The 57671-nt window shown below is 55.8% G+C and carries 54 protein-coding genes (1 of these 54 only partly in view); 23 read left to right on the top strand and 31 right to left on the bottom strand.

Annotation, left to right across the window (positions count from 1 at the left end; all coding sequences use genetic code 11):
• From VFU50_11160 to VFU50_11175, 4 genes are all read left to right on the top strand, one after another.
• Positions 1 to 430 carry the 3' portion of a hypothetical protein gene (locus VFU50_11160; GenBank protein ID HEU5233412.1) on the top strand. It extends 278 nt beyond the left edge of the window, so the window shows 430 of its 708 coding nt (coding positions 279-708); its start codon lies off the left edge, out of view; it ends in the stop codon at positions 428 to 430.
• A 229-nt stretch (positions 431 to 659) separates the two neighbouring features.
• On the top strand, positions 660 to 1325 hold the full coding sequence (locus VFU50_11165) for a dienelactone hydrolase family protein (GenBank protein HEU5233413.1): 666 nt from the start codon (positions 660 to 662) through the stop codon (positions 1323 to 1325).
• A gap of 397 nt (positions 1326 to 1722) precedes the next feature.
• Complete coding sequence (locus tag VFU50_11170; protein ID HEU5233414.1) at positions 1723 to 2457, top strand: family 16 glycoside hydrolase; 735 nt, start codon at positions 1723 to 1725, stop codon at positions 2455 to 2457.
• Positions 2458 to 2967: 510 nt separating this feature from the next.
• Positions 2968 to 3741 (top strand): exodeoxyribonuclease III, encoded by a 774-nt coding sequence (locus VFU50_11175; protein HEU5233415.1) that lies wholly within the window; start codon positions 2968 to 2970, stop codon positions 3739 to 3741.
• A gap of 31 nt (positions 3742 to 3772) precedes the next feature.
• On the opposite strand, the gene VFU50_11180 is transcribed toward VFU50_11175, so the two are convergent.
• Positions 3773 to 5077 (bottom strand): prolyl oligopeptidase family serine peptidase, encoded by a 1305-nt coding sequence (locus VFU50_11180; GenBank protein HEU5233416.1) that lies wholly within the window; start codon positions 5075 to 5077, stop codon positions 3773 to 3775.
• Between the two features lie 231 nt (positions 5078 to 5308).
• Between VFU50_11180 and VFU50_11185 the strand changes: the two genes are divergently transcribed.
• Both VFU50_11185 and VFU50_11190 read left to right on the top strand, forming a co-directional pair.
• Positions 5309 to 5959, top strand: a complete 651-nt coding sequence (locus tag VFU50_11185; protein ID HEU5233417.1) for a hypothetical protein — start codon at positions 5309 to 5311, stop codon at positions 5957 to 5959.
• 332 nt (positions 5960 to 6291) lie between these two features.
• Positions 6292 to 6657, top strand: coding sequence for a VOC family protein (locus VFU50_11190; protein HEU5233418.1), 366 nt, complete (start codon positions 6292 to 6294; stop codon positions 6655 to 6657).
• A gap of 46 nt (positions 6658 to 6703) precedes the next feature.
• On the opposite strand, the gene VFU50_11195 is transcribed toward VFU50_11190, so the two are convergent.
• Positions 6704 to 7651, bottom strand: coding sequence for a VWA domain-containing protein (locus VFU50_11195; GenBank protein ID HEU5233419.1), 948 nt, complete (start codon positions 7649 to 7651; stop codon positions 6704 to 6706).
• Between the two features lie 281 nt (positions 7652 to 7932).
• On the opposite strand from VFU50_11195, the gene VFU50_11200 reads away from it, so the two are divergent.
• Complete coding sequence (locus VFU50_11200) at positions 7933 to 10194, top strand: DPP IV N-terminal domain-containing protein (protein HEU5233420.1); 2262 nt, start codon at positions 7933 to 7935, stop codon at positions 10192 to 10194.
• A gap of 94 nt (positions 10195 to 10288) precedes the next feature.
• Here VFU50_11200 and VFU50_11205 read toward each other — a convergent pair whose 3' ends face one another.
• The 5 genes from VFU50_11205 to VFU50_11225 form a co-directional block, all read right to left on the bottom strand.
• A complete protein-coding gene (locus VFU50_11205; GenBank protein HEU5233421.1) occupies positions 10289 to 11572 on the bottom strand; it encodes an ABC transporter permease in 1284 nt (427 codons plus the stop codon).
• Positions 11565 to 12467 carry an ATP-binding cassette domain-containing protein gene (locus tag VFU50_11210; protein HEU5233422.1) on the bottom strand — a complete coding sequence of 301 codons (903 nt, stop codon included), beginning with the start codon at positions 12465 to 12467 and terminating at the stop codon, positions 11565 to 11567. The genes VFU50_11205 and VFU50_11210 overlap by 8 nt, the downstream gene beginning before the upstream one ends.
• Before the next feature lie 169 nt (positions 12468 to 12636).
• Positions 12637 to 14124 carry a diguanylate cyclase gene (locus VFU50_11215; protein HEU5233423.1) on the bottom strand — a complete coding sequence of 496 codons (1488 nt, stop codon included), beginning with the start codon at positions 14122 to 14124 and terminating at the stop codon, positions 12637 to 12639.
• A gap of 215 nt (positions 14125 to 14339) precedes the next feature.
• The gene (locus tag VFU50_11220; GenBank protein ID HEU5233424.1) at positions 14340 to 14570 is read right to left on the bottom strand and encodes a hypothetical protein; all 231 of its coding nucleotides are present in this window, start codon (positions 14568 to 14570) and stop codon (positions 14340 to 14342) included.
• A gap of 91 nt (positions 14571 to 14661) precedes the next feature.
• Positions 14662 to 15159, bottom strand: a complete 498-nt coding sequence (locus VFU50_11225; protein HEU5233425.1) for a thioredoxin family protein — start codon at positions 15157 to 15159, stop codon at positions 14662 to 14664.
• A 135-nt stretch (positions 15160 to 15294) separates the two neighbouring features.
• Here VFU50_11225 and VFU50_11230 point away from each other — a divergent pair, with 135 nt between their 5' ends.
• The gene (locus VFU50_11230) at positions 15295 to 16635 is read left to right on the top strand and encodes an Nramp family divalent metal transporter (GenBank protein HEU5233426.1); all 1341 of its coding nucleotides are present in this window, start codon (positions 15295 to 15297) and stop codon (positions 16633 to 16635) included.
• 112 nt (positions 16636 to 16747) lie between these two features.
• Entirely contained in the window at positions 16748 to 17014 is a 267-nt protein-coding gene (locus VFU50_11235) for a type II toxin-antitoxin system Phd/YefM family antitoxin (GenBank protein HEU5233427.1), read from the top strand.
• A 218-nt stretch (positions 17015 to 17232) separates the two neighbouring features.
• On the opposite strand, the gene VFU50_11240 is transcribed toward VFU50_11235, so the two are convergent.
• Positions 17233 to 17442 carry a hypothetical protein gene (locus VFU50_11240; GenBank protein ID HEU5233428.1) on the bottom strand — a complete coding sequence of 70 codons (210 nt, stop codon included), beginning with the start codon at positions 17440 to 17442 and terminating at the stop codon, positions 17233 to 17235.
• A 437-nt stretch (positions 17443 to 17879) separates the two neighbouring features.
• Between VFU50_11240 and VFU50_11245 the strand changes: the two genes are divergently transcribed.
• The 5 genes from VFU50_11245 (at position 17880) to VFU50_11265 (ending at position 22305) form a co-directional block, all read left to right on the top strand.
• A complete protein-coding gene (locus VFU50_11245) occupies positions 17880 to 18170 on the top strand; it encodes a hypothetical protein (GenBank protein HEU5233429.1) in 291 nt (96 codons plus the stop codon).
• Between the two features lie 84 nt (positions 18171 to 18254).
• Entirely contained in the window at positions 18255 to 19115 is an 861-nt protein-coding gene (locus tag VFU50_11250; protein HEU5233430.1) for a DUF692 domain-containing protein, read from the top strand.
• Positions 19112 to 19996 (top strand): DNA-binding domain-containing protein, encoded by an 885-nt coding sequence (locus VFU50_11255; GenBank protein ID HEU5233431.1) that lies wholly within the window; start codon positions 19112 to 19114, stop codon positions 19994 to 19996. Before VFU50_11250 ends, VFU50_11255 begins: the two co-directional genes overlap by 4 nt.
• Before the next feature lie 164 nt (positions 19997 to 20160).
• A complete protein-coding gene (locus VFU50_11260) occupies positions 20161 to 21648 on the top strand; it encodes a pitrilysin family protein (protein ID HEU5233432.1) in 1488 nt (495 codons plus the stop codon).
• 138 nt (positions 21649 to 21786) lie between these two features.
• Positions 21787 to 22305 (top strand): superoxide dismutase family protein, encoded by a 519-nt coding sequence (locus VFU50_11265; protein ID HEU5233433.1) that lies wholly within the window; start codon positions 21787 to 21789, stop codon positions 22303 to 22305.
• A 146-nt stretch (positions 22306 to 22451) separates the two neighbouring features.
• Here VFU50_11265 and murC read toward each other — a convergent pair whose 3' ends face one another.
• The 19 genes from murC to VFU50_11360 all read right to left on the bottom strand — a co-directional run bounded on the left by murC (position 22452) and on the right by VFU50_11360 (position 42419).
• Positions 22452 to 23861: a UDP-N-acetylmuramate--L-alanine ligase gene (murC, locus tag VFU50_11270; protein HEU5233434.1), complete on the bottom strand. Its 1410-nt coding sequence runs from the start codon at positions 23859 to 23861 to the stop codon at positions 22452 to 22454.
• A gap of 48 nt (positions 23862 to 23909) precedes the next feature.
• On the bottom strand, positions 23910 to 24980 hold the full coding sequence (gene murG / locus VFU50_11275) for an undecaprenyldiphospho-muramoylpentapeptide beta-N-acetylglucosaminyltransferase (protein ID HEU5233435.1): 1071 nt from the start codon (positions 24978 to 24980) through the stop codon (positions 23910 to 23912).
• A gap of 10 nt (positions 24981 to 24990) precedes the next feature.
• A complete protein-coding gene (locus VFU50_11280; protein ID HEU5233436.1) occupies positions 24991 to 25404 on the bottom strand; it encodes a type II toxin-antitoxin system VapC family toxin in 414 nt (137 codons plus the stop codon).
• The gene (gene vapB, locus VFU50_11285) at positions 25401 to 25649 is read right to left on the bottom strand and encodes a type II toxin-antitoxin system VapB family antitoxin (GenBank protein HEU5233437.1); all 249 of its coding nucleotides are present in this window, start codon (positions 25647 to 25649) and stop codon (positions 25401 to 25403) included. The genes VFU50_11280 and vapB overlap by 4 nt, the downstream gene beginning before the upstream one ends.
• A 50-nt stretch (positions 25650 to 25699) precedes the next feature.
• Complete coding sequence (gene ftsW / locus VFU50_11290; protein HEU5233438.1) at positions 25700 to 26791, bottom strand: putative lipid II flippase FtsW; 1092 nt, start codon at positions 26789 to 26791, stop codon at positions 25700 to 25702.
• A complete protein-coding gene (gene murD, locus VFU50_11295; GenBank protein ID HEU5233439.1) occupies positions 26791 to 28179 on the bottom strand; it encodes a UDP-N-acetylmuramoyl-L-alanine--D-glutamate ligase in 1389 nt (462 codons plus the stop codon). Before murD ends, ftsW begins: the two co-directional genes overlap by 1 nt.
• Positions 28180 to 28215: 36 nt before the next feature.
• Complete coding sequence (mraY, locus tag VFU50_11300; GenBank protein HEU5233440.1) at positions 28216 to 29349, bottom strand: phospho-N-acetylmuramoyl-pentapeptide-transferase; 1134 nt, start codon at positions 29347 to 29349, stop codon at positions 28216 to 28218.
• Positions 29350 to 29626: 277 nt separating this feature from the next.
• On the bottom strand, positions 29627 to 31018 hold the full coding sequence (gene murF, locus VFU50_11305; protein ID HEU5233441.1) for a UDP-N-acetylmuramoyl-tripeptide--D-alanyl-D-alanine ligase: 1392 nt from the start codon (positions 31016 to 31018) through the stop codon (positions 29627 to 29629).
• Positions 31015 to 32529 carry a UDP-N-acetylmuramoyl-L-alanyl-D-glutamate--2,6-diaminopimelate ligase gene (locus VFU50_11310; GenBank protein ID HEU5233442.1) on the bottom strand — a complete coding sequence of 505 codons (1515 nt, stop codon included), beginning with the start codon at positions 32527 to 32529 and terminating at the stop codon, positions 31015 to 31017. The genes murF and VFU50_11310 overlap by 4 nt, the downstream gene beginning before the upstream one ends.
• 290 nt (positions 32530 to 32819) lie before the next feature.
• Complete coding sequence (locus VFU50_11315; protein ID HEU5233443.1) at positions 32820 to 34994, bottom strand: penicillin-binding protein; 2175 nt, start codon at positions 34992 to 34994, stop codon at positions 32820 to 32822.
• A 338-nt stretch (positions 34995 to 35332) separates the two neighbouring features.
• The gene (locus VFU50_11320) at positions 35333 to 35812 is read right to left on the bottom strand and encodes a cell division protein FtsL (GenBank protein ID HEU5233444.1); all 480 of its coding nucleotides are present in this window, start codon (positions 35810 to 35812) and stop codon (positions 35333 to 35335) included.
• A complete protein-coding gene (locus VFU50_11325) occupies positions 35813 to 35968 on the bottom strand; it encodes a hypothetical protein (GenBank protein HEU5233445.1) in 156 nt (51 codons plus the stop codon).
• Between the two features lie 348 nt (positions 35969 to 36316).
• On the bottom strand, positions 36317 to 37255 hold the full coding sequence (gene rsmH, locus VFU50_11330; protein ID HEU5233446.1) for a 16S rRNA (cytosine(1402)-N(4))-methyltransferase RsmH: 939 nt from the start codon (positions 37253 to 37255) through the stop codon (positions 36317 to 36319).
• Positions 37256 to 37257: 2 nt separating this feature from the next.
• Positions 37258 to 37701, bottom strand: a complete 444-nt coding sequence (locus VFU50_11335) for a division/cell wall cluster transcriptional repressor MraZ (protein HEU5233447.1) — start codon at positions 37699 to 37701, stop codon at positions 37258 to 37260.
• A gap of 449 nt (positions 37702 to 38150) precedes the next feature.
• Positions 38151 to 38486 carry a hypothetical protein gene (locus VFU50_11340; protein ID HEU5233448.1) on the bottom strand — a complete coding sequence of 112 codons (336 nt, stop codon included), beginning with the start codon at positions 38484 to 38486 and terminating at the stop codon, positions 38151 to 38153.
• A gap of 195 nt (positions 38487 to 38681) precedes the next feature.
• Positions 38682 to 39059 carry a hypothetical protein gene (locus tag VFU50_11345; protein HEU5233449.1) on the bottom strand — a complete coding sequence of 126 codons (378 nt, stop codon included), beginning with the start codon at positions 39057 to 39059 and terminating at the stop codon, positions 38682 to 38684.
• Positions 39060 to 39082: 23 nt separating this feature from the next.
• Positions 39083 to 40522 (bottom strand): sulfatase-like hydrolase/transferase, encoded by a 1440-nt coding sequence (locus VFU50_11350; protein ID HEU5233450.1) that lies wholly within the window; start codon positions 40520 to 40522, stop codon positions 39083 to 39085.
• A gap of 157 nt (positions 40523 to 40679) precedes the next feature.
• On the bottom strand, positions 40680 to 41543 hold the full coding sequence (locus VFU50_11355; GenBank protein ID HEU5233451.1) for a TIM barrel protein: 864 nt from the start codon (positions 41541 to 41543) through the stop codon (positions 40680 to 40682).
• 24 nt (positions 41544 to 41567) lie between these two features.
• Positions 41568 to 42419 carry a sugar phosphate isomerase/epimerase gene (locus VFU50_11360; protein HEU5233452.1) on the bottom strand — a complete coding sequence of 284 codons (852 nt, stop codon included), beginning with the start codon at positions 42417 to 42419 and terminating at the stop codon, positions 41568 to 41570.
• Positions 42420 to 42675: 256 nt separating this feature from the next.
• On the opposite strand from VFU50_11360, the gene VFU50_11365 reads away from it, so the two are divergent.
• The 3 genes from VFU50_11365 to VFU50_11375 all read left to right on the top strand — a co-directional run bounded on the left by VFU50_11365 (position 42676) and on the right by VFU50_11375 (position 45415).
• Positions 42676 to 44091, top strand: a complete 1416-nt coding sequence (locus VFU50_11365) for a Gfo/Idh/MocA family oxidoreductase (protein ID HEU5233453.1) — start codon at positions 42676 to 42678, stop codon at positions 44089 to 44091.
• 80 nt (positions 44092 to 44171) lie between these two features.
• Positions 44172 to 44534 (top strand): four helix bundle protein, encoded by a 363-nt coding sequence (locus VFU50_11370; protein HEU5233454.1) that lies wholly within the window; start codon positions 44172 to 44174, stop codon positions 44532 to 44534.
• A gap of 32 nt (positions 44535 to 44566) precedes the next feature.
• Positions 44567 to 45415, top strand: coding sequence for a sugar phosphate isomerase/epimerase (locus tag VFU50_11375; protein HEU5233455.1), 849 nt, complete (start codon positions 44567 to 44569; stop codon positions 45413 to 45415).
• A 433-nt stretch (positions 45416 to 45848) separates the two neighbouring features.
• On the opposite strand, the gene VFU50_11380 is transcribed toward VFU50_11375, so the two are convergent.
• From VFU50_11380 to VFU50_11390, 3 genes are all read right to left on the bottom strand, one after another.
• The gene (locus VFU50_11380; protein ID HEU5233456.1) at positions 45849 to 47210 is read right to left on the bottom strand and encodes a penicillin-binding transpeptidase domain-containing protein; all 1362 of its coding nucleotides are present in this window, start codon (positions 47208 to 47210) and stop codon (positions 45849 to 45851) included.
• 274 nt (positions 47211 to 47484) lie between these two features.
• The gene (locus tag VFU50_11385; GenBank protein HEU5233457.1) at positions 47485 to 49200 is read right to left on the bottom strand and encodes a beta-xylosidase; all 1716 of its coding nucleotides are present in this window, start codon (positions 49198 to 49200) and stop codon (positions 47485 to 47487) included.
• Positions 49201 to 49633: 433 nt separating this feature from the next.
• Positions 49634 to 50284 (bottom strand): hypothetical protein, encoded by a 651-nt coding sequence (locus VFU50_11390; protein ID HEU5233458.1) that lies wholly within the window; start codon positions 50282 to 50284, stop codon positions 49634 to 49636.
• A 381-nt stretch (positions 50285 to 50665) separates the two neighbouring features.
• On the opposite strand from VFU50_11390, the gene VFU50_11395 reads away from it, so the two are divergent.
• The 5 genes from VFU50_11395 (at position 50666) to VFU50_11415 (ending at position 55901) form a co-directional block, all read left to right on the top strand.
• Positions 50666 to 51481 (top strand): AAA family ATPase, encoded by an 816-nt coding sequence (locus VFU50_11395; GenBank protein ID HEU5233459.1) that lies wholly within the window; start codon positions 50666 to 50668, stop codon positions 51479 to 51481.
• Positions 51482 to 51579: 98 nt separating this feature from the next.
• Positions 51580 to 53130, top strand: coding sequence for an MBL fold metallo-hydrolase (locus VFU50_11400; protein HEU5233460.1), 1551 nt, complete (start codon positions 51580 to 51582; stop codon positions 53128 to 53130).
• Positions 53131 to 53584: 454 nt separating this feature from the next.
• The gene (locus VFU50_11405) at positions 53585 to 53974 is read left to right on the top strand and encodes a VOC family protein (protein HEU5233461.1); all 390 of its coding nucleotides are present in this window, start codon (positions 53585 to 53587) and stop codon (positions 53972 to 53974) included.
• Positions 53971 to 54477: a DinB family protein gene (locus VFU50_11410; protein HEU5233462.1), complete on the top strand. Its 507-nt coding sequence runs from the start codon at positions 53971 to 53973 to the stop codon at positions 54475 to 54477. Before VFU50_11405 ends, VFU50_11410 begins: the two co-directional genes overlap by 4 nt.
• A 1004-nt stretch (positions 54478 to 55481) precedes the next feature.
• Complete coding sequence (locus VFU50_11415) at positions 55482 to 55901, top strand: M67 family metallopeptidase (protein ID HEU5233463.1); 420 nt, start codon at positions 55482 to 55484, stop codon at positions 55899 to 55901.
• A gap of 83 nt (positions 55902 to 55984) precedes the next feature.
• Here VFU50_11415 and VFU50_11420 read toward each other — a convergent pair whose 3' ends face one another.
• On the bottom strand, positions 55985 to 56497 hold the full coding sequence (locus VFU50_11420; GenBank protein HEU5233464.1) for a hypothetical protein: 513 nt from the start codon (positions 56495 to 56497) through the stop codon (positions 55985 to 55987).
• Positions 56498 to 56596: 99 nt separating this feature from the next.
• On the opposite strand from VFU50_11420, the gene VFU50_11425 reads away from it, so the two are divergent.
• Positions 56597 to 57433, top strand: a complete 837-nt coding sequence (locus tag VFU50_11425; GenBank protein HEU5233465.1) for a class I SAM-dependent methyltransferase — start codon at positions 56597 to 56599, stop codon at positions 57431 to 57433.
• The last annotated feature ends 238 nt before the right edge of the window (positions 57434 to 57671 follow it).

Below are 57671 nucleotides of genomic sequence, written 5' to 3' on the forward strand. Positions count from 1 at the left end.
ACCGGAGTCGGTGCTGGGCATCATTTTTGACCATGCTGTTCTCAAAGGTGGTCGCGAACTTCCGCTGGCGCTGACGATCCAGGCGATCGCACCTGAGATACCTGAAACCCGGGATCCCTCAGAGATGCCGCGGATGACGGCAGCGACTGCGGGAGGGCTTGGCGGCGGCGGAAATTTGGGACCGATGTCCGATCCCAACGCCGGCGTTCCAGGAAGAATCGGGAGTCCGAACTCTGTTTACGTTCCAGATGGGCAGCTCTCAACGAATGGAGGACTTACCCCAAGCTGTCACGGAGTGCTGGGAATCGAGGGCTTGGCACTCGCTCAGGAAAGCCCAGATTCATCCAGAGCATCACTGATCATTTCCGAGCGGCACAACGTGCATTTGTACGCCAGAACACAAATGATGCTGCGCGTGCTGGATAAGTAGACGGTCCACACGATTGTTAGGAAACGAATGAGTACGTTCTGGCTTATTCGGGGTTTTCCTCGTCCCCGAATTTCCCCACGTTCTTGCCGCCTCTACTCGATCGCGCGCGCATCCATTGGCATCGCGCCGAACGTCGACACAATCGTTACCGCCACTCCGGCGATGAGGAACATTTCCTGTGGGCTCCACATAATTGGAACGCAGGGCGTTGCGATTAGTATCAACAGCAATGGACATCAAGCTAAAGGCCGATGACGAACGCGAGTTGGCTGCGTACGTGTCGCGGCCACGTGAGAGTGCGAGCAGGGCGGTGGTCGTGATTCAGGAGATCTTCGGCGTGAACCATCACATTCGCTCGGTGGTGGATGGTTTTGCGCACGACGGATATATGGCGGTTGCGCCGGCGTTGTTCGATCGTGTTGAGCGTGGGGTTGAGCTGGCTTACACGCCCGACGACATGAAGCGTGGATTCTCGATCGCGAGCAAAATTGGGATGGAGGATGCGCTGCGGGACGTAGCCGCCGCCGTGGAGTATGCGGCGTCCCAGATTGGGAACGGGCGTGTGGGGGTAGTCGGATACTGCTGGGGTGGATCGCTGGCGTGGATGGCGGCAACTCGTCTCACTGTGGCCGCGGCCGTGGGCTACTACGGAGGACGCATCGCGCAATACGCAGAGGAGAAGCCGGGCTGTCCGGTGATGCTGCACTTCGGCGCAAGGGATCAGCACATTCCCGCTTCGGAGATCGACAAGATCCGGGCCGCGCACCCTGATGTTCCCATTTACATGTACGACGCCGGACACGGCTTCAATTGCGAAGAACGCAAAGATTTCAGCCCACAATCCGCAGTGCTTGCCCGCAAGCGGACTCTGGAGTTCCTGCAGGAATACCTCTGATCGCGGCCTTTCGATCCACTCAGCGCAGCGCTTCCCATGGAAAATCAGGAATCCTGACCGGCCACATCCGTTCTGCGCACGGGGCAACGCTCGAAGTGGCGTAGAAAGGTAATCCTTTTCTTAAGGCGCTCCGCTACGGTCCACCACAGCAAAGAAACGCGCTTTGTTGGCGATGCCGGTTGCTACGCGCAGGCCCTCGGCAGAGTGGCCAGACTACAATCTACTTCCGATACGCAGGATGGCCGCACAGTATTTGCGGGCATCGCAAACGACGCGCGCGCGAAGGGGTTCTACGTGCTGGCGAAAAGCGCTGAACAGAGCAATGTCGGAAGATGAGGCCAACAACCCAGGATTTAAAAGGTACCACTCTCTCCCGAATCGGGAAAACGGTGAACATATGCGTCTGCCCAAGCAAGCATTAGCCATAAAGTCTCTCATCACCATTGCAGTGCTGGCATATCTCGCGATAGGAGGTTTAGGTCAACCGCCCAGCCCCAAAGCTGCGGTTAAGCCTACGACCGTCCCGCTGGACAGATTGGATGAGCAGCAGCCTCGCAATGTGAAGACGGAATGGATAACGTACAAAGGACGTAAAGCGCTCCGCGTGATTGACGCCGCACCGCCGGATGCTGCCGACGGGATTCAACTTGTCATCTTAAATAAGACTGAGTTTCGGGACGGCACGATTGAAATCGAATTAACGGGTGAACCCAATCCGGCGGCAAAGAACACGGCAGCGCGAGGATTCGTCGGTGTGGCCTTCCGCGTCAATCTTGACCCCGCGAAGGACGCTGCAAAGTACGACTGCTTCTACCTGCGTCCGACGAATGGGCGCGCCGACGACCAGGTGCGACGCAACCATTCGACCCAATACATTTCTTACCCGGACTTCCCCTGGTTTCGATTGCGTAAAGAATTCCCGGAGAAATACGAGAGCTATGCAGACGTCGTGCCGGGAGAATGGACCAAGCTGAAGATCGAAGCGCACGGTGACAAGGCGCGCTTGTACGTGCAGGGGGCGCCGCAACCCGCCCTGATCATCAACGACCTGAAGCAGGAGCAAGGCAAGATAGCCTTATGGGTTGGAACCGACACGATCGCGCACTTCGCCAATCTACGCGTATCACAATGATTTCGAGAATCAGCCACTGTGCGTAGCGTCGGCGATTCCGGAAGGTAGCTTGGATCAAAATGGGAAGCGGAAATCGGGGACATCCTGACCGCCGCATCATCTCCCCGAGGTGCAACGGAGTTTCAGAGTGGTTGCCCTCCCGGCCTCCGGCCTTTGATGCCGTCTGATTTCCATTGAGGGCGGCGGCAAATGCGTAAGCGACCTCGCTTACATCCCAGACAGCAGAGAATCGTTCTCCAATCGACAAACCGCGCCAGTAGCGGTCGGTTTCGGCTTGCTGTTTCTTGTGATCCGTGATTCCAGAAATGTTCTTATTTGCAGGCATGATTCCAGCTTTCGAACGGAGCGTACAGAGACTAATTCGACGATGTCTGTGTGTCCGCCGAATTCACTATATGTCGCGGGGGAAACGAATCACTCCTGGAAGAATCCCGGACAACCGCATTCAACCAATGCAAGTGATAAAACAAAGAGTCGCGCGACGATTGCTTTGTCTGCGCCACATCGCACGTGAAAGTCGCCACTTTCAACATCAACGACATCAATAAACGCTTTCACAATCTTTCGACGTGGTTGTCGAAGGCGGAGCCGGACGTCGTTTGTCTGCAGGAGCTCAAAGCCGAGCACGACGCCTTTCCCGCAGAAAAATTGCAAGCTCTTGGGTATGAAGCAGTCTGGCGAGGAGAGCGCTCGTGGAATGGGGTGGCGATCCTTGCTCGTGATTGCGCTCCTGTCTTGACGCGCTCGACTTTGCCGGGTAGCCCTGACGATCACCAGGCGCGCTACATCGAGGCCGCCGTCAAAGGAGTGTTGATCACTTCCATCTATCTGCCGAACGGCAATCCTCAGCCCGGTCCGAAGTTCGATTACAAGCTGGCGTGGTTTGAACGTCTCATCACGCACGCCGCCGAACTGATGAAAGCCGGCGTGCCTGTGATACTGGCTGGCGACTATAACGTGGTGCCAACGCCACAGGATATCTATCCGACGCGCTCCCTTGATCACAATGCCTTAATCCAGCCTGAGAGCCGCCGGGCTTTTGCGCGACTGCTGTCACAAGGATGGACGGATGCTCTGCGGCGCTTACAGCCAAGAGGTCCACTGTGGACGTTTTGGGACTACAAATTTGAACGCTGGCAAAAAGACAAAGGCATGCGACTCGACCACTTCCTGCTCTCGCCAACAATTTCGAAGCGGCTCGTCACCGGCGGTGTGGACCGGTGGGTCCGCGGGGAAGTAAACGCGAGTGATCATGCGCCGGCGTGGATAAAGCTCGATGTTTGACGTCGTGCCGGTTCGCGGAATTCGGCGGTGGCTATTGTTCGGAAGCATGCGCCGCGGACGTGGCGTGCGCGACCCAGGACGGATACACAAAGTCTTCCTTCACCTTCTGCCAGTCCTCACGCGGGAGCACGTCGAGCTGATCCGCCGAAAGACCAGGCACGTTCGCCTGTAAGGCTGGCAGACCTCCCTCGTGATCGTCGCGCAACGCGGCCGCGCTCTTGCTCAGCCGGACGCCGGTCTTCTCTGCCCAATCGCGGATCAAGATGATTGGCTTCTTCTCAATTTCGGCGCGGGTCCAATTCGGGAATGATAGCTGCCGGTCGAGCCACAACGCCGTATCGCGCTCCAGCCATGTGGGACGGTGCCCGGCTCCGGGAATGAATTCGGTCTCGAAAACGTTCTTGTCGCTGCCGTTTATCGCCACCACTCGCGAGCGCAAATCCTGAAAGAAGTCCTGCGCGTGGTGCGGAATATCGACAACGGTGTCTGCCAGACCATTCACAATGAAGGTGGGACCGCGTCGCGCGTTCAGCGTGAAGAGGGCTGCGCCGCGGTCCCCGAGAAAATTCAGTGCCTTGTACGGACCGCTCTGGCACATCACCTTGTAGCTCGAATCCCAGTAGCCACCCGGGCCATCGAGATCGCCGCCACCTGTGAGCACCAGCGCGTGTATGCGCTCATCGACCGCGCCGGTGAGCGCGCTGACAAACGAGCCCATGGAAAAACCCAGAACAGCGATGCGTCGGCCGTCCACGTCGGAACGGCTGCGGAGGTACGACACGCCCTGCATCGCATCGGTGATCATCAGCCCGCCCATGCGCTGCGGCAGCGTGGGGATTTCGATGATCTTGTCGTGCTCGATCGACAGCGGTTCGTGGTCGTCGTTCCGTTCTTCCGAGCCGATCGGATCATACGTGACCACCACCGCGCCCGCCTGCGCGTAGAGGACACCGGTGTAGTACGAGTACCAGGCTGTCTTGTCACCGCCATGGCCATCGACGACGACGATGCCGGGCATTTTCTTCTTTGACGATTCCGGTCGATAGACGATTGCCGGAATTCTCATCCCGAATTCCGTTCCGTAGCTGACGCGCTCGGCAACTACGCCCGGCACTGGGGAAAAACTACCGTGTGTTTCCGGCTTGAGTTCCGGCAGCGGATCAGGAACGAAGAGCGCCTGGCGGATCTGCCTGCGCCACTGCTTCACCTGCTGTTTTGACGCCGGTGTGGCGAACGCGGGAGAGTGCGCCTTCACATCGAAAGGCTCTGACTTTGTCTGTTGCGCGAAAAAGGCAAGTACCAGCAGCGAAACGACCAACAAAATGGCAGATTTCATCGTTCTCCGAGAGTTTATTGGGCAGCATTAACAATGAAGAAGGATGAAAGTACGCTGCCTGAGAGAGAACGTCAAATTCAAGCCCTGAGTACACGACTTACTACGGAAATCATTGGCTGCCGGTCTGAAATTCTGAGGTATCTTGATTCCTGAGAATCAGGATGGCAAGGCGCGGAGTATCACGCGTCCTCCTTCGTTAGGCTTCTAGTGGCGCATTGGTTCCGATCGACGTTGCAGTCCTGCCTTCGCGGGCAGAAGAAGTTGCCGCCATTTGGGCTGGCTCTGTCGCTATCCGGAATTCTCCATCTTGGCCTCTTGCTGCTGTGGTTTGAGTTTGTACACACCACTCGGTTCGTTCTTGTCACCGACGTGATGGTTGCAGCTTCACCTGTCTCTCACGAAGCCATCGTATTCCAGCCGCAAGCTTCCTCCGGCGCGGCGCTCCTTCCAGCGCGGCGCCGCATCAGGCGCCCGCACAAAGCAGCGCCGGCCAATCCCAATATGGGATCTTCCGAATCAGCTATGGCGACGCTCCGTAAGGAGGCACAGCGCACCACTGCGAGCCTGATGAAGCAGCTTAAGTTCCGATTGAACTTTGGCATTGGAAGCAAGGATTACGAACTACCGATTCATAAAGAGGGCGAAATTCCTTTGATCAGTGCCGCCGATCTGCCGCCCCGGTTCGAGCAGTACCTGGAGATTGAAGTGTTAATTGATGTTACCGGCAGTGTCGCCGAAGCAAAGATCGTACATGGAGCTGCGGATCAGAAGATCGAGGACCGTCTGCTTGCGGCGGTTCGTCAGTTCAAATACATACCAGCCAAGTATCTGCAGAGACCGGTGCCGTGCCAGATGGACATCGTGGTCCACATTCCGAGCTGATCCAGGACTGCGGCGCCACGCAGGCGGGATAAAACGGTCGGGTGCTCGGCGCTTCAAATTCCACGCTTCCAGAATTCCATCCCAGCAGGTATCGTTGCTCCACTCGCACAAAATGCTGGGAAGAGGATGGAATGAGCTTTCCAAGGCGACAATTCCTTCAAGCCCTGTCATACGCTTTTGGGTCCAGCTTGATTTTGCCCCACAGAGAGTTAGCCATGGTGGCACAAAACGTCACACAGCCAGCGAGTCCTGCGCCGCCCTCAGAACCCCCTGCGGTAGCGGGAGGTGCATTTGCAAAGGCCGCTGTTAAACACGAATCGGGAGGAACGGGAATGGAAAAAGTCGCCGGAATTGGAGGGTTGTTCTTCCGCGCTCATGATCCCAAAGCGTTGGGCGCGTGGTACCAGCAGCACTTGGGCATCGCGCTTACGCCAACCAGCGAAGGCGGAACCGTTTGGCAGCAGGAGGCCGGACCGACCGCTTTCAGTCCTTTTCCCGAAACGAGCAAGTATTTCGGGGATGCCAACAAAGTCTGGATGGTCAACTTCCGAGTGCATGATCTCGACAAAATGGTGGCCCAGCTACGAACAGCAGGGATTGAAGTCAAAGACCCGGAATCTTATCCGAACATCGGGCGCTTCACTCGTCTGCATGACCCTGAAGGAAATCCCATCGAATTGTGGCAGCCTGCAGACTGAACTACTGATAGTCCCCAGAGTAAGGCGAAACAAGAGTTTGACGAAGCTATTTAAGCGGGCCGGGCGGATCAGCATAATAGCCGCGCCGGGAGCGTACTCTGAAGCCGCCGCGAACAGTGCGGATGCGAACCGATCGAAAGCGTCCATCGCGGATCAAATGCGCCGGACGATAGGCTACGAAATACTGAGCACGTATCGCTTCTTCCGCTCGTGAAAGCCCTTTCAGCACACCTCTTTTCGTGTCCGCAAGAAAGAGCTGGCCGCCGCTGAATTCCGCCAACTTGCGAAGCTCACGAGAGGGAGAGGAATACCCGGTGTAAACAACCAGCACGATGACTCCAGACCGCAAAGCAGTCTCAAGCGACTGGTTGAAGCTCGAGTGACTGCTGTTATCTTCACCATCGCTGATCACTACCAGCACATTGCGTCGATGCGAATCATTACTCGCATCGACCAATCGCTTGCATGCAAATATGACGGTGTCATAGAAGGCGGTTCCACCCGCCGGATCGCGACGCATCACCTCCAGTAACGTGTCGCGCGCTCGCGCCCAGTCACTCACGAGGTGCGGCCGAAAGTTGAAACCGACAATCCAGCCGGCATCACCAGCGCCGATAACGCGCTTCAGAAATTGAGTACTTACATCCAGTTCGTATTTCACTCTTCCATGCACTGAGCCGCTCAGATCGATTGCGACCGCCGTATGCAGGGGAACCTCGGATTGCTGCTCGAATGCTCTCAGCTCATCTACCTGTTCGCCATCGTCTGACAAAATGAAGTCTTTTCGTTCCAGGCCCGCCACAGGTTTTCCTTTTTGGTCCAGAACCGTAAAAACCTGCGTCACCTCGTTTGCCGTTGACTCAAAGCGCGGAGAAGATTCGAGCGTAGGGGAAGGAAGTTGCGCAGCGAAAAGCGCCGGGATTGCCGCCACGGCAGCGAAAACGAACTGCCGCAAGATCCCGCATGCAATGATCACGATTGAAGCGCTTTTCACAGGGCAGATAATCTATACCGTTTCTGCTTTCTTTACAGCTGTCAGGAGGCATTGTTCGCGCGCATGAGTTTTGCTTCGCCATTCGCCGCGAGGACTTGCTGGAGAATGCTTGTGATCGTATCGAGTGCCTTATAGTCTGTCCGGCTCCAGGCCGCTAAGTCACGTTTGGCATTCTTCGGCGCTGTACCGTACCATCCTCCTTCAATTCATTCGGAGAATTTCTCATGTGCCTGCATGTCGTTCGGCGGTTTGTATTTATTTCAATCCTGCTGTTGTCTGCCGTGTCCTTCGGGCAGCAAGCTGCGCCGGCTTCTGAAGCGCCGAAGGACACGATCACCCGCATCTTCAGTGGGGAATTTAGAGAGCGTTTGTCGCCTCCGCCGCGCTGGTTCGATGGCGGGCAATCGTATATCGAGACGGAAGCAGCGGCCGGGGAGCATGGGCATGACGTCATAAGGTACGACACGGCGACGGGCAAAAAACGCGATGCCCTGATCACCGCCGCGCAGCTCACTCCTGCGGGAGCAAAAGAGCCGTTAGAGATCGCCGCTCTTAGTTGGTCGAAGGACAACCAACGCGTCCTGATCTTCACGAATACTCGTCGTGTGTGGCGCACCAATTCTCGAGGAGACTACTGGTTCCTCGACCGCACGACGGGCAAGCTCAAAAAGCTGGGTGGAGATGCACCCGAGGCTAGCTTGATGTATGCCAAGTTTAATCCTGAGGCGACCAAGGTCGCCTACATCAAGAACAACGACATCTATGTCGAAGACCTCGCGAGCGGAAACATTCAACGCCTCACTCACGATGGCTCCGATCTTGTCATCAATGGCGGCTCCGACTGGGTGAATGAAGAAGAACTCGATCTGCACGATTGCTTTCGCTGGAGTCCGGACGGCAAGCAAATTGCGTTCTGGCAATTTGACTTGCACGGCGTCGGAGATTTCGCGCTCATGTATTACCTGGGCAAAGAGCGCGAGATCGTCACTGAGATCCCCTATCCGCAGACCGGCCCGTATCCAGTGGAGATGCAGGTCCCTTATCCGCTGGCAGGGACCACGAATTCGGCCGTGCGCGTTGGCGTCGTGAATGCTGATGGCAATGGAGAGGTGAAGTGGATGAATGTCCCAGGCGACCCACGCCAGAATTACATAGCGCGCATGCAGTGGGCCGATGCTGACACGCTCCTCATCCAGCAACTCAACCGCTTGCAGAACACCGACAATTATCTTCTCGCCGACGCCGGCTCGGGGACCGTCCACCAGATGTGGCGCGATCACGATGACGCCTTCATTACTATCGGCTTTGGCGGATTGCCGGAGGCGCAGCCGATTCATGATGGCCGCCAGTTCCTCGCCGTCAGCGAAAAAGATGGATGGATGCACGTCTGGGCGATCGATCGCAGCGGGCATGAAACGCTAGTTACGCGCGGAGCCATGGACACCGCGGGAATTGAAGGCGTCGACGAAAAGGGCGGATGGGTTTACTTCATCGCCTCTCCCGATAATGCGACTCAGCGTTATCTCTATCGCTCACCGCTCGACGGCAGGGCCGATCCGGTGCGTGTCACCCCGCGCAACTTCGTCGGCGTGAATACTTACGGCATTTCCCCAGACGGGAAGTACGCCTTCCACAGTTTCTCCAGCATGAACGATCCTGGGCTGCGCGAACTGGTGTCTCTGCCGGATCACAAGCTCGTGCGCGTCAGCAGCGATAGCGCGGAATACAAAAAGAAGATTGCGCAATTCCTCGCAACCGGAGTGGAGTTCTTCAAAGTCGATGCCGGCGATGGTGTGACGGTAGATGGCTGGATGATCAAGCCACCCAACTTTGATCCGTCGAAGAAATACCCGGTGCTCGTGAACATCTACGGTGAACCAGCCGGGCAGACCACGCTCGACCGCTGGGGTGGCAACGGCAATCTATTTCACCGCTACATCGCGTCGCTTGGATACCTCGTAGTCAGCTTCGACAATTCCGGGACTCCCTCGCCACGAGGCCGTGCGTGGCGGAAGGCCGTCTACGGTGATGTCGGGTTTCTCTCGTCCAAACAGCAGGCGCAGGCTCTTCGTTCGCTCGGCAAGATGGACAGCTTCGTCGATCTCGATCGCGCCGCCGTATGGGGTTGGAGCGGCGGCGGCACCAACACTCTCAATCTGATGTTTCGCTCGCCCGATCTTTACAAGGTTGGCATGGCGGTCGCGCCGGTGCCTGACCAGCGCCTCTATGACTCGATCTACCAGGAACGCTACATGGGTCTGCCGCAGAACAACGTCGATGGCTACAAGCGCGGCTCGGCGATTAACCTCGCGGAAGGATTAAAGGGCCATCTGCTGATTGTGCACGGATCCGGCGACGACAATGTTCATTACCAGGGAACGGAATTGCTGGTGAATAAGTTGATCGCGCTCGGGAAATCGTTCGACTTCATGACTTATCCGGGTCGCTCGCATGGCATCTTTGAAGGCCCGGGCACTACCGTTCATCTCTATCACTTGCTCGCACGGTACCTTACCGAGCATCTCCCGGCAGGTCCGCGGTGAAGTCTGGGATCGCGATCGCAAAATGGGAATGGAGACACTTCGAGCCTAGCCGCGATCACGATTGGCTTGGTCCATTGCTCGACATGGCCTTCTCTCAGGCGTACTTCAGCCACTTCATAATTTCCGGCAGTGTCGGACGCTTGCCGTACATGAGGATTCCCACTCGATAGATGCGCGAGCAGATCGCGAGCATGGCGTAGATGGTCCCGACCAGCAGCACCAAACTCAGAGCTATCTGCCAGACGGGAGGGGTTTCCACGAGAATCCGGATGTACATCAGCAGTGGCGTGCAGAACGGGATGAGCGATAGAACCGTCGCCATTGTAGAGTGCGGCTGAAGGATGACAGGAGTCATGAAGATTACCGAGACGATCATCGGCATCATGATGACAAACTGAAATTGCTGAGCTTCCTGCTCGGAGTTCACCGACGCTCCCAAAGCCGCAGCCAGAGCCGAGTACAGGATGAATCCCAAAATGAAAAACACGCCAAAGAACACCATGTTGGCGATGCTCAGATTCAGGTGAAACTGCTCGCCTCCGATGCTGATCGCCTGCGCCGCGAACGGAGTGGCTGCGAGGGTCCAGATTGCGATCTGAGTGATTCCAACTGCTGCAGCGCCCAGAATTTTGCCTGCCATTAATTCTTTCGGAGTTGCAGCGGAGAGCAGAACCTCGAAGATGCGCGAGTTCTTTTCTTCAAGTACAGAGCGCATCACGCTCATGCTGTACATAAGAATGGTCACGTACAGCAGGATCATTAACAGGATCACTGAGAAGAACGTTCCCATTCCACTGGACTCAGTCACTCGACCGTTCTCGATCTTCTTCGCTTGCACATCGACTGGCTTCAGTGCATCTTCGATTTCCTGAGCGCTTGCGCCATGTTTTCTCAAAGACTGCTGCAGCAACGCGCGACGAACCGCGCTGCTCAAGGTGCCTACGGTATCGAGGTCGCCTGAATTTCGCGAGCGATAACTGAACTTGCGGGCGGTCAGCGATTCCGGCGGCGCCCAAAGATAGCCGTCGATTTCATGTGAATTGACCTTTTGCGTGAGAGCTTCCTCTTCCTGCGCGCTCACATTTGTATCGACCTGAAAATCAAAGTTACGGGTTGCTGAGTCCGAAGCTTTGCCCTGGCGCGAGGTGTTCTCGGCATCTGGCTTACTGAATTGGTCGCCGATATCCTTCGCGAACTGCGCGTCAGAGGTAGCTATCACGATGTGCTGCATCTCGCCTGAATGCTTCGAGGCGATCATGCTGGGAAGCACGGTGAAGCCGAACATCATTGCGGGCAGAAGAATCGTCATGACGATGAACGATTTCTTGCGCACGGTTTCGAGATATTCCCGGCGAGCGAATAGCAAAGTGTTATGCATCGGTCTTCCCCACGGTGTCGATGAAGATATCTTCGAGCGACGGCTCGACCAGTTCGAATTTGTTTACGCGCGAGCGCTGCGCAACAGCCTGAAGAAGCTTTTGTGAGTCGGCGCCGGGAACCATGCGTACTTCCACGTAATTGCCGTAGTTGTTGAACGATTGCACGAGGCCGTTTTCGCGCAGAAACTCATCCGAGCCTTCGTATTCGATCTGTACATTGCTGCGTCCGTAACGTCCTTTGATCTCCTTCAACTTGCCTTGCAGCACGGCTTCGCCGCGATTCACGAGGCAGATCGAACTGCAGAGCTTCTCGACCTGGTCCATGCGATGGGTGGAAAACAGGATTGTGCGACCCTCCTTGCTGAGTTCGCGCAGAACGTCCTTGAGGAGCGTTGTATTCACGGGATCGAGACCGGAGAAGGGTTCGTCCATTATGAGGAACTCGGGATCATGCAGCAGGGTGGAGATGAACTGCATCTTCTGCTGCATGCCCTTGGAGAGCTCTTCGGTTTTCTTGTCCATCCAGCCTGCGATGTCCATGCGTTCGCACCATCGTTTGGCGCGCGCCAGGGAGTCAGAAGCGGAGAGTCCGCGCAATTGGCCGAAAAGCACCAACTGCTCGCTGACCTTCATCTTCTTATATAAGCCGCTGGTTTCCGGCAGGTAGCCGACGCGTTTGAGATGCTCGCGGCGGAAGGGCTCGCCGAACATCCGAACCTGTCCGGAATCGGGAACCGTGATGCCGATCATCATGCGAATGGTGCTGGTCTTGCCGGCTCCATTCGGGCCAAGCAGGCCAAAGATGCTGCCTTGCTCGATCTTCAGAGAGAGGTCCTTCACCGCGACAAATTTGTCGTAGCTCTTCCGGACCTGATCCAATTCGACTGTGTACATGGTGGTATTTACGTGAGTTCTTGCGTCCCAGTTCGACGATTCTCGGACGAACTGCAAAAGATTGAACACGGAGGGCACGAAGGAAACGAAGGTCAAAGACAATTGCGCTGGTCTCGATGGTTTCTGTTTTCCTTTGCGCCCTTCGTGTCCTCCGTGTTCGCTCCTGGTTTTAGGCTGTAGTCTTACGCGCCGCCGAAGCGGGTGAAACTCGGTTACGTCCGCCTTCCTTCGATGCATACAAAGCAGCATCTGCGGCAGCCACGAGTTCATCGCGCGTGCTCCCGTTTGACGGATACTCGGCCACACCGGCGCTGATCGTCACTTTCACAGGCACCCCGGGAAACCGGTATGCCGCAACTACACGTCGCAGCTTTTCTGCGACTTCCATCGCGTTGCTTCCGGAAGTCTGCGGTACCAGAATGGCAAATTCCTCCCCACCATAGCGGCACACAACGTCAACTTTGCGAAGCTGTTGGCCAAATACAGTAGAAACCTGCCGTAGCACTTCATCACCAAGCAGGTGTCCGAATTCGTCGTTAAGGCGCTTGAAATTGTCGATATCGATCATGATGATCGCCAGCCGCCCGTCGTAACGCGAAGCGCGTTCGATTTCTGATGCGATCTGCATCTCGAAGTAGCGCCGGTTGTAGATGCCGGTGAGTCCATCGCGGTAAGCAAGCTGCTGCGCCTGTTCGAAGTAGTGCGCATTCTTGATGGCGCCAGCGCAGATATCGGCTACAGACTCGAGCGGCGGCACATCTTCGGCTGTGAAGTTGCCGGGAGTAGCGCTTTCGAGCATCAGCACTCCGAGCTTTTCGCCGAAGAAGATGAGTGGAACGCACATCTCGGAGCGTGTCTCGACAAAGCTCGCAAGATATCTGCGCAGCGAGCGAACATCGTTTTCTACTACGGTTTTTCCCAGTTCCAAGGCGCGCATTCCCATTCCGGTACCGACCGGAAGCGCAGCGCCTTGCGGCAGGATCGGCGTCAGTTTTCCTTTGTGTGCGCGGACGCTGAGATGATCATCTTCGTCGAGCAGAGAGACCACAACATGATCGACGGCGAATTTTTCCAGGACGAGATCGCAAACCTTCGTGAGTAGTTCATCAAGGTTCAGCACTGCGGTCGTCTGGCGCGCAATCGCGTTGATCGCTTCCAGCTGCTTGGTTCGCCGTTGCTCGAGCGTATAGAGGCGAGCATTTTCGAGAGCGATGGAGGCTTGCGTAGAAAACAGCGTGAGGAGGTCGAGGGTTTCCGAATCGAATGCATCCAGCTTTTCGCTCTGGATGTCGAGAACCCCGGCAACCTCGTCGCGCACCATCAAGGGAATAGCCACCTCTGACCTGGTGGTCGGGAAACCGGCGATGTAGCGCGAATCCTGACTGACATCCGGCGCATATACAGGACGCTTGAGCTCCGCAGCGCTGCCAATGATGCCTTTTCCAAGCGGAATGCTGATGTGATCTTCCTTTTGGGGACGGCCGATCGAGGTGCGAACGAAGAACTCGCGCGTGCTCGGATTCAGCATCAGCACCGCGGAATTGGTTACGTGGAAGTAGTCCCTGACAATGCTGAGGATCTGCTCCAGAACCTCGTCCAAATCGAAAGTAGACAGGACGGCCTGGCTGGCGTCATAAAGTAGGGCAATCTTCTGCATAGTGGCGCTACACGCAATTTTTTAAGGCCATTCCGGCCGAATCGCTGCCAGGAGAGATACCAGACCAAACCAGAAAGGACCCAAAGGAGCAAGCCTAACGCTCTCATTAGGCCCGATTTACGGCGGATTGACAAGAGTTTTGCGCCATTTTGGGCCAATTGAGGGTTCGATTTAATACGGCTTTAAGCTATTTGCCTCAGAAACATAGGGACGAATTAGCGGCGCTGTTCGCTGGGTGGCCGTCCTGGTTGCGGACGAAACAGCAGGGCAATCAGCCCATAGAGGACAAGGCAAATCCAAAAATCGATGAACAGTCCGAGGTCGGGTAGCAGCCGATTGCTGCGGTGCTGTGCCGCTGGCGGCAGGTGGGGCATGATGAGGAAATAGATCAGGTTCCCCAGCACCACCGCGGCGAGAGAGATGAAAAAGTTTCTCGAAAGGCTCACTCTCTCTCATTAGACACCCGAATAAGGCGCGCAGGTTTCCAATTCGAGAGACGCTCATTGCTTCGCGAATCCGCCGGCGGCAGGCACTAGGCTAAGCCGAAGGCTTCCAAGTCTTTAGGAACTCAACAATTACCTGCGGATCCAGACTCCTAGCTGTGGAGAATTCATGTGTCTTCTGGCTGTACAGGAGCTTGCCCCGGCTTGAGAGGACGGCTACCACCGGGACGCCCTCAATTGGCGTGTCGTATTTCTTCGCAATGTCAAGGTTCTTATCGCGCTCGCCGATGTCGACGTGGACAACATGATAGTTCTTATCAACCAGCGGCTCGATGTCGGGCTGATGGAACCGATAATCCAGGGCAAAGCAGTCGAAGCACCAATTGGCTCCGAAGACGAGAAGCACGCGCTTGTGGTCTTTTGCGGCAGCCTGCAGCGCCTCAGCAATTTCCTTGTGAGCGTCAGCATTGGCGGGGTAGAGCTCGCGAAGCTTGGCAGAAATTCGATCTTGAGTGGGCGGCGCTTGCTGGGCCAGCAGCAGCGCAGAACCTAACAACACCAATAATGTGACGGGCAGCCGCATACTTCTCATGAAACCAATATAACCGGCCTATCGCGGTACACTCCAGCCGGTCCCTGGTGATTTCGGAGCCACTCACTATGAGCGTCTGTTAGGAGCCTCTGTTTATACTGATCCATTCTGCACAAATTGCAGACTGTTTCTGCCGTGGCCAACGACATTGGGACTACCCCTACCTCCGAACCGGGCACCTGGACCTTGCGTTTCAAGGCGCTCCCCGCGTTCCGTAGCGGAGAGCTCTGGTACTACTTCGGTCCGGCATTTGTCGCCAGTATCGCCTATATAGACCCAGGCAACTTCGCCGCCAACATCGAAGGTGGCACTCGCTTTGGATATTCACTGTTGTGGGTCTTGTTGTGGTCGAATGCCATGGCGATCCTGATTCAATACCTCGCGGCTAAGCTTGGCATTGCCACCGGACGCACATTGCCTCAGTGCTGTCGCGAAAACTTCTCTCGTCGAATGAACCTGTTCTTGTGGTTCGCGGCTGAAGGAGCAGCGCTCGCAACCGACCTCGCCGAATTTCTCGGGGCGGCGCTGGGCTTTTATCTGCTGGTTGGCCCTTCGCTCGTCGCTCGCGGCTTCGATAAATCAACAGTCCTGATGCTAGCCGCTCTCGCGACTGCGGTTTGCGTCTTTCTCATTTTGGCACTCGAGCTCTATGGATTCCGCAAGCTCGAGGTCGCCATCATGATGTTCGTCTTCGGCATCGCCGCGTGCTACGCAATTGAGCTGTTCCTGGCAAAGCCAAATTGGGCACAGGTCGGATTCCACATCCTGGTGCCTGAGATCAGCTCTCAAAACATTTATGTCGCCGTCGCGATGTTAGGCGCAACGGTGATGCCGCACGTCGTATACCTGCATTCGGCCTTGGTTCAGGATCGTGCAAGGCAGGCGACGGAAAGCTGTCCAACCGGTCAGCGAATCCATCGCCTGCGCCATCTGCAATTCGAGCTCATCGATGTTCTCGCTGCAATGAACGGTGCATGGCTAATCAACACAGCCATGATCGTCATGGCAGCCGCCGTGTTCTTCGCATCAGGAAAACACGTAACCTCGATCGAAGAGGCGCATCAAACGCTGGCTCCGTTGCTCGGCCGAGTATCCGCAGGAGCATTCGCGCTCGCGCTGCTGCTCTCAGGCCTATCTTCGTCAACGGTTGGCACCATGGCCGGCCAGGTGATCATCGAAGGTTTCCTCAACATTCGCTTCAGCGTCTTCCTCCGCCGACTCATCACGATGATTCCCGCGCTCATCGTGATTGCCATCAAACTTGATCCACTCAAAATTCTCCTGCTCTCCCAGGTTGCCTTGAGCTTCGCCCTTCCGTTCGCTCTGGTGCCGCTCATCGCACTCACACGCCGAGCCAGTATTATGGGCGAACTCGCCAACGGAAAAACGACGAATGTCCTCGCTTACATAACCGTCACGGTGATCATCGGCTTGAATCTATTGCTGATTTATCAGGCCGTTGGTGGAAGCTTCTGAACCAGAGTTTGCCTGTCACAACGAACCCATTCCGGCGTATGACCACAAAAAAACGTGTGGACTTAGTCTTTAGACTTAGTCATAATTGGAGTATTCAGTTAGCGGAGCCATTATGAAAGAGGTCGAAGTTAATGTGCACGAGGCGAAGACTCATCTATCGCGACTGCTGCAGCGTGTAGCGAATGGGGAGGAAATCACGATTGCGAACCGTGGGGTCGCGGTGGCTCGTCTGGTCCCAGTAGTTCCACCTGGTAAGAATCGTCCGCTGGGTATCGATGATGGAAAGATTCGAATTGCAGACGATTTCGATGCTCCCCTACCCGATTCAGTGCTCCACGGATTTCTCGGAAATAGCCGGCAACGAAAGAGAGCTCGTTGAAGTATTTGCTCGATACTTCCATCTTTCTTTGGATGGCAGGCTTCGTCCAAAGACTGAACCCTCAAGTCCGTGAGTTGCTGGCGGAACGAAGCGCAGAGGTGTATCTCTCGTCCGCGAGTTCTTGGGAAATTGCTATTAAGTCGGCGCTCGGAAAACTCGATTTACCCGAACCACCACCCCAATATGTGCTCCGCCGGCTTGCCGACTTCAGCATAAGATCACTCCCAATTGCCCACGACCACTCTTTCGCAACTGGCTCTCTGCCGCATTTCCACGACGATCCATTTGATCGGATGTTGATCGCGCAGGCCAGTGTCGAAGGAATGGTTATGCTCACCGCCGACAAAGTCTTCCGGCGCTATCCCGTCGAAGTTCTCTGGGCTGGGAAATAGGTCGGCTTCGAGGCGAGGGGCGGGGGGCGAAGCCATCGCCGTTTTGTTTCGCTGGGACGAAGTCTCATTTTCCCGAGATGAATGTGCTACGTCGCCAGCTCGCCTAAATCCGCGACGCGATGTGCCTCCGTACATGAAGCAGCGTTGGCCAAACGTGGGGACAAAGTCTTCGCAAGTGGCTAATTTGCTATTGCTCGCACTAGAAGTGGCGGTTAGAATTGCCGCCCATCCACAAAGAGGTGCATACAGTTTGTCGCTGTGTGGGCCGAAATGGCTCGATTCAGAGGCGGTCTGTTCCATCACTGTGCGGAGCGGCTTCGATCTCGAGCGGCGGAGAGCTTGTCACATTTTCCGCAGCAGGGAATCACATCCGGGTGCGTAATTCAGCGCAGGGTCGAGAGCTAATCCTGGCCAGGCGCAGGCTCATGTCCGTGGTAGGAACCCCAATCCAGAAACAAAATTAGGAGAATCTCATGACGAAGTCAGTAAAGTTGGCGATCGCAAGTGCGGCTCTGGCGGGTATGGTGGCAGGAACCAGCGCGAGCATGTTTGCGCAGGACCAGTCGGGCAGCACCAGCACCGACAAGAGCACAAAAAAGAGCACAAAGGCCTCCAAGCACGTAAAAGAAAAACATGCTTGTAAAGGCCAAAACTCTTGTAAAGGCAAGGGCGGCTGCAAGAGCAGCGACAACGGCTGCAAAGGCAAGAACTCTTGCAAGGGCAACGGTGGATGTGCCACTGACGGCTCCAAGATGCCGGAGTAGTAATAGGTCCTTAGTAGTCTCGGGGCCGAGTGCTATTCTGGGACTCGGCCCTCTCTCACTTCAGGTAGAGGTCGCAGTTTCCTAATGTCGTCCAACCGCTTTAACGCGTTCAAAGATCTCGGGGTCGGGATCGGTCTCCGGATTCCTCATTACAACCACATCCTGAGTGAGAAGCCAGTCGTCGGCTGGTTCGAGATCATCTCAGAGAATTACATGATCGACGGCGGACGCCCGCTGCATATCCTCGACCAGATTCTCGAGCAGTACCAGGTTATCCAGCATGGCGTCTCGATGTACTTCGGCTCGGCGGAGCCTCTGAATCGCGAGCATCTGAAGAGACTCAAAGCGCTGGTGCGTCGGACGAAAACGCCGTGGCTCTCCGATCACCTGTGCTGGGGCAGCGTCGACGGCACATATAGCCACGATCTGCTGCCGATGCCGTACACCTTCGAAGCGGCGAAGCTGACGGCTGAAAAAATTAAAGAAGCACGCGACTTTCTCGAGGTGCCGATTGCGGTCGAAAACGTGAGCAGCTACGCCGAGTTTCACGTCTCAGAAATGACGGAATGGGAATTCTTGAACGAAGTGGTCGAGCGCGCCGACTGCGGCATTCTGCTCGACGTGAACAATATCTACGTCTCGTCGCAGAACCACAACTTCGATCCGTTTACCTATCTTGAAAGCGTTCCGATTGAGCGTGTTGCGCAGATTCACATCGCCGGTCACTCAAAATACGAGAAGTACATTCTCGACACACACGATCATCCGGTGATCGATCCAGTGTGGAAGTTATATGCGCGCGCAATCGAACTCGCTGGCCCAACTCCTACATTGCTCGAATGGGACGATCACATTCCATCCTTCGATCAAGTTCATGCGGAAGCGCTCAAAGCGAATCGCTACGTGCCATCGAATGTTCCCGTATTAGCGGCGGTGTCGGAATGAATCTGGCAGAACTCCAGCGCCGTTTTTCTGAAGCGTTATACACGCCGCTCAATTCCGATGAAGGAATCGCGGATCGCACACCGAGCGGCGAATCGATGCAGCGGGTTGCCGAAACGATCATTAAACCGAACGATCGCTTGAGTTCAACCGAGCGGCTTGAGATCTACAGCCGCTCTTATTGGTTTCGACTGATCTCCAGCCTCAACGACGATTTCGTCGGTTTACGTGCAGTGGTTGGTGACGAAAACTTTGATGCGCTGGTTCAGACATATCTGACTGCGAATCCATCGCGATCTTTTACATTGCGCAATCTGGGCTCACGCCTGGAATCGTGGCTGCGCGGGAATCCGCAATACATTCATCCCCACGAACAGCTAGCGCTCGACATGGTTCGCCTGGAATGGGCGGACACCGAGTGCTTCGATGCCGCAGAAGAACCAGCGCTCACTCTCGATGACGCCACGCATCTCGCCGAAGATCCAAAGCTGCGCTTGCAGCCACACATTCAATTACTCGATCTGAACTACCCGGTTGACAAATTGCTGCTCGAAATCCGAGAAGAAGCAGAAGACGAGTCTGACGAAGCAAGCAATACCTTCTCTGAGAGACGCAGCCGCGCACGCGTTAAACGCGTGCGTAATGCCAAACCGAAGCCGGTCTTTGTAGTCGTCCATCGCGTCGATTACCTCGTGTATTTCAAACGAGTCACGCCGGAAGCTTTTCGGATTCTGGCTTCGCTCCGAAATGGGATGCGATTGTCGGAAACGATTGACGCCGCGTTCAATCCCTCTACCCTGCCACAAAAGAAAATCACCGAACTGGTTCAAGGTTGGTTTCGCGACTGGGCGGAGTGGAAGTGGTTTGCGAAAGTAGCTGCTTAACTTCTAAGCTGCTGAGCTTCTAAGCCGGCGCATGGGGCGCATTCACTTGGTGCGAAGGTCTCTGGGGTACTGCCTCGCCGCTCCACTTCTGCTCAGATAGAATTGTCGGTCGGACTGTACGCTCCACGTCCATCTTCGTTCGTTTTCGGAAGTCGAGATCCCGAATGCACGCAAAAATCCCGAATGTAACTACTGCTTCAAAATGGATCCTGCTCTTTTTCGCGCTGTTGACGACGGCTTATCTCGCGGCTCAACAGGAACCTTGGCAAAAAATCCCCATCCCTCCTCTCCACAAATTCACGCCGCAGGAGCCCACGCGCATTCAGCTCTCCAACGGCATGGTGATCATGCTGCAGGAGGATCACGAGCTGCCGCTGATCAGCGCGACTGCTCTGGTAAAGGGCGGATCAAGTTCCGAGCCGGCATCGAAGGTGGGATTAACTTCGATTTACGCCTCCACCTGGCGCACCGGAGGCACAGACAGCAAAACCGGCGATCAACTCGACGATGAACTCGAAGCCATTGCCGCCCGGGTAGAGGCAGGCGGAAGCATCGATACCACTTCGCTCAGCTTCAACTGCTTGAAACAGAACCTCGACCAGGTATTCGCCGCCTTTCTTGATCTCCTGGAGCATCCCGCATTTCGTGAAGACAAGATCGAGCTTGTAAAAGGCCGCATCAAGACTGCCATTTCGCGCCGAAATGACGAAGTCGGCAGCATTGCCGGGCGTGAAGCTGCCATTTTGGGCTATGGTCCGCAAAGCCCTTATGCGCGCGAAATGGAGTATTGGACCGTGGATGCGGTCACTCGGCAGGACTTAGTCAATTGGCACAAACAGCACTTCGCGCCCAATAACATCATCATCGGAGTAGTTGGCGATTTCGACTCCAAACAGATGGAAAGTCGACTGCGCCAGGCGTTCGGATCGTTGCCGAAAGGTACTCCATATAATCCGCCGCAAATTCCCGTTCCGGGACCAAAGCCCGGCGTATATCTTGCCGAAAAGGACGATGTGAACCAGAGCGACATCAGCCTCATCGGTCTGGGAATCCGCCGCGACAATCCCGACTACTTCGCTGTACGCGTGATGAACGAAATCTTCGGCGGAGGCTTTTCTTCGCGGTTATTCAAAAATCTCCGTGCCACGCAGGCTCTGGCTTATTCCGTGGGCGGTGGCATCGGCGCGAGTTATAACCACAAGGGTCTGATCGACATCAACATGGGCACGAAGAGCGGTTCGACCGCGAAGGCGATCGAGGGACTCTACAAACAGATCGATGATCTGCTCAGCAATCCGCCCACTGACGCCGAACTGAAGCAAGCCAAAGACTCGATCCTAAACGGTTTTATTTTCGCCTACGACTCGCCCGACAAGGTTCTGAGTGAGCAATTGACTTACGAGCTGTACGGCTATCCTAAAGATTTCCTGGAACGGTTCCGCGATGCGGTGGAAAAAGTCACAGCTGCAGACGTGAACCGCGTCGCCCGCAAGTACATCGACAAAAGCAAACTCGCCGTACTGGTGGTTGGAAACCCGAAGGAGTTCGACAAACCGCTCACCGCCTTCGGACAAGTAACGACGCTCGATATCACCATCCCCACCGCGCCGCCTGGAAATAAAGCAGCCGTTGCTGCAAGTGAGAGACGATAACCCAGGAGCGAACACGAAGGTCACGAAGGTAGAAACGATAAGGTCACAAAAAAGTCTTCGTGACCTCTTCTTTTTACCTTTGTGACCTTCGTGTTCGCTCCTGGGTTTAGAATTCCGGGGCACAGGAGAGTTCGACACATGAAGAATCAACTCATGCCATTCGTTATTGTCTTTGCGGGAATAGCCATCGCGGCTAGCGCGAAAGACAAAGGCGCAACCGTGCAGATGAAGAACGCACAAGGCGAGGACGTAGGCACGGCAACGCTATCATCGGCAGGAAAGAAAGGCGTGAAGATCAAACTCGATCTGAAAAATCTGCCGCCAGGTGAGCACGCCATTCACATTCATCAGAACGCGAAATGCGATCCGCCGGACTTCAAATCAGCCGGCAGCCACTTCAATCCCGACAACAAGAAGCATGGCTTGGAAAATCCCGAAGGCCACCACGCCGGCGACATGAAAAACTTCAATGTAGCCAGCGCCGGCACGGCGAAGACAGCGGTCACAGACTCCGATGTGACGCTCGGAACCGACAGTCACTCAGTATTCAGCAATGGCGGCACAGCTCTGATCATTCACGCCAAAGCCGATGACATGAAGTCCGATCCAGCAGGAAATGCCGGAGACCGCATCGCCTGTGGAGTGATCTCGAAATAAGAGAACCGCCGCCGGTAGGCGGTGGGGCAGCCGCATGTTTTGCGGCTGCGTCTGAGCTCGGCGGACCAGCAATCAAAGCTGGCGATCCGCCCATTACTAATCAGCTGTCGGGGACCATCCTGTAAGGTGGTGTTAGCTCTGGTTCCTTACGACGCACTCTTGGCTGCAGTTCGTTTCTCCAATTCCTCCAGCACCATCGGCCCAATCTGGTACACACTGCCCGCACCGAGAGTCAGAACAAGGTCTCCATCCTCGACACGCCGCACTGCTGAATTCACGGCGTCCTGAAAAGAGGCGGCATAGTGGACATCATTTCCCGCAGAACGAATCCGTTGAACCAGCGACTCGGCCGTGATTCCCGGAATGGGATCCTCGCTGGCCGCGTAAATATCCAAAATCTGTAGAGTATCGGCATCACGGAATGCGGTTGCGAACTCCTCGGCCAGATCGCGCGTCCGAGTGTATCGATGCGGCTGAAAGATCACATGGATGTTGTGATAACCGCACTGCCGCGCTGCGGCGAGAGTAGCCCGAATTTCTGTCGGATGATGGCCGTAGTCATCGACCACGGCCACGCCTTCTGCAGTCCCTTTCAGTTGAAAGCGCCGATCTACACCACGGAATTGAGTCAAAGCCTCTGAGATCTTGTCCGCCGGAACGTCGAGCCCAATTCCAGCGGCAACCGCGGCCGTAGCGTTCAGGATGTTGTGATGACCAGGCACGTGCAAAGCGAACTCGCCCACCCTCTTGCCGCGATTCTCAACTGCAAACCGGCTGCGCGGTGCACCTTCTGCCGGTTTGACCGCTGCGTTGATGACATTCGCACGAAAATCAGCTTTCTCCGAAGTGCCGTAAGTGATCACACGACGCTCAAGACGCGGCAGCAACTCGGCCAGCCGCTCGTTATCGATGCATGCGATCACCGCTCCATAGAACGGCACGCGATTCATGAACTCCACAAAAGCTTGGTCCACGTCGTCCATGTCGCGATAGCAGTCCATATGCTCGCGATCGATATTGGTAACGATCGAGAGAATCGGTGAAAGCTTGAGGAACGACCGATCGCTTTCATCGGCCTCAGCGACGAGATACTGCGATTTGCCCAGACGCGCGTTCGATCCCATGGCGTCGACGCGCCCACCAACAACAACAGTAGGATCGAGTCCTCCGGCAGCGAGCACGGCAGCGACCATCGAAGTTGTTGTCGTCTTCCCATGCATTCCGGCGATAGCAATACCGTACTTGAGCCTCATTAGCTCGGCGAGCATCTCGGCGCGAGGAATGACGGGAATCTTTTGTGCTCGCGCCGCCTCAATCTCAGGATTGTCGCGCGCAATCGCCGAACTCGTCACCACAGTCTCCGAGCCGGTGACGTTTCCCGCCCTGTGACCGATGAAGATCAGCGCTCCCAAACTGGCGAGGCGCTTCGTGACCGAAGATTCGCGCAGATCAGATCCAGAGACCTTGTAGCCCAGAGTGAGCAGCACCTCCGCAATGCCGCTCATGCCGATACCGCCGATACCTACAAAGTGGATGCGCTGAATCTTCGCGAACATAGGGGATAGGGTACTGAGAACAGGTTACAAGGAATTGCCTTTGCTGTCCTATGCCTTCTGTGCCTCGGTCGCGAGCTTGGCAGCCATCTCGCCGATTTGGCGCACAGCTTCAGGATGAGACAGCGACCGAGCCTTGAGGGACATTTCATTCAAAATTGCTGGACTTTGAAGCAGGTCGGCAACTGCAGCACTCAGCCGTTCAGGAGTCAGCTCCGATTCGGGAATGAGCCGCGCACCTCCAGCGTTCTCTACTGCCTCCGCGTTCTTGCGCTGATGATCGTCGGCAGCAAATGGGAACGGAACGAAGATGGCCGGCTTCCCTGCCGCCGTGATTTCTCCTACGGTGCTTGCGCCAGAGCGACACAACACCAAATCGGCCTCGGCAAACGCTGAAGGCATGTCATCGATGAAACGACTCACCTGCGCGGGAAAGGCTGCCTGCTTGTACGCCGAATCAACCTTTTCGAAATCGCGCTCGCCGGTCTGGTGCCGAACCCGAATTCCCAATTCCTTCCATTTTGGAATTGAATCGATCATCGTCTGATTCAGAACGCGTGCGCCCTGGCTGCCTCCGAATACCAGCAATGATCCAGGAGGCGTGAACGGACGCTCAGGAATACGGAAGAACTCTTGCCGGACTGGCACGCCGGTTACTACAGCATTGCGAAAGAAGCGTTTGGTCTCCTCAAAGTGCACTGCTGCTGCGCTTACGAAACGAGCAACCATCCGGTTAGCAAATCCGGGAACCAGGTTGGGCTCAAACGCCAAAGTGGGAATTCGCATCAGGATAGCCGCGAGCATCGCCGGACCCGATGCATATCCTCCAACCCCGATCACCACCTGCGGTCGAAAGTCGGCGAATAGCTTGCGGCAGGCGAATACAGCTCGGGGAATGTCGGTGAGAGTGCGGGCGCGTCGAGTAATGCTGACGTTCTTTAATTGACCGACTTGAACCAGATGAAGCGGAAAACCGGCCTGCGGAACAAGTCGGGTTTCGATCCCGCGACTCGTTCCGATGAACATGATTTCCGCGGAGTGGCGCTCACGCAGCTCGCGCGCAATCGCCAAAGCGGGTATCACGTGCCCGCCTGTACCACCGCCTACAATTGCGGCTCGCATTGCCCCTGTTCTAACCTCGGGACCAATCTTCCCAAGTCAGTCCTTTTATGCGCGAGAACTCCGAAACATTTGCAGTCACCAGCGTCCAGTTGCGCCGCAACGCTTGTCCCGCAATCAGGAGGTCATACGGACCGATCGGCCGTCCCACCTTTTCAAGAGCCGCTCTCTGCATACCAGCTATTTCAGCGTCTTCCGCATCGAACGAAACTGCCGAAAGTGAAGGCGAAAGAAACTTTAATAGCATGTTTCGATTCCTTTCCGTCCGACTGCCCTTCCCTACGCCATACCACAGTTCGAAAAGGACAATTGCCGAAACGTGTATGGTATGGCCAGACTGGATCGCCTGTTCAAATTTTTTCCTTACTTCTTCATCCTGCTCGTTAAGCAGCGCGATACACACATTGGTATCGAGAAGATAGTTCACTTGAACACGTCCCGCTTGGGCGTTCGCGGCTGGTTGCGTCCTTCTTTCATAAAGGGTTCGTCTCCTCGCAGACGATCGATTTCCGCAAACCACTCTCGCACGTTGAACTTGACCGGTTGGAGGAGCACTCCGTTGCGAACTCGCCGAATCAGCACACGATCTCCTTCAAAGCGGAATTCCTTCGGAAGTCGAACCGCCTGGCTTCGGCCGTTCCGAAACAATTTGGCTAACACTTCTTTTGCCATCTCAGGATCCCCTTGTTCTAGTATATATCAAGGGTATAGACCAGACGGCTCTAGTCTGTCTGCTGGCTAATGTTCAGCAATACTCCAACACACGCCAGAGTGATGAATAAAGAACTGCCGCCATAGGAGATGAAGGGCAGTGGGATGCCTTTGGTTGGCAGTAGCCCCAGCACGACGCTGATGTTGAAGAACGCCTGAATCGCGACCGTGCCGGTGATCCCGACGGCAAGGAAGCGGCCGAAGAGATCGGATGTACGGATCGCGGCGCGCATGCCGCGATAGCAAAACACAGCGAATAACGTGACTACCGCGACTGTTCCGATCAGGCCAAGCTCTTCTGCGATCACGGCAAAAATAAAGTCCGTATGCGGCTCAGGAAGATAAAAGAGCTTTTGCTTGCCTTCCATCAATCCCAATCCGGTAATGCCTCCGGTCCCAACAGCGATTAGCGATTGAATCATGTGGAAGCCGGCGCCCTGCGGATCGGCCCAGGGATTTACGAACGCGAGCATACGCTGGCGTCGAAATCCGACATGGAAGAGGAGGTAGTAGAGGAACGGCAGGCTGGCGAGGATGCCGTATCCGAGATACTTGATCTCCATCCCGGCAACGAAGAGGACGGAAGCAGTCATGGCCATGCACACCAGCGCCGTTCCCAAATCGGGCTGCTTCACAATCAGCAGAGAGAAAATCAAACTGGGCACAACGGCGGGCAACAGCGTGTGCTTCCAATCTTCAATGCTCTTCGTTCTCGTCTCGAGGAAATAGGCCAGAAACAAAATCAGTGCAGGTTTGGCGAGCTCCGACGGCTGGAAAGAAAACGGTCCAAAGCGAATCCACCGATGCGTGTTGTGCGAGCGATCGAGGAATAGCACTGCGACGAGCAGCACCATGGTGACGCCGAGCAGCGTGAAAACCACCGCGGGATGCTTGTAGCGGCGGTAGTCCACGCGCATCAGCGCGACCATGGCCAGCACTCCCGCGCATGCCCACCCGATCTGGCGCAGAACAAATGTGTAAGGAGAGCCGAAGCGATCCTTGGCCATCACTGCCGACGCGCTGAAGACCATTAGTAATCCGAGAAGAACGAGAAGAATAGTTGCGCCGAACAGCCAGCGATCAACGCTGACGCGTTTTGCCATCAGTGGCGCTCCGATCCTGCTGGGGTCGCATCAGCTAAGCGCTCGACGAGCGCGCGGAAGGTGCGACCACGATGTTCGTAGTTCTCGAACTGATCGAAGCTGGAACAGGCTGGGGCGAGCAAGACGACGTCGCCGGACTTCGCGAGATCGCGAGCGCGATCGACCGCCGCGTCGAGAGTTTTACAAGGTAGTACTTCAACGGCGGATTGGACGTGCGCGCGAATCTTCTCTGCCGCCGAGCCAATCGTGTACACGCGCTTCACACGCTCACGCAGCAGGTGATTCATGAGCGTGTAGTCGCTGTCTTTGTCTTTTCCGCCCAGGATGAGGTGAATGTTTCCCGGGAATGACTCGATCGCTTTGATCGTGGCGTCGACGTTTGTAGCCTTGGAATCGTTGTAGTACTCGACGCCGCTGATGGTGGCGATGTATTGCAGACGATGTTCGACAGCTTTGAACTTGCGCACCGCGTTGGCGATGGTGACAGCGTCGCAGCCGCAGAGTCGCCCGACAGCAACGGCTGCCAGAACGTTTTCCAGATTGTGCGCACCTTTGAGCGGAATCTCAGAAGCAGGCATGATGGCTTGCTCGTGCATGCCGTCTCGCCAGTAAATTCGGCCTTCACGCACAAACGTTCCCGTCTGATCACCAGACAGCTGCTGCTTGCGCGTGAACCAGCAGAGCTGGCCTTGGGTTCGCGAGCGCAGTCCCGCGCTGCCTTCGTCATCGAGATTCAGAACCGAGTAATCGGATGCATCTTGATTTTCGAAGATGCGAGCCTTCGCCGCGGTGTATGCCTCCATGCTGCCGTGACGATCAAGATGGTCGGGCGTGATGTTGAGTACAACCGCAATATTAGGATGAAATGTTTCGATGGTCTCGAGCTGAAAGCTCGAGACCTCAATTACATTTACCGTGTCGTCAGTCGAATCATCGACTAGCAAAATCACAGGGGTCCCGATGTTGCCGCCCACCAGCGTGCGTTGACTCGCGCTCGCAATCACTTCGCCGCAGAGAGTAGTTGTTGTGGTTTTGCCATTAGAGCCGGTGATCGCAACGATCTTGCCTCTCAGAAAACGTGCGGCGAGCTCGATCTCACCGATGACCGGGATTCCCTGCCCCCGAGCGCGTACGAGCTGCGGCAAATCGGACGGAACGCCAGGACTAACGACTATTAAATCTTGATCGCGGAAAGTGCGCTCCCCATGGCCACCGGTTTCGACCGCAATACCGCGATCGAGCAGCGCAGGAATCTGCGTCTTGAGTTCGTTCTGGCTGCGCGTATCGGAAACCGTAACGCGCGCTCCACGAGCGGCGAGAAACTGTGCCGAAGCCACGCCGGACTTTCCCAGTCCGACGACCAGCACACGTTTGCCTTTTACTTCCATTGCCACTCGCCATTGTGCCATGAGTTGTTGTGGAGATCAGCGTAGTTTAAGCGTGGTCAGAGCAAAAAGTGCAAACACCAGTGCAGCGATCCAGAAGCGCACGATCACCTTCGACTCGCTCCATCCAATCAGCTCGAAATGATGATGAAGCGGCGCCATTTTGAAGATGCGTTTCTTGCGCAGCTTGTAGGAACCGACCTGCAGCATGACCGATAACGCTTCGAGTACAAAAACTCCCCCAATGAATGGCAGCAGCAGTTCCTGCTTGATGATCACCGCAACCGTACCAATCGCGCCGCCGAGCCCAAGAGAACCCACGTCGCCCATAAATATCTCGGCGGGATGAGCGTTGTACCAGAGAAAGCCGATACTCGATCCCACCATGGCGCCGCAGAAGATCGTAACTTCGGCGACCTGCGGCATCTTCTGCAAGCCAAGATATTCGGCAAATCGCGCATGTCCACTCACATAAGTAAGAACGGTCAGAGCGGCGGCGGCAACGATCGTGCAGCCGATCGCCAACCCATCGAGTCCATCGGTCAGGTTGACGGCATTGCTTGATCCCACGATCACCAGTGCAACAAATGCAATAAACGGAATGAATGCTACCAGCCACAGATGCGGAACTTTCTCTAATGCGCCAATGGCAAGATCGGGCTGGAATCGTTTCACGAATGGGACCATCAGATGCGTCGAATACTTCCCTGCCGCTTGCATCCAAACCAGCACTACGGCGATTCCTATGCTGGTCACAATCTGGAATCCCAGTTTGGCCCGTCCTGTAAGTCCCAGATTGCGATGGTGAACGATCTTTAGATAGTCGTCGGCAAATCCAATTGCCGCGAATGCGATCGTGGAGAGCACCGCTATCCAGATATACGGATTCGACAGGTCCGCCCACAGCACGGTCGGAACCAGAATGGCGACAACGATCAGCACGCCTCCCATCGTCGGCGTGCCGGCTTTCTTCTGATGAGCCGCAGGTCCTTCTTCTCTTATATATTGCCCAATCTGGAACTCGCGAAGCTGGCGGATGATCGCCGGACCAACCACCATCCCCATGAACAGAGCGGTCAGGCTCGCGAAGGCCGTGCGGAAGGTGATGTAACTGAAGATGCGAAACGGAGGAAAAAACGTATGCAGCTTCTGATAAAGGAGCCAGTAAAGCAATCTTCCTCCGAAAAGGATTACGTTCGCGGCCTTTGAATCGCGTGACGTGGATGCCAACGCCGGTGATCCTTGGCCGCAGGCCCGGAGGGCCGAAATGTGACAGCCCAGGACGAAGTCCTGGGAAACATCCCAATCGCAATCGAGTGCCGGAGGCACGACACTTCCCGAGGTGCCGTCCCTCTGGGACTCTGATTTTGCAAACACGCAAACCCAGGACTTCGTCCTGGGCTTTCACATGACGTGCCTCCGGCACTCAGCCTTGCAACAATTGCAGAGGCTACTTCACCTGCATTGACGTACCGAGCCGTTCATTCAACCGCTCCAGCGCCCGCTCGAGTTTCACGCCGCGCGATGCCTTCAAAAGAACGACGTCACCTGCCTTAAGATTCTCCGCTAACCAATCTCCTGCCAGTTCGGGCTCGGGAACGAACTTCGCGAAAACACCTCCGGCTGCGGCTCCCTCCACTATAAAGCTGGCAGCGCCGCGGACTCCGAGAAGAATGTCGATCTTGCGTTGAGCAACGTGATTCCCGCTCTGACGATGAAGCTCAGGAGCGGCGGGACCAAGTTCCAGCATTTCACCGGCGACCACTATGCGCCGCTTTGCCGGAGAAGAGGCCACCACATCCACCATTGCCTCCAGCGCCTTGGGATTCGAGTTGTAGCAATCGTTGATGATCGTGGCTCCGTTGATCTGAAGAACCTGACCGCGTTTATCAGGAGCCTTCAAGGAAGCTAAAGAAGCCGCGGCTTCGGATGGAGTGACTCCAGCCTCAAGCGCCACGGCGACTCCGGCGAGGGCGTTGGAAACGTTATGGCTGCCGAGCAATGGAAGTTCCGCCGGAGTGATCACTCCGCCAGCCTGCAATTGAAAGCGCGAGCCACGCGGACCGAGATCTTCCAGCGATTTCGCCGACACATCCGCCGCGTGCGAGATCCCGAACATGACTACCTTGCCGCGAAAGTCGCGTCCGAATTGGGAAACATAAGGATCATCGGCATTCAGGAAGGCCACACCGGAGGATGGAAGCGAAGCAATCAGCTCGTATTTCGCTCGTGCAATTCCAGCAATTCCATCAGGAAAGAATTCGAGATGGACGGGAGCAACCGCCGTAACGACGCCCCAGTCCGGCTTTGCGACATCGCAAAGCGCAGTGATCTCCCCAGCATGCGACATTCCCATTTCGATCACAGCGATGTCGTGCTCGGCCTCAAGCTTCAGCAACTGCAGCGGCAGTCCAAAATGGTTGTTGAGATTGCCTTGTGATTTCAGCACGCGAAAGCGCGTCGAGAGCACATGGGCGATCACGTCTTTGGTGGTTGTCTTTCCAGCCGATCCAGTGACTCCCACGAGGCGCTTGCCCCAGAGCCTGCGCACGGCCGCACCGAGACGCTGCAGAGCGACGAGCGTGTCCTTCACGATCAGGACTTTGCCGGATGCTGCGAACCTCTCGGCTTGATCGATCGCGATTATCGCTCCCGAGGCTCCCGCCTGCAGAGCTTTCTCGACATAGTCGTGCCCATCGAGACGCTCGCCGCGAATCGCAAAGAAGAGGTCTCCGGGTTGAAGTGTGCGCGAATCGATCGAGTACCCGCCGGCGACCTGCTCACCATCGAACTTGCCCGAGGCCTGCACGAATTCGGCAACGCGCCACAGCGGAAGCTTCATGCGACTGGCGCTCCTTCACGAGCAGCTTGATATCCCACCTGCGCCAGCGCCTCGCGCGCGACCTGCACGTCGTCGAAGGAAAATGTTCCCGCGCGGGTGATCTGATATTTTTCGTGCCCCTTTCCGGCAATGAGCACGATGTCGCCTGATCGAGCTTCGTTAATCGCTATGCCAATAGCTTTTCGCCGGTCTGGCTCGACCACATGACGGCTGCCGGTTTGTGTCAATCCGGGAAGCGCATCGGCGATGATCGCCAGCGGATCTTCACTGCGCGGATTGTCGGATGTAAGCACCACGAAATCGCTTCCCTCACCTGCAGCGCGCGCCATCAGCGGACGCTTGGTGCGATCGCGATCGCCGCCGCAGCCGAAGAGCGTGATGATTCGTCCTTCAGACTTCTGCTGCGCCAACAGTTGGCGAGCGATGCGCGTTAGATTGCGAAGAGCGTCGTCAGTATGCGCATAGTCAACGACAACAATGAACGGCTGACCGCAATCGATGCGCTCAAACCTGCCCGGCACGCGCGTGAAGCTTGCGATCGCATCACGAATCTGATCGAGCGCACATCCCCGCGCGTAGGCAGCAGCCGAAGCCGCGAGCACGTTGTACACGTTGATCTCGCCGATCAGACGAGACTCACAGCCGATCGTCTCGTCGCCGAGACGCAAATCGAATCGTGTTCCAGTGGGGGAATACACAATGTTCTCGGCTCTTGCTCGCGCTCCGTGTAATCCATAGCCAATCACTTCGGAGCCGCTCTCCTGCGCGATTTCGCGCAGCTTGACTCCGTACTCATCGTCTTGATTTATGACCGCAATGGCAGGAGGCGCAGCGCCATCGCCCTGAAACAACTTGGCTTTCGCTGCTAAGTACGCTTCCATGCTCTGGTGATAGTCGAGGTGATCACGCGTGAGATTGGTAAAGACGGCAACATCATAGTGCAGCCCGTACACGCGACCCTGCTCCAGCGCGTGCGAGGAGACCTCCATGACGGCTTCTGTTGCGCCCGCATGCACAGCTTCCGCAAAGGTCGCATTCAACTCCAGCGATTCCGGCGTGGTATGTGGAGCAGGCAGCACACGTCCGGCGACGTGATATTCAATCGTTCCAATCATCGCAACCGAGCGGCCGGCGGTGCGCAGAATGTGCTCGACAACAAACGTAGTCGTGGTCTTTCCATTCGTGCCGGTAACGCCGGTCAGCTTGAGATGATCCGCCGGACGACCATAAAAGTTCGCGCTGATCTTGGCCAGAGCCTGCCTTCCATGCGCGACTTGTGCAAATGCAATGTTCGGCGGCGAGACAGTAGTATCCGAATCCGTAACGATTGCTGAGGCGCCTGCACGCAGCGCAGCATCGATGAACCGATTGCCATCACTACTCTCGCCGCGCATGGCGAGAAACAGAAATCCCGGCTTCACCTTCCGCGAGTCATAAGCAATGCCGGTAATCTCGGCGTCGCCGCTCACAGAGAGCGTCTCGACATTGCGGATGATGTCGCGGAACTTCATTTGCAAATTATAGCGGTACCAATTCGGGGCTGTTCACCACGCAGCCACGGAGGAGGTCTTTTGTTGTCATTCCGAACCGCCGATTGTTGGCGGCGAGGAATCCCTATGATCAAACACACAGTTGATGTCTCGTGAATTCCGAGATTCTATAAAGCCTCGAAATCGGTAGAGGTAAACTTTCAGCCATACAACGGTTGTGAGAATCAATAGGGATTCCTCACCGCAAAATCGGCGGTTCGGAATGACAATGAAACCCTCCGTGTCCTCCGCATCTCTGGTGAAAAAAAGCTTTACCGCGCGAACTGGACAGTGACGTGTCCGCCTGCTGGAATGCGGGCTCCCGGCGGAGGATTCTGTTGCTTAGCAACTCCCGATCCGAAGACGTCCACCTCCAGTCCTGCTCTTTCACTCTCTTCAATCACTGTCCGAACCGGCTTGCCCAGGAACGAGGGCACGGTAAGAGCGGAATCGGAATCAAGAACGACGGTGCCGGTTTTCGGAGGAGGATTCTGTTGCTCCGATGGAGTTATTGCCGACGCATTGCTCCCATCTGCAACGGGCAGATTCGGAGTTTGGTTTACGGGCTGATGATAAGTGACCGGGACTACGCCGTTCGAGGCTTGCGTTACCGTGCTCACCGTCGGCTCTGTTTCTGTGTTGTCGCTTTCCGCGACTTCTTCTCCGATATGGTCGGGGGACCCTTCCATCGAATCACCTCGATCCTTCGAGGCGCGAAGCAGCATCCGTTGCGAGCTTCTTACGTCAACGTCATGCGGGACGTCGAGGTATTCCAACACCTGCTGCGCGATTCGTGCCCAGGCGGGCGCAGCCACCAGTCCACCCTCATGCGGTCCCACGGGCGAGTCCAGAATCACCGTGATCGTGACGGCTGGATTATTTACCGGAGCAAAGCCGGAGAACGACGCAATGTCTTTCGACCCGTACCTATGTGTCAGCGGATTGATCTTTTGTGCGGTGCCGGTCTTCCCCGCGGAGCTGTAGCCGTCGAGAATCGCCTTTTTACCAGTGCCCTTTAGCACGACCTCCTGCAGCATCTCCCGCATTTCCGCTGCAGTCATCGAGGAGATCACGCGATGCTGCTGCCCAGGATGGAAGACCAGCGACCGCGCCGGCCCTCCTACTACATCCACCGATCCTGCCGTTGTTCCCGCGACGATGCGTGGCGGAGTCCAGATGCCATCGTTCGCCATTGCCGAGGTCATAGACACAAGCTGAAGCGGAGACACTCCGATCTCCTGACCCATGGAGATCGCGCCAATGCTCATCTTGGACCAGCGGCTCACCGGCTTGGTCATGCCGCGAGTCTCGCCCGGCAGCTCAATCCCAGTTCGGGAACCGAAGCCGAAGTCGCGGATGTACTTGTACATGCGATCATCGCCGAGGCGGAGCGCAATCTTAATGGCGCCTACGTCGCTGGAGTTTTGCAGAACCTGGCTGACCGTGAGCATACCGTAGGCCTTGTGGTCGTGAATCGTGCGGCCACCGAGGAAGATCTTGCCCATCTGGCAATCGAACACTTCGTTCGGATTCGTAACCTTCTCTTCGAGCGCGGCCGCAATGGTGACCATCTTGAACGTCGATCCCGGCTCATACGCGTCGCTCACTGCGCGATTCCTCAGCGACTTCGGACTGATCCCACGCGAGTTGTTCGGATTGAACGTCGGATAGTTGGCCAGCGCCAGAATCTCTCCCGTTCTGGGATTCTGAATCACGACTGTGCCGGCCTCGGCGTGCGTCTGCTGCATCGCAGCCTCCAGCTCTTTTTCCGCGATATGCTGGATATCTTCATCGATGGTGAGCACGAGGTTCTGGCCCGGCACGGGATTCTTCTCCACTCGCCCTACCCAGCGATGCCGCGCATCCATGGTGATGAGCATCTTGCCTGCACGTCCGCGTAGACGCTCATCGAACGATCGCTCGATGCCGGCAAGGCCCTCGTCGTCCATACCGACGTAGCCGATCACCTGAGCGGCCAGATCGTTTTTCGGATAGAAACGTTTGGGTTCCTTCTGGAAGTAGATGCCTTTCAGATTCAACGCGCGAATTCGGGCGGAAGTATCGTTGTCGAGCTTGCGAGCAATCCAGGCAAAAGAGCGCGAGGACTCCAACTTGGCAAAAATCTCTTTAGGATCAGCTTTAAGAATGCGCGCCAACAGCCGCGCTGTAGTTCCTTGATCGGGAATTTCAGAAGGAACCGCGAACACTGAGTCCACCTGGATGCTCATCGCCAGTTCCCGCCCTTTGCGGTCATAGATGATGCCGCGTGGCGGTGCGACCTCAATGCTGCGCTGCTGCTGGCGTGCGGCTTTTTGCGTCAGAAATCCGTATTCGCCAATCTGGAGCCACAACAGCCGGAGGAAGATGGCGAAAATCCAAAGACAAAAAAATGTCGCAAAGAGCGACAGGCGGAGACGGCCCTCGGTTTTCGCGGTGACTGTGGGCATCGAGGCTGCGGAGGTGATTCAGTTGTCGTTCAGTTTGTCATTCCGAACGAAGTGAGGAATCCCTATCGACATTCACAATTTCAACTCTTACGGCTCACTTGACGTGAGTCGCAGGCTATAGGGATTCCTCACCGCCAAAAATCGGCGGTTCGGAATGACAATCTTGAACAGATAAACGTGCGTGGCGGCCTGGTTGGTTTTCCGAGGCCACCACCCGGGTCGGTTATCACCGGCCAACTTGTAGAAAAGCAGTCAGCACTCAGCTCTCAGCATTCAGCCAAAGCTCCTGAACTGGGCCGCAGTGGCTGATTGCTGACGGCTGAGTGCTGATTGCTGCTTTACTGCCAACTATCCACCACCTGAATCCCACTCGCCTTCGCCATCACTGGCGCGGAAGGATCGACGGAGACTTCGAGGTGCATAACTTGTCCTGCCTGAGGGGACACAAGGCCCATCCGCGCGGCTAGCTGCTCGATTCGATCAGGGTCTCGAAGCGATGCTTCTTCCAATCGCAGTGCGCGGTTCTGTTCGAGGAGCGCATCGCGCTCGATCTTCTGCGCTTCGATCTTGTAGCCGTACTCGATCGAGCTCAGGTGCTGCCACGCGTAGATCATGATGAAACTGAAGAGTACGGCGGCAGCGATGGAAAACATGCGAATCTCTCGCGCGCGCTGCGGATCGGCGACCTTCACCAGGCGCGAGTTGTCGATCGCCTTGTTGAAATAGATCTCCGGCGTGACTCCGCCCCATTTTCGTTGTGAGCCGACCGGCTGCCACATGCGGTATCCGCAATAGCCGGGGATTGCCTGGGTTGCCATTTATGCTACTCCGGCGTACTGGTGATGGAACGAAGCTTCGAGCATGTGCGCGGCGATGAAGCCCTCCACCGGCTCTTCCTCACGATAGATGTGCGCTTCGTTCTCGGCGCGCTGCACGCTCTCGATCAGTTCGTCGATTAGTCTGCCCGTGTACATGTTTGCTTCCTCCTTAATACGTGTGCTTTGTACAGCTTGCTTGTCAGTACCGTCCGCGTAGCGGATGGGTGTTGCCACTGACCCGTTCGCTACCGCGAACGGTACTGACTGCTACTGCTGACTCTCTACTTCCAAACTTGTTAAGCCGGTTCAGCACCGCTCGATGAGGTAGGTGTGCTGAAGATTTGTCTTTCGCCCTTAAGTTTCATCCGGCAGGACGATACTGAACCGGTCAACCTCGAAAAACCATTTCGTGATTTCCTGATTTCGCGATTTCGCGATTGAGAATCAATCTGCCTTTACAATCGCGCAATCACGAAATCACGAAATCACCAAATCACCAAATTCCTAAACTCTTTCCGCCGAGCGTAGCTTTGCGCTTCTTGCTCGCGGATTGCGATCCACTTCTTCTTCCGAAGCCGTCACCGGCTTTTTTGTCAGCAGTCGGTAGACGCCGTCCTTTGCTCCCTCGCGCATCGCTTCTTTCACTATGCGATCTTCCAGCGAGTGAAAGCTGATCACTACCAATCTCCCAACCGAAGGGAGGAGGACCTGAGGAGCTGCCTCGAGTAACTCCTTCAGGTCCTCAAGTTCGCGGTTTACGAAGATTCGGATTGCCTGGAAAGTGGTCGTCGCTGGATGAATGCGCTGGTATTTCATTGCCGGGAGCGCGGCCGCTACAACTTGAGCTAAATGCGCTGTCGATCGTATCGGCCGTGCCCGGACAATGGCTCTGGCGATTCTCCGCGACCTCCTTTCCTCACCGAATTCGTAAATCACATCGGCGAGAGTTCTCTCGTCGATGCGGTTTACCACTTGATCGGCGGTGCGCTCACTGCGCGGGTCCATGCGCATGTCGAGCGGCCCTTCCGCCTGAAAACTGAATCCGCGTGCTGCGTCGGAGAGTTGCATGGAGCTGATTCCCAGATCCGCCAGCAGACCGTCTGCGCTCGCGGCCTCGACTCGTTGCCCGATTCGGGAATACGAATCGTGAATCAGCTCGATGTTCGGCGCCTCGCCGCCGAGTTCAGCCGCGAGACCATCGAGACGATTGCGCGCCAGCTCCAGCGCCGCCGGATCCTTATCGAAGCCAATCAAACGTCCCTGTGGGCCGAGGAGCCTTGCGATTTCGTAAGAGTGGCCGCCAAGCCCGAGGGTCGCGTCTATATAGGTGCCGCCGCGCCGCACGTTCAGAAAATGGATCGCTTCTTTTAAAAGAACTGGAACATGACGCTTTCCACCATCCCCGCCATGTCCGACCTCCTGGGAGGCCTTGTTGTCTTCCACCGCTAGATACCCAGATCAGCGAGTGTCTTTTCATCCTCTGGAGTGATCGGGTTGGCTTCGAGGTGCTTGCGGAACTGTTCAGCGTTCCGAACTTCCAGGTACGTCAGGTTCCCGAAGACCAGCACTTCCCCTTTCACATCCGCCGAATCGCGCAGCAACTGCGGAATCAGCAATCTCCCCTGGTTATCGATCTCGACCATCTGCCCGTAGTAATTGACTCGGTCGAGAAACTTTTTCTTGGCCGGATTGAAGTTTGAAACCTTCGCCAGCTTCTCTTCGATCCGCTGCCACTCCTCAAAGGGATATATCTCGGCAACCTTCCCATCGCGGCTGGTGATGTAAAATTGCCCGCCACCATAGCTCTCGTCGATGGTGCGCTTGAACTCGGCAGGGACCTTGAGTCGTCCCTTTTCGTCCACGCGCGTTGGGTGATTGCCGCGAAACATTGATTAACCGTCTGGCTCTGGCTGGCTACGGCCAACAGCGCCAAGGAGGCTGAAGCAGCGAAAAATCGGGTCTTAGAGGTTGTTTTCCTGTGGTTCGCCGGATTTTGAAGTCTCATTCGCATCCGCTGCCACTCTCGACCACTTTGACCACGAATACAGCTTGTTCGACCACTTTCAACCACTTTTGACCACATCCTACGCCGAAGTGGTTGGATGTCAATAGGATTTTTTTAGGTTGAGGTGTTTTATTGCTCGCTTCTATGTGGAAAACAGGGGCTGGTAGGAATCGGAGACGCCAACACTAGCGGTGGTGTTTAGAAGTGTGGTTCGGCGTCAGATTCAGTCCTAGGTGCTCCACGAAGACGACGCCGATCTCCTCTTGAGTGCTTCACGTAGCCAAATGTCGTATTCCCAATCTGCAATGTGAAGTGGATGTGCCTTGTTCCGAATTAGACCCACCCAATCCATGTATTGATGCTCGGAGTCGCATTTCGTCCAGTTACCGTCAATACCTGCTGCTTGTAAAACAATGCTGTCGATTGGGCAATGCGGTGGAGGTATTTGCGTTCGTCCCATTCGCCAAATGTATTTGAGGTACAAATTGAAGCTCTTCTGCGCTGTGCCCAGCCGAAAACGCCGACCAACCAAGTAGGAACCAAATTCCAGCGATAAATTGTCTGATATGCGTCGAAGCGACGCGCAATGCTGCACATCAGATACTGCCGAATCGCTGTAGCAACTCGCTTCTTCCCGGAGCAATGCAACCCATCGCTTCCGAAACTCATTCCGGCGCGCTTCCGAAACGCCCTCTGCATAGGTGAGATTGCGTTGAAGCGCTCCGAGCAGAGAGGCTGTGATTGCATCTCCTTCACTCTGAATGCGATCAGCTAACAGAAATGGATCATTGAAAATGCGTCTTTCCATGCTTCGCAAACGATAGTGCCTCAATCGAGTTTTCGATTATCCAGTTACTCCCACTCTCAGTCCGGCATTTGCGACACTACATTCAAGTCAGATCCTCTCGCGTGAAAGTAGGTATTTGCTTGGCCGCGGCAGAGAAAATACGCGAACACGGCGAGCAGCAGCGCATGAAATGCAGCCGATGGGAATGAGTGAAAAGCGCTTAATACCACGTGGAACGCAATCCAAACAATCGCGAGCCAACGTGCCCAGTTGGCGCCGCGCAACATGAATATTCCAGCAACAACGGCCAGCAACCGAACGATTAGCGCGAGCACGACGTCGTTCGAGAATGGATGCCGCAGATCGAGTTCGGTTGCGTGCGCGGCAATGCCTCCGATGCCAGCGACTATATAGACCCAGCTTACGATTGTTACCGAAATGGGACGTTTCTTCATGCTTGCGACAGTCTAAAGAACATTCATGGATATAGCGGCGCCGGCACAATCTGGGCGGGTTCTTCTCCTGCTTCTTTCATTCGACTGAGCAGCCGCTCGCGTAGATGGGCGGAGATATCGCGAGTCTCGCGACGGCCGGCTAGATTTAACAGTTGATGCGGATCTGCGAACAGATCATAGAGCTGATATTCAACGTAAGTAGAGGCTGACTCGTGTGATTTTCCGTCGGGCTCGGTTACCACGTAGCTCCATTGCGGAGTTCGCAAAGCGCGGCCGGTCATGGATTCGCTGATCTGGATGAAGACTTCGTCCCGCCAATTTGGATCGCCTTCATCCGCAAGTCGCAGAAAGTTCTTTCCCTGAATGGAACTTGGCGCCGGAATGCCTGCGGCTTCGAGCAGAGTCGGTGCAACGTCGATTTGCCCGACGAGCTGTTTTATGGTCCGGCCCTTATCAAGTCCGGGCCCAGTCATCACGAGCGGAACATGAACGGAGCTTTCGTGACCGCTGCGCTTGTACTCGGCATTGCGTGTACGGAAATGGCAACCGTGGTCGCTCAAGAATGCGAGCACTGTGTGCTTTGTAAGTCCAAGCGAGGCGAGTTCCTGACGGAGGCGTCCAACGTTCTCGTCCACGCGCGCGACGCATCCATAGTAGTCAGGCAATTGCTCCTGCCAATCGCCGGGAAAGAATGACAGGTCGCGCGGGATAAAGGAATTTCTGTAGCGATCTGCATAGCCCTTGGGAGCGACGAAGCAGTTGCAATCATTCTGGAAGTGCGGCTCGAGGTAGGAAATCACAAGCAGAAACGGCTCTCGCGGCTTTTGTCGCAAGAAGCGCACCACACGGTCGGTAATGAAATCGACGCGATATGTGTCTTTAAACGTGATCGGATTTCCCGCGGAGTCCCAGATCGTGCCTTCATAAGGATGAGATGTGAGCTCGAGCACATTGCATCCTTCCCAGAAATCGTCGAAGCCTCCCCGGTACTGTTTTGGGACTGGGCCGAGCGTCGCTGGATCCTTATGGTTTTCTGGAGCGAGATGCCATTTGCCTACATAGTTCGCTGTGTAGCCTGCCCGGCGGAATGCCTTTGCAAACGTTTCCGACTCCGGTGGAAGCGGCAGGCCGTTGTGCCAGACACCGTTTCGGGTCGCATACATGCCGGTGAAGAGACATGCACGAGACGGCCCGCACACCGGTTGGTTCGTGATCGCATTCGCGAAGTTTGTGCCCTCCGCAGCCATTGCATCGAGATTCGGGGTGAGGTTCAGTGGATTGCGGCCGTTAGCACCCACGCAATCCCAGCGAAACTGGTCGGAGATGATGAGAATTACGTTGGGCCGAGTCTGCCCTTCTGCTTGCGACGTAAGCAGCGGCGCAGCAGCGACGACAGAGGAACGTCGCAAGAACTCGCGACGGCTGACTCCGGAAGCTGCGCTTACTCTCCGAGATGATTCCATTCGGTACAGACTGCCCGTGCGCAGATTTCTCCTGAAAGAGCTTTCAATGCAAACAACTACGTGTAGCAGCGTCAGTACCGTTCGCGGGTAGCGAATAGGTTCCTCGACGACAGCGCCGACCCATCCGCTACCGCGGACGGTACTGACCTTTCAGCATCTACACGTCGCAGAGCGTGGTGGCCGCCTCCAATGATGCGAGCGGATCGCCCGTGGGTACAAACTCATGCGCAACGTATCCGCGGAAACCGCTGTCGGCAATCGCGCGCATCACCGCGTCCCACTGAACTTCCTGTGTGTGGTCTAGCTCATGACGTCCGGGCACACCGCCGGTGTGGAAGTGGCCGAGCCATTGAATGTTCTGGCGGATAGTGCGGATCAGATCACCTTCCATGATCTGCATGTGGTAGATGTCGTAAAGGAGTTTCACATTGGGAGAGTTCACTTCCTGGACTACGCGCGCGCCCCACGCAGTGTGATCGCACATGTAGTCAGGATGATCGATCTTGCTGTTGAGCAGTTCGATACAGATCGTCACGCCGTGATCTTCGGCGATGTGCTTTACGCGATTGAGCCCAGCGATGGTGTTCTTCGCGCCTTCTTCATCCGACATGCCGCGTCGATTTCCCGAAAACGTAATCACGTTGGGAACGCCTGCCTTCGCAGCTTTAGGAATATTGGTGCGAAAGCCCTGTTCGATCCCGGCGTGGTTCTCGGTGCGGTTCATCCCATTGGCGATCTCGCCGCCTCCGGCGTAGCCCATGGTGCAGATGAGTCCGTACCGACGCGGCACATCGTATTCTTCGGGCTGAAGCAGATCGACGCCGCGCAGTCCGATCTTCGCAGCGTATTCGCAGAGTTGGTCGAGCGGAATCTTCGCGTAGCACCAACGGCTGACTGACTGGTGAATGCGTCCCTTGCGCACAGGCGTAGAGGACTGCCGATCTTGCGCAGCAAGCGGCACGCGCATCGCTGCGATTCCCGCAGCCGAGCTTGCAATCAATGTGCGTCGAGTGATGCTCATGCCTTTCTTAAACTTGCGTTGACCTTAACTTATCGTCTGCAACACTCCTCGCATGTACCCAAATGACTCCGCCATTCCTGGAACCGGATCTTTTGCTTCGACCTCGTATTCAAGCTGCACTTCGCCTTTGTAGTTGGAGCGCACCAATTCGCGCAGGATTCCGATGATCGGCATCACTCCCGTGCCTACCGGCACGCCTTTCGCGTCGACGTGATCGGATTCGAGATCCTTAAAGTGCATGCTGTAAAGGCGGTCGAAGGTCCTCTTTATGTCGTCCACGATGTCTTCATGCATGCGGAAGGTGTGGCCGATATCCATGCAGACGCCGATGCGCTTATCGAGTCCTTTAATGGCGTCGTACACCTGCAGCGGAGACGGAAACCTTTTGTCATTCGGTCCGTGATTGTGAATCGCGGCCTTAAGATCGTAGTCGCGGATTACCTTATCCAGCGTTGGCAGTTGTTCGTGAGTCACGCCAATCACGGCTATCGAAGCTCCGAGATCGCGGACATAATCGAACGCCTGATGCATCGATGCTTCATCGTCTTTCAGGTAAATCACGCCGCAACTCGTGATCGTGAGACCCATGTCTTCGGCCTGTTGCTTCACCTGCTTGCGCTGATCGGGCGTGGAAGATAGTGGAAGATGAACGTCCTTCAACGAAACATAATGCACGCCCAGACGCTTGATGTCCTGCAAAGCTTCCGCAAGGGGAAAGGCACGCACCGAGTAGGAACATGCTCCTACGCGCAATCCGTGGAACTGCTTATCATCATTTCCTGCTGGAGCTTGAGCGAAAGAGAACATCGGCCGAATCGCGGTGCAAGCTGCGGTGAGCGCCGCGGATTTCAGAATTGAACGTCGGGTCAGGTTCATGGGGTCTCCGGATCAGTCAAACTGTGTTCCAACACAAAAGGAAAGATTGCCGACCAACATCCGCCGCGGGATACTCCAAACTTCTCCTTCTTCTCTGCTATGACAAATTTCTGCAGAAGTCAATAGTTCGCGGCGACTCATTGTATGCGCAACTGCTCCTGCCCGTTTCGCACGGCACAACGTATTCTTGTTTTGTGTAGCGCGGATATACTATCCGCGCTTGCGCAAGTCATATTACTGAATACAGGAACAAACTATGGATATGGATCGTCGTGATTTCTTGAAGACCGCGGGCAAGGCCGCTACGGTAGGCGCTGCCACGTTGGCGCTAGGTGGCCGAGTTCTGGGCGCGAACGATCGGGTCCGGCATGCAATTGTCGGCCTTCGCGGACGCGGTAATGATCATTTGCGCGGATTTTCCAAGGTGCCAAACGTCGAGATCGCTGCCTTCTGCGATATCGACGATTCCGTCCTCGCGCACCGGCTCGATGAAGTGCAGAAGATGGGTCTGCCGAAGCCGAAGACGTATACCGACGTCCGCAAGCTGCTCGAGGACAAAGATATCGACACCATCTCCATTGCCACGCCCAATCACTGGCATTCGCTGATTGGGATCTGGGCGTGCCAGGCCGGCAAAGACGTCTATGTCGAGAAGCCGTGTTCGCACAACACCTTCGAAGGCAAGCAACTGGTAAAGGCGGTGAAGAAGTACAACCGCATCTGCCAGCACGGCAGCCAGTCGCGTTCCAATCCGGGAATGATGGAAGCTATCAAGCACAGCCAGGACGGCACCATCGGCGACGTCTATCTCGCGCGCGCTCTCTGCTACAAGTGGCGCAACACCATCGGGCACGCCTCTCCCGAACCAGTTCCGCCCGGAGTGAACTATGACCTCTGGACCGGGCCAGCGCCGATGAAGCCATTCACGAAGAATCGTTTCCACTACAACTGGCACTGGATCTGGGACACCGGCAACGGCGAAATCGGAAACCAGGCCATCCATGAAATCGACATTGCGCGGTGGGGACTCGGCGTGAAGTTTCCCGTTCTGGTCTCCGCCACCGGTGGGCACTTCATGTTCGATGACGATCAGGAAACACCCAACATCCTCAACGCGACGTATTACTTCGAAGGGCCGAACGGCAAGCGCAAGATGATGGAGGTCGAGGTTCGCCACTGGATCACCAATCACGAGGCTGAGATCGGCACGGGGGCTTACGGAAGTTCCGCCGTTCCCGCAGCAGGACTCGCGCCGGCGCGCCCGGCACGTGCATCAGCCGGAGCTCAGGCGCTTGGTCCGCAGGACGCGAAGACGAACACGATTGGGAACATCTTCTATGGCTCAAATGGCTATCTCGGCATTGACGGCTACGACGCGTACAAGACGTGGCTGACCAACAAAGCTGAGCCAGGTCCGTCCGGCAAAGCATCAGGCAATCACTGGGCCAACTTCATCGATTGCGTGCGCAGCCGTAAAGCGGAAGACCTGCATTGTCCGATTGAGGAAGGTCACATCTCAACGACGCTCGTGCATCTCGCGAACGCCTCATACCGTTTAGGTCGCACGTTGAAGTTCGATCCCGAAACGGAACAGGTGGTCAATGACGACGAAGCGAACACGATGTTGCGCGGAACGTACCGTGAGCCTTATGTAGTGCGGGAAGAGGTGTGAAAAAAGCTGCCAGCTACCAGCTTCCAGCTACCAGCCAAAGGCCCCCCGCGTGAGCGCGAGACGGATTTTGCAGATAGACCATGAGTGATTTTCGCAATCTGATTGTTTGGCAGAAGGCCCACGCCTTGGCGCTTGATGTGTATCGAGCCACCGGTGCATTTCCGCAATCGGAGCTCTATGGATTGACGTCGCAGATGCGGCGATGCTGCGTTTCCATTGGATCCAACATCGCCGAGGGCTGCGGACGTGTCGGCGAACTTGAGAAGAACCGTTTCCTGCGTATTGCCTCGGGTTCCGAAAGTGAACTCGAATATCAACTCATTCTCGCCACCGATCTCGGTTACCTCAACGCGAAAACCGCGCAGGATCTGACGAATAAGGCGAGAGAGGTAGGTCGAACGCTAGCTTCCTTGATCGAGAAAGTTCGGGGTGCCCATGCCTAAACTGGAGGCTGGTAGCTGGTAGCTGGCAGCTTATGTTCACCCGTCGCACTTTCCTTGCCGCTCTCGCTGCTTCGCCCCTCCTTGCTTTCGCGCGTGAGCACGCGGCCGACATTAAAGTCGGTGTGTGTACTCGCGACTTTAACAATGCCGCAAGGTATGGTTTCGATTACATCGAACCTGGTGCGGCTGACATCGCCGCCATGAGCGATGACGACTTTAACGATTATTCGACCGAGCTGCTCGCGTCACCTCTTCGTTGTCGCTCGCTGAACAGTCTGATACGCCGTCCCGATTTGAAAGTGGTTGGGAACGATGTTTCTCTCTCGGCTGTCAGCGATTACTTGGAGCCGTGTTTCGCGCGTTGCAAGAAATTGGGCGCATCAGTCGTCGTGTGGGGCAGCGCGGGATCGCGCAATGTTCCTGACGGATTTTCTCGCGATAAAGCATGGGAGCAGATTGCCACGTATCTGCACATGGCCGGCGATCTGGCCAAGCGCCACGACTTGATCGTTGCCATCGAACCGCTGCGCCACCAAGAAAGCAACATCCTGAACACCGGCGCCGAGGCGCACAAGATGGTGCGCACGGTGAAGCATCCGAATGTGCGCATGATCATCGACTACTACCATATGCGCGTGGAAAACGAAGACCCACGCATTGTCGAAACCGCCAAGCACGACATCGTGCATCTGCACTTTGCCAATCCGCATGGACGCGTGTGGCCGCACGATCTAAGTGAAGACGAGGAGTACAAGAAGTTCTTCCGCTATCTCGGCGACATTCGCTACTCGGGTGGAATTTCCGTTGAGGGCAAAGGCTCGTTCGATGCGGACGGCACGGCGACGCGGGCGTTCTTTCGGGAAGCTGTGAAGCTGGCGTAAGAACACTTCTTCCGGCAAAAGTAAGCTTCCATTGCGCGACAATCAGAGGCCCGAAGGGCCGGAAGAAGCGCAGCCCAGCGGCGTGAGCCCTGGGTAGAAGACACCGAGAGACCTGAGCCCTGAAAGGGCGGCATAGGTTCTGCGCACAGCATTCCATATCCCATCAACCATGAGCGAAGAACGACGCCCTAGCCCATGATCTGTTCCGATCTGGGAAAGAGCCATCAATGCCGCCCTTTCAGGGCTCGGCTCGTGGTCGGTCGCTAACCCAGGGCTTACGCCGCTGGGCTGCGCTTCTTTCGGCCTTTCAGGCCTGGCATTCTTGCGTTGGATCTGTTTTCACTTGCGCGTGGCGGCAATAAAAATGGCCCTCTTGCGAGGACCATTTTGAGAACTCCCCATTCGCTACCGCGAACGGTACTGACGTTGTGAGTTACTGCGAGACGCCGACTGCGGTCGACTCGGTCGTCTTCTCTTCCGGATTCTTGGCCACGAAGAAGCTGTGATCGTAGAGGCCGCGGTACATGCGTCCGGCGATTTCGGCTGCTTTCGGGCCATAGGTCGGACGGCCGCCTTCGAGGAAGACCACAGTCACGATGTGCCCGTAGTCGGTATTCGCGTAAGAGGCGAACCAGCCGTAGCGCGTTCCCGAATTGGAACAAGTGCCGGTCTTACCCAAAATCTCTTCCTCTGAGAAGTTGATGCGCAGCGGACGGGCAGTTCCATATTGGACCGCGCCGGCCATCCCTTCGCTCATCTCGGGAAGATACTTCGCGATCTCCAGGCTACGTTTCACTTTGGGCTGGAAGTTCAGAACTTCTTCGGGCGTTGTGGGGTGCTGCAGGTAATAGAGGGTGCCGCCATTGGCCATCGCTGAAACGAGCGCGCCAAGCTGCAGCGGCGTCATCGAGATGCTGTCGCCGAAGGAGCACATCCGCCCGATGCCTCCCAATTTGGCATCGAGTTCCTCATCGGGATAAACGCCGAGGTGCTCGCCTTCGATGTTGTAGCCGGCAAGCTCGCCAAGCCCGAATTCCGTGGCGTATCGGTGCATGCGCTCGAAACCGAGGCTCCGCCCTAACGCGGCGAAATATGCGTTGTTCGATTTCGCCAACGCCTGGGTGAGCGTCAGATAATGATGCGGCGAGATCTTCACCGGCGTGGTGCGCGTGATGATGCCTTCGCTCAGCGCGGCAAGTCCGACGGCCAGCTTGATGGTCGAGCATGGCGTAGCACCTTCCGAGAGCGCCAGCTTCTGGTTGACCATCGCCAGAATGCGTCCGCTGGTCGGATCGATCGCGACCACCGTACCGTTCATATTGCCAAGGGCGTCGATCGCTGCCTGGCGAACGACGGGATCTTCACCGGCGGTGATATCGCCAACCGTCTGGTCGGTCGTGACAAACGACTTCGCCGTAAAGTGCTCGACGTAGCGATGGCGGCGATGCCTGCGCGTTTTTGATACGCGTCGGGTTCGCACCGTTCGCCGGCTATGGCGCAAGCGGCTCATCTTGGCCGACGCGCGGCTCGACTCGCTCACTTTACGGCTGGTCTTCTTGGTGCTGGAGGTTCCCGGAGTCGAAATCTTGGCGGCGAACGACGTGCCTACGAAGACGAAAAAAGCAATCAGTGCAGGAAGATAGCGGCAGACCTGGCTCTTCTTCATCATCCCTCGAACCCGGAGCTGGTTCACTCCGGCGCCGGAAGCAGTCAGGACGGCTTTTCCACCGCCTTTCTGCTTGGTTCTATTGGCTTTGCCGATAGTAAGTGAGCTCCTGCTCGATTGCAAGCTCATTTGCCATTCGGCGTTCCCAAATCTATAAACCCATCCTGGACTGAGATGCTGCTGGATTGTGCTCAGGTTTTGCGCGCGAGCTCTTCCAGTACACTCGTGTGTTTTCTGCAACTTACGTTCACCGGGACAAAAAATCAAAACACGACACGGATCACACGGACGCTTCGCGCACGAATTGCACGGATTTTTTGTTTTCGCTGCAGCAAGGAATGCCCTACGCATAAATGAGTTCCGATCTGCATTGCACTGGAACCAGTGCAACTCGTGAATGCGTTTACCAGCTGACTCGAATCAAAGCCAGCGATTCTCGCGGTAGCTGAAGATCGAGGTTTGCGGCTCCTAGTTTCAATGAAATCCAATGCGGCGAATCGAACTGCTGGAGTTGACCGGCTTCCTCCAACGCTGCATACTGCTCCGCGGTTGGTTGTTGCGGAGAGCCCATCCTCTTCCATGCCGTCCAGGCATTGCTGTGAGTGTCGTCAATCCGATACTGCCGAACCAGCGCGCGCTCCACGTTTGTCGGCAGACCGCCGAGATCTAGTTGGACTTTAATTGGCGGCACAGAAACTTCGTCGTCGTGATAATTCCAAATCAGGACTGAGAGTTCATGTTCTCCGGCTACGGCCAGCGCATCTATATCCGGCTGGCTGCGGACACCGTCCGAAAGAATTGTGTCCAGCGGCACGCGCATGTTGCTTTCGGCTTCGACGCGATCGCCTGTCATCAGGCCGAGCATGCGGAAGATGTTCAGAACAGGTTTATCGACGCCATTGGTCGCGAGCGTCCGGAATCCATCGAAATACGGCTGATCTTCGAATTCGAACGCCCAAGTCAGCATTCCTGTGGTATTCGCCTTCTCCTGTGCGGCGAGATCGAGAATGTTTTTGGTCATCACCGCCGTGTAGGTCGGATAGAGAGTTCCATTTCGGTACGCATTCGGCGGATAAACACGCGCCGAGCATGCTGCGCAGCCTTCGGGGTCGGACTCGCTCAGCACAATAGGCAGGTCGCGGAACTTCGCGAAGGAGCGAACGATCTGAAAGCCGGCATCCACATCGCGCGTTTGCTGCGCCATGCCCATGCGCACATGACCGGCGACAACCGACGGATGTCCCTTGGCGTGATAGGTGATGAAGTCCAGCGGAGCGCCTGTCTGACTCGTAGCATTGTTGCGGCCGTTGTCGCAGTGCTCGAGGAAATGCCGTAGAAAAGCAGCCGCGCGCGGACTCGCCGGTCCAGTAACTGCCGGTCCGCCGATGCGCGCGGTCGGCAGCGCACGTTTCAGTCCTGCGGCGGTGTAGTCGTAAAGCTTCTCGTAGTCATCAACCGTGCCATGCCAATAGAAGATGTCGGGCTCGTTCCACACCTCCCAGTACCACGACTCGACCTGCTCGCGCCCGTACTTCTCCACGCTGTGGCGCACCCATTGGTAAACCAACTCTTCCCATTTGTTGTAATCGCGCGGCGGATACGACCACCCGCTGGCGTAGTCCCGATTCGGAGCGCCGGGGATCCAAGTGGGCTTATACGGATCAGGGTGTGACGAGAGAGCCTGCGGCATGAAGCCGATCTCGACAAACGGCTTCGCGCCATTGTTCAGGTATGTATCGAAGATGCGATCGACAATCGTCCAGTCATAGACCGGACGCCCGGAAGCATCTTCTGTATAGGCATTCGTCGATCCCCACTTGAGTCCTCCCGTGCCGTCTCCGGTTGCGAGCAGAAAGTGCGTTCGGATGTGCACAGGAATCTTGCTTAACTCCGCAAGCTCTCGAATCAGCTTCGTGCCGTTCGCGGTGTAGGTATAGTTCGCCTCGTCGTATCCAAAGAAAGCGTAAATTGGCGGGAAAGCTCCGATCTTGCGGGCAGCATTCACGCGAATGGTCGCAGCCTGCTGCCCAAAAAGGGAAGAGACGAGCGCACATAGGGCCAGCCCCAGGCGAATGCGATTAAGAGAATGAATGTTCAGCTCCGTCGAAAAAGAGTTCAACTCTACACAATCTGTCATCCCTCGCGCAGCCGCGAACCCGCGTGGGAACTTTGAGAAGCTGCTTTTGCTGCGCGGGGGACCTGCTGTTCCTTACGGGTGTTTCCGAAAACAGCAGATCCCCCGCTCCGCAAACCAAAGCTCAGAAGCATGCAAAAGTACCGTGGCGGAGCGAGGGATGACAGGTCCTTGAGAGCATTCACCACACATGAACACATCCTGAAATTTGTGTTCTCGCAGGGAAATGTGTGGCAAAATTTTCCTCGACTTATCTTCAAACTTTTTCCTCAAATACAACGAATCGCAGGGGTTGTTCCGCTCTTTCTGTGCGATTTCACTGGAAAATCCGTTCATTTGAACCCCGGGGTTAACGCCCTTTTTTCCACGGGGTTAACCCCACTTTTTCCACGGCGTTAACGCCGAAATTTCCACGGCGTTAACCCCATTGCTCTTCGGCGTTAACGCCGACTCCTCGGGCAGGCTTGCCTTTCGCAGGCTGCACCATCGTCTTCTCCGGTTTCAACATCGCACCGGCAATCTGGGTCGCGCGCAGAAGCACGGCGGCATCGCGAGAATTCATCTTCCCGCCGGCCACGAGTTCCATGATCTGCTTGAGAGTGATCTGCACGCTTTCGCGGTCTTCGAGCACGTCAATCTGTATTTCCGGATGACGCCTGGTCTCGGCGGCGGAGATATGGAAATAGCAGAGCGATTCGCCTTTCATGGCGGGAGCCCGGCACGGCTCTCCATTCTTCTTCAGACGACCGCACCGCGGAGCCCGATTCGCCTTCTTGAGTAGCCCGATGTTTACCGCCCTGCGATTGGTCTCAATGCGCTTCTTCGCCTGCTCGACCTGCTCATCCAGTAGCGCGGCATGCACCTTGAGTTGCTCCTCGCTAAGTGAGTCCAGATCTACATCCGCGAATTCGTAAGTTTCTTCTTCATCGTCAAGCGACTCGAGCTCAGCTTCCAGCTCTTTTAGCTCGGCTTCGACCTGACGCGCGTATGCCGGGTCCTCGACCATCCGCCGAACCTCTTCCTCCGAGTTTGACACCCTCATCCATTTCGCTTCTTTTTCGCTATCCATAATTCGGATGCTATCGCGAATTGAGGAAATGTCAAGAGTTTCAAATCGGGACACGATGAGCACTTCCAGTGCCAAAAACCGGCCGTGTTTTCGGAAAGCAGAGTGCTGATGTGAGCAAGTCTACTGCCGAATCGGACGGTATTGACCTTCGGGCGAACGCAACACTATATGCGCCGGTTCCAGACTCAAGACCCGAACAGCGTAACCTGGGAGAGGCGAACACGAAGGCCACGAAGGCGAAAAGAAGAGGTCACACGAATTCTCGGCGACCTCTTGTGTTTTCTTTCGTGACCTTCGTGTTCGCCTTTCCCAGGATGCCTCTATTGCTGCAAAGAACTCTCCGGTTTGCTCCTGCAAGCGAAAGTATGTTACAAGCCGAGCATGCGCAATTGGGTGCGCGAACGAATGCGCCGCAGAGGCAAACGAGTCAAAAACGAGTCCGAATCCACGGGCAAAGTCGGGCAAGAAAAGCCGACGATCGCGGCGGGCCAACCGGCTCCGCTGCAACCTTCTTATTACACGCATGAAGAGTCTCGCCGTGAGCCTGAAGCGCCTCGCGCAGCCGAGCAGACGCGTCAGGCAACGACGGAGCGGATGCAGGTAGTCACGCAACCTGAATCTCCATCGATGCCGCCGGCAGATCCAGATGCGATCCTGCGCCAGCCCGCCACTCCGCAGCCAAGCCAAAGCACAGCACCGGAGAAGCGTGCTCCGCGAGGTGTGGTCGTGCTGGCGATCGGCCTGCCCGGATCGGGAAAGACCACATGGTTCAAGCGCCGTGGCGTAACTCCGCTTTCGAGCGACCTGCTGCGGACTATCCTCTTCGACGACATTACCGAACAGCGCTATCAAGGCCTGGTCTTCTCAACCTTGCGTTCCCTGCTAAGGGCGCGTCTGATCGCAAAGATGCCCTGGAATTATGTGGACGCGACGAACCTATCGCCCCATGAACGCCGCCAGTGGATCAAGATGGCGCGCAGCTTCGGATACGAAGTGCAAGCCCTGTTCTTCGACGTGCCGCTTGAAGTCTGCCTCGAACGCAATCGCCGCCGCGAACGCACGGTGCAGGAAGACGTAATGCGCCGCATGGCGGAAAAGCTGCGTGCGCCATCATTCAAAGAGGGATTCTCGAAAATTGTCGTGGTGCGAGTGAAGAAGTCCGAAGACGAGACTGAATCGGCTTCGCGATTGCAGTAACGATGGGTCAGCGACAACGAAGACTGCAGAACCGCCGCAGATAAGACCTCACCAGCTTGGAAGCCTGCCATTACCAGTGCATAATCTCTGCAACTGCTATGGCGGAGCCATTGCTTGCGGAGATCATCGCGAGAACTGAGAGGGAGCATCCCACAGCCTCCGGCTACAGGGTGTTCTACGACGAGCAATGCGAGATTTGTCAGGGTTGCGTGGCGTGGTTGAAAACTCTCGACCATGAGAATAAGGCTCTCGCGCTGCCAATTAGCGCGGAATCCTTACTCAGAGTAGATTCCCGACTCGGATTAGACGAATGTCTTCGGCAGTTGCACGTCGTCACTCCTGCAGGCAAAATCCTCGTCGGCTGGGATGCCGTCGCAAGTCTCGCTCGTTTGTTCCCGTCTACTTGGCTGATCGGCACTCTGGGACAGTGGTTCCCTTTCAGAAGTATTGGACGACTTCTGTACGGCTTCGTCGCCGCAAACCGATATTCGCTCAGCAAGTGCCGCGGCGGTGCATGCCGAGTGACAAGAACAGATGCGGTACGACGCCAAGCCAGACTCGGAGCGTTTTGGTCGTGTTACACGCTGGGTTTTTTCATTCGGCTGCCGCTTGTCTTGTGGGCTGGAATCAAGGCGGGGATCCAAAGGCTGAGTATCTTCTCCCGAACATATCGTCGGCGAATCGATCTACTCGAAGGCAAGCTCACTATTCTGTTTTTGAACGGCTTGTTGCCAAATTCAGTCCCGTTACTATTCGGAGAACTGTTCACGACAGTACTCTACGATGGAGTTGCGGTCGATCCCGGCTCGCCAAAGATGCGCAAGTCGCTTGAGCGACACCTTCGACACGTCCAAGCAAAAATCACAAAGGTTATCGCTACCCATGCCCATGAGGAACACGTCGGCAGCCTGAACTGGCTGTCCGAAGTCACTGGTGCTCCGATTTATGTTTCGGAGATGACCGCCAGTTTTCTGAGGCCATTCAAGAAACTGCCTTGGGTTCGGGCAACGATCATCGGGCAGCCTCCAAACCTAAAAGAGCCGTATCGACTTCTAGGCGATTCACTGGAAACGAATACCGGGCTACTGCACGTAATTGGTACACCAGGTCATTGCGATGATCATGTCGTTCTTTATGATCCAAAGGAAAAACTCCTCTTGGCGGGCGATGCGTTCATGGGGAGCTACTTTGCTACGCCGAATCCCGACGTGGACAGCCGAAAATGGCTTGCCAGCCTCGAACGTCTGATGGAACTTGACATCGAGATTCTCGTCGAGGGACACGGGCACATTCACACTTTGCGTGCTGACATCCCGGATTTTCTCGGCGTTGTCATTCGAGAAGACCCAAAGGTCGCAATCTCACTAAAGCTAGATTACTTGCGCTGGTTGCGAGAGCAGATTGAAGTCGGATTTGACGAGCGGCTTCCTATCCGGGTGATCGAGGCAAGTTGTTTTCCATGGGGTAGACGCACGTCGTGGGAAAGTTGTGCTACGGATGAATGCATTCGGCTCCTCAGCCTCGGCCATTTTTCTCGCACTGAGCTAATCCGTAGTTTCATTCGCGCCGATTCCAACCCGCTTCCCACTGTTTACGAACTTCGGATGTCTGCGGATGAAGCCGAAAAGCCCCCGGCCTCTGCATTTTGACTGCAATGGCGACGTATCACTCATTACCGTTCTTGTGAAGGCAGGCGTAACCCGGATCCGGGTCCTTTTCGGATAAGCCGCAGAACCGCTCCTAGTACAGCCAAGACGATGGCTGCGCCAATTAGCAGCCAAAAAGCCGCCACACGAAATGGCACGTATTGAGTGGAAAGTGGTCGATAAAACGTAAAACCAAAGTCATTGCCTATGCCAGGCAGAACAGGTGATCTGACAATTAGGGCGAACGCAAGTAACACTAGCGCAGCGATAAACAGCCTCATGGCAAAAACAGACTACACCCGAGGTTCAGAAGAAACGCAGTCAGTAATTTTGACGCCGCTATGCCGGCCGAATGTCTTGCAAACAGGCGTTATCACTCAATGAGTGAAATCGGCGATTTTTCGGCGGTTAACAAGCGTGGCGGCTCCGTCCGGCATTCGAGCTATCATCGTGGAATATGCAACTGTGCAACGCGATACTGTATGTCAAAGACCTGGAACGGATGAAGAGTTTCTATGGCGAGATGCTTGGTACCAATCCCACTGATCAAGGCTGGCCCGGCGCATGGGCTAGCTACAAAACTGGTAGCGTTTGTTTTTCACTCCATGCCATACCCGCTGAGATCGCGAAAAGCATCGACATCGGATCCCCGCCGATCCCACGCGAAGCGCACCCGCTGAAGCTCATTTTTGAAGTTAACGACGTAGAAGCGGAACGTGCGCGTCTGGAATCGTTTGGAATCCAAACGTTGCGACGTCCTTGGCAGAAATTGGGGGAGGCGTGCGATGTGGTCGATCCTGAGGGCAACATTTTTCAAATCTGTTCCCAAGGTAAGCTCACCAGATGACGTTCGACGATCTGAGCAATCTCGTGGATTACAACTACTGGGCTCGCGATCGCGTCCTCGACGCAGTTTCCGCGCTCACACCGGAGCAATTCACACGCAATCTAGGCAACAGCTTCTCATCGGTGCGCGATACGATCGCGCATATCTGCGACGCCGAGTCTATCTGGATTTCGCGTTGGCGGGGCGGTCAGCCGACTGGGTTCCAGAGAGCGGAGCGCATTGCCGATGTCGCATCGGCGCGCGCGGAATGGGCCCGTCTTGAAACCGGAGTTCGCGAGTTCGTGCGCGAGCTGGGTCCGGGTGGAGTGGAACGGGTGATCGAGTATAAGGATTTTCGCGGCGCACACCGATCCAACGCGTTCTGGGAAATGCTGCAACACGTGGTGAATCACGGCAGCTATCATCGCGGACAAGTCACAACAATGCTCCGCCAGCTTGGCGCCACCCCGCCGCAATACATGGACATGATCGTGTTTTACCGGGAGCGGCAAAACAAAAGCTAGGCGGGTGGGCCCACCCTCTCCTATTGTCAATCTTCCGAGATTTTGTCGCCTAGGGCTCCAACAAAGTGGGTGCCTCCTTGCCTGCCTTGGCAAGGGTGGGTGAGACAAATGTGTTGGACTCCCACGATGGAATTCGTCTTGGATCGTACGCACGACATTAGCAACTCAACCCTCATGGAATCCCACCCTCGCGCAAAGGCCGTGTTCAGTTTCATGACATCCTTTCCACTCTGTTCCGAGACATCCTTTACACTCCCGCGCGAGGATGGGGCACCCAGCGCTGCGAACTCGGAAAAGTCCATGTCGTTATCTTGTCGGATTTGGTTCTTTGCAGCCCGCTGTTTGGCCGAAGCTCCGATGCGTAAGTGAGCATACCCGAAATCGGCAGAGTCAGATGACGCTAGGAGGCTAAACCTATAATGATGATTTCATGCGTATGGTCCGACTTTCTACAGTCCTTTTGGCGCTCCTGTGTTTTCCCCTGTCGAGCCTTGCGGAATGCGTAATGACGTCTCCATGTGCTTCGTACTTTTCGACGCCTGTGATCTTCGTCGGTAAGGTGTTCAGCGTCTCTGGACCGCATGGCGAAAACCCATTCGAGAATCATGTCGTTCTAGAACCTGGCCAGCCAATCTCTGTGAAGTTTGATGTTCTGAAGGCAATAAAAGGCATTGAGGCGCCCAAGGTGACGGTCCTCATGAGAACGGATCGTCAGAATGTTGTTATTCGTTTCAGCGCACAAAAATCTATCTGGTTTTTGCCCGACGACATGATGAAGAACTCGTCACGTCCGGATGCGATCCGAACAAGGTCGTTCAAAATCTGGAAAAAGACGGGGATGTACAGGTTCTGCTGTCCATGAAGCGAAAAGCCAACCCGGAAGCTCAGAAGCGGTTGTGCACTTCTGCCACTGCGAAGCCAGAGTAACTGGTATAACGCTGATCTTCCACCTCGGTGTTCGAGGCTTGATTTGCCGATTCGTTGCCTTATAGACTCCGGGAACAATGAAACGAGCCGTGCGAAGTCGGCGCAAAGTGTTCGGCCAGCTCCTGGAGCATGCGCGCCGCCAGCCCCATCGAGAATGCTGTGGAATTTTGGCGGGGCAGAACCATGTAATCACGCGGGCGTTCCCCGCCAGGAACGTCGCGGTTGATCCGGTGAGGAATTACGCGATTACGCATACGGACATCGTGCGCGTGATGGCGGAATGTCGCGAGCGCCGGCTCGAATTGCTCGGGATCTACCACTCCCATCCGCACTGGCTGGACGCGAACGAGCCTTCGAAAAAAGACATCGAACTGGCCTACTATTCTGAAGCAATTCATTTCATCGTCACCCCTCGGCCATACGCAACGACGCCGGTCCGGGCATTCTCAATCCAAGATGGGCGTGTGACGGAACTTGAAATTCAAGTACTACCCTGACAGGGAAGCACGACTGCTATCGAATTAGGGCGTCTCGTTGACGTTAACAGTCGATAGCCCTCAATGAGTGATATGGCGATTTATCACGAGTCACCCGGCTCTTTCGGTTTCCGGATGAACTCAAGGTTGATGGCTTCCAGCCTCGCACGCACGTAATGCGATTCGATTAGCAGGTTCGCAATCGCGACCACAATCAGTCCGAACACGCAAGCGATGATGCCGTTCTTAACAACATCGAATGGGAACGGGGCGACGCCGAACACTAGCATTAATCCTGCAACGATGAAGAAAGCCAGACGTGCTGCAAGCAGCGGTTTCGGGAATCCGTCAGGGAACCTCACGACCACGCTGACACGATTGATGGGAATCGCGTCCCCGCTGCGTTCAAATCGCGTGAGCAGCAACGACCTAGTGATTGCGTATCCGATGCAAATCGCAAAAGCCGGAGCGAAGGTGCGCCATCCGTTAAGTCCAAAGACAAGCACACAGATTCCAAACACCATCAGCAACAGCCCAGCAAATGCTGTGTCCATTAACTTCAGGAGAAGCGGCGTCCCACGAGGGAAATCGTGCGTTCTGTGGCCAACACCGGGCATAACGGGAGTGTAGCCTTGAACTTGATTGGCGTGAACAGGCGATTACACTCAAAACGATATTCGCGCGAAGTGACGCAATAATGGGAAACGGAGACCGACATGAAGTCCGACGAGCCCAGCCGCATGGCTGTGATGGTTGCTCGGCAGCGAGCGGCTCATCAGCTGCTTGATCATGGCGCGATTCTCGATGATCCGTACGCCGTTAGAATTCTAGGTGAACCCGAAGACAACATAGTGCAAGCCGTCAGCAAGCACCCGTTGATGAGCATGGGACGGCTGTTCACTGCGGCGCGGAGCCGCATCGCGGAGGACGCCCTGTCAAAAGCCGTCGAGCGAGGCGTTCGTCAGGTCGTGATCCTCGGCGCGGGGCTCGATACTTTCGCGCTCCGCAATCCCCATGGCACTCGCATAAGCATCTTTGAAGTGGATCATCCCGCCACGCAGGCATGGAAGCGCCAGCGGCTCGCGGAGGCTGAACTCGCGCCTCCGCCATGGCTGACCTTCGTGCCCAACGATTTCGAGCGGGATGATTTGCAGCAGAAGCTCAGCAGCGCCGGCTTTCAGCACACCTCCGCTGCGTTTTTCACCTGGCTCGGCGTCGTGCCGTATCTGACAAGGAATGCGATCGACGACACGTTGGGGTACATAGCGTCGATCCCGAACTCGGAAGTGGTGTTCGACTACAGCGAGCCGCCTGAAGCCTGGACTGGTGACGTCAAGGCCCATGCGGCCGCTCGGATGGCGCAGCTTGAGAAGATCAACGAGCAGTGGGTCAGCGGCCTGACGCCAACTGACGTCGCTGCAATCCTCCGCTCGCACAGTTTCGTCGACATGGAAGACATTAGTTTTCAGCAGATCGTGTCCAGATTCGGCCGCGACGTTCAAGGGCTCGCGTCGGGACAGATCGGCGTTCATGTCGTCCATGCGAAGCATTAGCAACTCGCTAATTTTTCACAGGGCAAAAGGCGAGGTACTCAAAAATTAAATATGTCCCGAAACCTGCTTCCGCATAATTTATTCCATGAGCATTCGCGCGTGCGTCGTTGTAATTCTCTGCTCGATGGGTATGGTTTCTGTTCATGCGAAACGAGTTCCGCCTAAACCAGTAGCACCTGTGATTGCCGATGGTATCCGATACTCGGCTGAGGGTGACGGCATTGATAGTTACGTTGTC

This window comes from Terriglobales bacterium (genome assembly GCA_035764005.1).
Classification (GTDB): domain Bacteria; phylum Acidobacteriota; class Terriglobia; order Terriglobales; family Acidobacteriaceae; genus Gp1-AA112.

What these genes read in the sequence shown, in the direction of transcription:
- VFU50_11165 (HEU5233413.1), top strand. Translation starts at nt 660, where the DNA reads ATGGACATCAAGCTAAAGGCCGATGACGAACGCGAGTTGGCTGCGTAC.
- VFU50_11170 (HEU5233414.1), top strand. Translation starts at nt 1,723, where the DNA reads ATGCGTCTGCCCAAGCAAGCATTAGCCATAAAGTCTCTCATCACCATT.
- VFU50_11180 (HEU5233416.1), bottom strand. Translation starts at nt 5,077, where the DNA reads ATGAAATCTGCCATTTTGTTGGTCGTTTCGCTGCTGGTACTTGCCTTT.
- VFU50_11190 (HEU5233418.1), top strand. Translation starts at nt 6,292, where the DNA reads ATGGAAAAAGTCGCCGGAATTGGAGGGTTGTTCTTCCGCGCTCATGAT.
- VFU50_11205 (HEU5233421.1), bottom strand. Translation starts at nt 11,572, where the DNA reads ATGCATAACACTTTGCTATTCGCTCGCCGGGAATATCTCGAAACCGTG.
- VFU50_11210 (HEU5233422.1), bottom strand. Translation starts at nt 12,467, where the DNA reads ATGTACACAGTCGAATTGGATCAGGTCCGGAAGAGCTACGACAAATTT.
- VFU50_11215 (HEU5233423.1), bottom strand. Translation starts at nt 14,124, where the DNA reads ATGCAGAAGATTGCCCTACTTTATGACGCCAGCCAGGCCGTCCTGTCT.
- VFU50_11225 (HEU5233425.1), bottom strand. Translation starts at nt 15,159, where the DNA reads ATGAGAAGTATGCGGCTGCCCGTCACATTATTGGTGTTGTTAGGTTCT.
- VFU50_11235 (HEU5233427.1), top strand. Translation starts at nt 16,748, where the DNA reads ATGAAAGAGGTCGAAGTTAATGTGCACGAGGCGAAGACTCATCTATCG.
- VFU50_11240 (HEU5233428.1), bottom strand. Translation starts at nt 17,442, where the DNA reads ATGGCTTCGCCCCCCGCCCCTCGCCTCGAAGCCGACCTATTTCCCAGC.
- VFU50_11245 (HEU5233429.1), top strand. Translation starts at nt 17,880, where the DNA reads ATGACGAAGTCAGTAAAGTTGGCGATCGCAAGTGCGGCTCTGGCGGGT.
- VFU50_11250 (HEU5233430.1), top strand. Translation starts at nt 18,255, where the DNA reads ATGTCGTCCAACCGCTTTAACGCGTTCAAAGATCTCGGGGTCGGGATC.
- VFU50_11255 (HEU5233431.1), top strand. Translation starts at nt 19,112, where the DNA reads ATGAATCTGGCAGAACTCCAGCGCCGTTTTTCTGAAGCGTTATACACG.
- VFU50_11260 (HEU5233432.1), top strand. Translation starts at nt 20,161, where the DNA reads ATGCACGCAAAAATCCCGAATGTAACTACTGCTTCAAAATGGATCCTG.
- VFU50_11265 (HEU5233433.1), top strand. Translation starts at nt 21,787, where the DNA reads ATGAAGAATCAACTCATGCCATTCGTTATTGTCTTTGCGGGAATAGCC.
- murC (HEU5233434.1), bottom strand. Translation starts at nt 23,861, where the DNA reads ATGTTCGCGAAGATTCAGCGCATCCACTTTGTAGGTATCGGCGGTATC.
- murG (HEU5233435.1), bottom strand. Translation starts at nt 24,980, where the DNA reads ATGCGAGCCGCAATTGTAGGCGGTGGTACAGGCGGGCACGTGATACCC.
- vapB (HEU5233437.1), bottom strand. Translation starts at nt 25,649, where the DNA reads ATGGCAAAAGAAGTGTTAGCCAAATTGTTTCGGAACGGCCGAAGCCAG.
- ftsW (HEU5233438.1), bottom strand. Translation starts at nt 26,791, where the DNA reads ATGGCAAAACGCGTCAGCGTTGATCGCTGGCTGTTCGGCGCAACTATT.
- murD (HEU5233439.1), bottom strand. Translation starts at nt 28,179, where the DNA reads ATGGAAGTAAAAGGCAAACGTGTGCTGGTCGTCGGACTGGGAAAGTCC.
- murF (HEU5233441.1), bottom strand. Translation starts at nt 31,018, where the DNA reads ATGAAGCTTCCGCTGTGGCGCGTTGCCGAATTCGTGCAGGCCTCGGGC.
- VFU50_11310 (HEU5233442.1), bottom strand. Translation starts at nt 32,529, where the DNA reads ATGAAGTTCCGCGACATCATCCGCAATGTCGAGACGCTCTCTGTGAGC.
- VFU50_11315 (HEU5233443.1), bottom strand. Translation starts at nt 34,994, where the DNA reads ATGCCCACAGTCACCGCGAAAACCGAGGGCCGTCTCCGCCTGTCGCTC.
- VFU50_11320 (HEU5233444.1), bottom strand. Translation starts at nt 35,812, where the DNA reads ATGGCAACCCAGGCAATCCCCGGCTATTGCGGATACCGCATGTGGCAG.
- VFU50_11325 (HEU5233445.1), bottom strand. Translation starts at nt 35,968, where the DNA reads ATGTACACGGGCAGACTAATCGACGAACTGATCGAGAGCGTGCAGCGC.
- VFU50_11335 (HEU5233447.1), bottom strand. Translation starts at nt 37,701, where the DNA reads ATGTTTCGCGGCAATCACCCAACGCGCGTGGACGAAAAGGGACGACTC.
- VFU50_11340 (HEU5233448.1), bottom strand. Translation starts at nt 38,486, where the DNA reads ATGAGTTTCGGAAGCGATGGGTTGCATTGCTCCGGGAAGAAGCGAGTT.
- VFU50_11345 (HEU5233449.1), bottom strand. Translation starts at nt 39,059, where the DNA reads ATGAAGAAACGTCCCATTTCGGTAACAATCGTAAGCTGGGTCTATATA.
- VFU50_11350 (HEU5233450.1), bottom strand. Translation starts at nt 40,522, where the DNA reads ATGGAATCATCTCGGAGAGTAAGCGCAGCTTCCGGAGTCAGCCGTCGC.
- VFU50_11355 (HEU5233451.1), bottom strand. Translation starts at nt 41,543, where the DNA reads ATGAGCATCACTCGACGCACATTGATTGCAAGCTCGGCTGCGGGAATC.
- VFU50_11360 (HEU5233452.1), bottom strand. Translation starts at nt 42,419, where the DNA reads ATGAACCTGACCCGACGTTCAATTCTGAAATCCGCGGCGCTCACCGCA.
- VFU50_11365 (HEU5233453.1), top strand. Translation starts at nt 42,676, where the DNA reads ATGGATATGGATCGTCGTGATTTCTTGAAGACCGCGGGCAAGGCCGCT.
- VFU50_11370 (HEU5233454.1), top strand. Translation starts at nt 44,172, where the DNA reads ATGAGTGATTTTCGCAATCTGATTGTTTGGCAGAAGGCCCACGCCTTG.
- VFU50_11375 (HEU5233455.1), top strand. Translation starts at nt 44,567, where the DNA reads ATGTTCACCCGTCGCACTTTCCTTGCCGCTCTCGCTGCTTCGCCCCTC.
- VFU50_11380 (HEU5233456.1), bottom strand. Translation starts at nt 47,210, where the DNA reads ATGAGCTTGCAATCGAGCAGGAGCTCACTTACTATCGGCAAAGCCAAT.
- VFU50_11390 (HEU5233458.1), bottom strand. Translation starts at nt 50,284, where the DNA reads ATGGATAGCGAAAAAGAAGCGAAATGGATGAGGGTGTCAAACTCGGAG.
- VFU50_11395 (HEU5233459.1), top strand. Translation starts at nt 50,666, where the DNA reads ATGCGCAATTGGGTGCGCGAACGAATGCGCCGCAGAGGCAAACGAGTC.
- VFU50_11400 (HEU5233460.1), top strand. Translation starts at nt 51,580, where the DNA reads ATGGCGGAGCCATTGCTTGCGGAGATCATCGCGAGAACTGAGAGGGAG.
- VFU50_11405 (HEU5233461.1), top strand. Translation starts at nt 53,585, where the DNA reads ATGCAACTGTGCAACGCGATACTGTATGTCAAAGACCTGGAACGGATG.
- VFU50_11410 (HEU5233462.1), top strand. Translation starts at nt 53,971, where the DNA reads ATGACGTTCGACGATCTGAGCAATCTCGTGGATTACAACTACTGGGCT.
- VFU50_11415 (HEU5233463.1), top strand. Translation starts at nt 55,482, where the DNA reads ATGAAACGAGCCGTGCGAAGTCGGCGCAAAGTGTTCGGCCAGCTCCTG.
- VFU50_11420 (HEU5233464.1), bottom strand. Translation starts at nt 56,497, where the DNA reads ATGCCCGGTGTTGGCCACAGAACGCACGATTTCCCTCGTGGGACGCCG.
- VFU50_11425 (HEU5233465.1), top strand. Translation starts at nt 56,597, where the DNA reads ATGAAGTCCGACGAGCCCAGCCGCATGGCTGTGATGGTTGCTCGGCAG.